51 protein-coding genes and 1 pseudogene (2 of these 52 running past the window's edge) are annotated in these 55,782 nt (G+C 68.6%); 13 read left to right on the top strand and 39 right to left on the bottom strand.

What is annotated here, in order from left to right:
* The 4 genes and pseudogenes from KV106_RS31355 to KV106_RS31345 form a co-directional block, all read right to left on the bottom strand.
* Positions 1-2,298, bottom strand: partial view of an RNA-directed DNA polymerase gene (locus KV106_RS31355; protein ID WP_409976577.1) — the 5' portion only. 885 nt of this gene lie to the left of the window's left edge; the window shows 2,298 of its 3,183 coding nt (coding positions 1-2,298); it begins with the start codon at positions 2,296-2,298; the stop codon falls past the left edge of the window.
* A 31-nt stretch (positions 2,299-2,329) separates the two neighbouring features.
* A complete protein-coding gene (locus tag KV106_RS31350) occupies positions 2,330-2,650 on the bottom strand; it encodes a toprim domain-containing protein (protein ID WP_261215090.1) in 321 nt (106 codons plus the stop codon).
* Between the two features lie 453 nt (positions 2,651-3,103).
* Positions 3,104-3,265: pseudogene (locus tag KV106_RS40115) on the bottom strand (CHC2 zinc finger domain-containing protein); the annotation flags it as partial.
* Between the two features lie 207 nt (positions 3,266-3,472).
* Positions 3,473-3,691 carry a hypothetical protein gene (locus KV106_RS31345; protein WP_261215088.1) on the bottom strand — a complete coding sequence of 73 codons (219 nt, stop codon included), beginning with the start codon at positions 3,689-3,691 and terminating at the stop codon, positions 3,473-3,475.
* A 700-nt stretch (positions 3,692-4,391) separates the two neighbouring features.
* Here KV106_RS31345 and KV106_RS31340 point away from each other — a divergent pair.
* From KV106_RS31340 to KV106_RS31330, 3 genes are read left to right on the top strand one after another with little or no spacing between them, the layout of a single operon-like run.
* The gene (locus KV106_RS31340) at positions 4,392-4,961 is read left to right on the top strand and encodes a TRAP transporter small permease (RefSeq protein ID WP_057598344.1); all 570 of its coding nucleotides are present in this window, start codon (positions 4,392-4,394) and stop codon (positions 4,959-4,961) included.
* Positions 4,958-6,256, top strand: coding sequence for a TRAP transporter large permease (locus KV106_RS31335; RefSeq protein ID WP_057590991.1), 1,299 nt, complete (start codon positions 4,958-4,960; stop codon positions 6,254-6,256). Before KV106_RS31340 ends, KV106_RS31335 begins: the two co-directional genes overlap by 4 nt.
* A 49-nt stretch (positions 6,257-6,305) precedes the next feature.
* On the top strand, positions 6,306-7,343 hold the full coding sequence (locus KV106_RS31330; protein WP_261215087.1) for a DctP family TRAP transporter solute-binding subunit: 1,038 nt from the start codon (positions 6,306-6,308) through the stop codon (positions 7,341-7,343).
* 29 nt (positions 7,344-7,372) lie between these two features.
* Here the strand turns inward: KV106_RS31330 and KV106_RS31325 are convergent, their stop codons facing one another.
* The gene (locus tag KV106_RS31325; protein WP_057590989.1) at positions 7,373-8,338 is read right to left on the bottom strand and encodes a GlxA family transcriptional regulator; all 966 of its coding nucleotides are present in this window, start codon (positions 8,336-8,338) and stop codon (positions 7,373-7,375) included.
* A gap of 105 nt (positions 8,339-8,443) precedes the next feature.
* Here KV106_RS31325 and KV106_RS31320 point away from each other — a divergent pair, with 105 nt between their 5' ends.
* The gene (locus KV106_RS31320; protein WP_261215086.1) at positions 8,444-9,274 is read left to right on the top strand and encodes a dienelactone hydrolase family protein; all 831 of its coding nucleotides are present in this window, start codon (positions 8,444-8,446) and stop codon (positions 9,272-9,274) included.
* Between the two features lie 59 nt (positions 9,275-9,333).
* Entirely contained in the window at positions 9,334-10,311 is a 978-nt protein-coding gene (locus tag KV106_RS31315; RefSeq protein ID WP_261215085.1) for a nucleoside hydrolase, read from the top strand.
* A 30-nt stretch (positions 10,312-10,341) separates the two neighbouring features.
* On the opposite strand, the gene KV106_RS31310 is transcribed toward KV106_RS31315, so the two are convergent.
* Positions 10,342-10,665: a winged helix-turn-helix transcriptional regulator gene (locus KV106_RS31310; protein WP_057590986.1), complete on the bottom strand. Its 324-nt coding sequence runs from the start codon at positions 10,663-10,665 to the stop codon at positions 10,342-10,344.
* A gap of 141 nt (positions 10,666-10,806) precedes the next feature.
* On the opposite strand from KV106_RS31310, the gene gstA reads away from it, so the two are divergent.
* Positions 10,807-11,439 (top strand): glutathione transferase GstA, encoded by a 633-nt coding sequence (gene gstA, locus KV106_RS31305; protein WP_261215076.1) that lies wholly within the window; start codon positions 10,807-10,809, stop codon positions 11,437-11,439.
* 32 nt (positions 11,440-11,471) lie between these two features.
* On the opposite strand, the gene KV106_RS31300 is transcribed toward gstA, so the two are convergent.
* A complete protein-coding gene (locus KV106_RS31300; protein ID WP_261215074.1) occupies positions 11,472-11,834 on the bottom strand; it encodes a surface-adhesin E family protein in 363 nt (120 codons plus the stop codon).
* Positions 11,835-12,070: 236 nt separating this feature from the next.
* Here KV106_RS31300 and KV106_RS31295 point away from each other — a divergent pair, with 236 nt between their 5' ends.
* Positions 12,071-13,132 carry an alpha/beta hydrolase family protein gene (locus tag KV106_RS31295; protein ID WP_261215073.1) on the top strand — a complete coding sequence of 354 codons (1,062 nt, stop codon included), beginning with the start codon at positions 12,071-12,073 and terminating at the stop codon, positions 13,130-13,132.
* Between the two features lie 57 nt (positions 13,133-13,189).
* On the opposite strand, the gene KV106_RS31290 is transcribed toward KV106_RS31295, so the two are convergent.
* From KV106_RS31290 to KV106_RS31265, 6 genes are all read right to left on the bottom strand, one after another.
* Positions 13,190-13,927, bottom strand: a complete 738-nt coding sequence (locus KV106_RS31290; RefSeq protein WP_057590997.1) for an amino acid ABC transporter ATP-binding protein — start codon at positions 13,925-13,927, stop codon at positions 13,190-13,192.
* 38 nt (positions 13,928-13,965) lie between these two features.
* Positions 13,966-14,655 (bottom strand): amino acid ABC transporter permease, encoded by a 690-nt coding sequence (locus tag KV106_RS31285; protein WP_057590982.1) that lies wholly within the window; start codon positions 14,653-14,655, stop codon positions 13,966-13,968.
* Between the two features lies 1 nt (position 14,656).
* Complete coding sequence (locus tag KV106_RS31280; RefSeq protein WP_057590981.1) at positions 14,657-15,385, bottom strand: amino acid ABC transporter permease; 729 nt, start codon at positions 15,383-15,385, stop codon at positions 14,657-14,659.
* 92 nt (positions 15,386-15,477) lie between these two features.
* Positions 15,478-16,377: an amino acid ABC transporter substrate-binding protein gene (locus KV106_RS31275; protein ID WP_057590980.1), complete on the bottom strand. Its 900-nt coding sequence runs from the start codon at positions 16,375-16,377 to the stop codon at positions 15,478-15,480.
* 168 nt (positions 16,378-16,545) lie between these two features.
* The gene (locus KV106_RS31270) at positions 16,546-18,000 is read right to left on the bottom strand and encodes an aspartate ammonia-lyase (RefSeq protein ID WP_057590979.1); all 1,455 of its coding nucleotides are present in this window, start codon (positions 17,998-18,000) and stop codon (positions 16,546-16,548) included.
* Between the two features lie 238 nt (positions 18,001-18,238).
* Positions 18,239-19,225, bottom strand: coding sequence for a LysR substrate-binding domain-containing protein (locus KV106_RS31265; RefSeq protein ID WP_057590978.1), 987 nt, complete (start codon positions 19,223-19,225; stop codon positions 18,239-18,241).
* Between the two features lie 109 nt (positions 19,226-19,334).
* On the opposite strand from KV106_RS31265, the gene KV106_RS31260 reads away from it, so the two are divergent.
* Positions 19,335-20,777, top strand: a complete 1,443-nt coding sequence (locus KV106_RS31260) for an amidase (RefSeq protein ID WP_261215070.1) — start codon at positions 19,335-19,337, stop codon at positions 20,775-20,777.
* A 6-nt stretch (positions 20,778-20,783) separates the two neighbouring features.
* Here the strand turns inward: KV106_RS31260 and KV106_RS31255 are convergent, their stop codons facing one another.
* Positions 20,784-21,722, bottom strand: a complete 939-nt coding sequence (locus tag KV106_RS31255) for a 2-hydroxyacid dehydrogenase (RefSeq protein ID WP_261215069.1) — start codon at positions 21,720-21,722, stop codon at positions 20,784-20,786.
* Positions 21,723-21,769: 47 nt separating this feature from the next.
* Positions 21,770-23,614, bottom strand: coding sequence for an ABCB family ABC transporter ATP-binding protein/permease (locus tag KV106_RS31250; RefSeq protein WP_057590975.1), 1,845 nt, complete (start codon positions 23,612-23,614; stop codon positions 21,770-21,772).
* A gap of 41 nt (positions 23,615-23,655) precedes the next feature.
* Here KV106_RS31250 and KV106_RS31245 point away from each other — a divergent pair, with 41 nt between their 5' ends.
* Positions 23,656-24,084 carry an acyl-CoA thioesterase gene (locus tag KV106_RS31245; RefSeq protein ID WP_057590974.1) on the top strand — a complete coding sequence of 143 codons (429 nt, stop codon included), beginning with the start codon at positions 23,656-23,658 and terminating at the stop codon, positions 24,082-24,084.
* 15 nt (positions 24,085-24,099) lie between these two features.
* Here the strand turns inward: KV106_RS31245 and KV106_RS31240 are convergent, their stop codons facing one another.
* From KV106_RS31240 to KV106_RS31195, 10 genes are all read right to left on the bottom strand, one after another.
* Positions 24,100-25,206 (bottom strand): ABC transporter substrate-binding protein, encoded by a 1,107-nt coding sequence (locus KV106_RS31240; protein WP_409976576.1) that lies wholly within the window; start codon positions 25,204-25,206, stop codon positions 24,100-24,102.
* Between the two features lie 243 nt (positions 25,207-25,449).
* Entirely contained in the window at positions 25,450-26,214 is a 765-nt protein-coding gene (locus KV106_RS31235; RefSeq protein ID WP_208509310.1) for an enoyl-CoA hydratase, read from the bottom strand.
* Between the two features lie 37 nt (positions 26,215-26,251).
* Positions 26,252-26,845 carry a 2-hydroxychromene-2-carboxylate isomerase gene (locus KV106_RS31230; RefSeq protein ID WP_057590972.1) on the bottom strand — a complete coding sequence of 198 codons (594 nt, stop codon included), beginning with the start codon at positions 26,843-26,845 and terminating at the stop codon, positions 26,252-26,254.
* A 65-nt stretch (positions 26,846-26,910) separates the two neighbouring features.
* Positions 26,911-27,750 (bottom strand): acyl-CoA thioesterase, encoded by an 840-nt coding sequence (locus KV106_RS31225; RefSeq protein ID WP_261215062.1) that lies wholly within the window; start codon positions 27,748-27,750, stop codon positions 26,911-26,913.
* 27 nt (positions 27,751-27,777) lie between these two features.
* A complete protein-coding gene (locus KV106_RS31220) occupies positions 27,778-28,674 on the bottom strand; it encodes an alpha/beta hydrolase family protein (RefSeq protein ID WP_261215055.1) in 897 nt (298 codons plus the stop codon).
* A 53-nt stretch (positions 28,675-28,727) separates the two neighbouring features.
* Positions 28,728-29,927 carry an acetyl-CoA C-acyltransferase gene (locus tag KV106_RS31215; RefSeq protein ID WP_093354026.1) on the bottom strand — a complete coding sequence of 400 codons (1,200 nt, stop codon included), beginning with the start codon at positions 29,925-29,927 and terminating at the stop codon, positions 28,728-28,730.
* Positions 29,928-29,938: 11 nt separating this feature from the next.
* Positions 29,939-32,338 carry a 3-hydroxyacyl-CoA dehydrogenase/enoyl-CoA hydratase family protein gene (locus KV106_RS31210; protein WP_261215053.1) on the bottom strand — a complete coding sequence of 800 codons (2,400 nt, stop codon included), beginning with the start codon at positions 32,336-32,338 and terminating at the stop codon, positions 29,939-29,941.
* 124 nt (positions 32,339-32,462) lie between these two features.
* Positions 32,463-32,897, bottom strand: coding sequence for a DUF2147 domain-containing protein (locus tag KV106_RS31205; protein ID WP_057590967.1), 435 nt, complete (start codon positions 32,895-32,897; stop codon positions 32,463-32,465).
* Positions 32,898-32,936: 39 nt separating this feature from the next.
* Positions 32,937-34,733: an acyl-CoA dehydrogenase C-terminal domain-containing protein gene (locus KV106_RS31200; RefSeq protein WP_057590966.1), complete on the bottom strand. Its 1,797-nt coding sequence runs from the start codon at positions 34,731-34,733 to the stop codon at positions 32,937-32,939.
* A gap of 59 nt (positions 34,734-34,792) precedes the next feature.
* Positions 34,793-35,485 carry a TetR/AcrR family transcriptional regulator gene (locus KV106_RS31195; protein ID WP_261215050.1) on the bottom strand — a complete coding sequence of 231 codons (693 nt, stop codon included), beginning with the start codon at positions 35,483-35,485 and terminating at the stop codon, positions 34,793-34,795.
* 252 nt (positions 35,486-35,737) lie between these two features.
* Between KV106_RS31195 and KV106_RS31190 the strand changes: the two genes are divergently transcribed.
* The 3 genes from KV106_RS31190 to KV106_RS31180 all read left to right on the top strand — a co-directional run bounded on the left by KV106_RS31190 (position 35,738) and on the right by KV106_RS31180 (position 39,845).
* The gene (locus KV106_RS31190; RefSeq protein ID WP_261215042.1) at positions 35,738-36,250 is read left to right on the top strand and encodes a sigma-70 family RNA polymerase sigma factor; all 513 of its coding nucleotides are present in this window, start codon (positions 35,738-35,740) and stop codon (positions 36,248-36,250) included.
* A gap of 70 nt (positions 36,251-36,320) precedes the next feature.
* Positions 36,321-37,334 (top strand): FecR family protein, encoded by a 1,014-nt coding sequence (locus tag KV106_RS31185; protein ID WP_261215040.1) that lies wholly within the window; start codon positions 36,321-36,323, stop codon positions 37,332-37,334.
* A gap of 126 nt (positions 37,335-37,460) precedes the next feature.
* Complete coding sequence (locus KV106_RS31180; protein ID WP_261215039.1) at positions 37,461-39,845, top strand: TonB-dependent siderophore receptor; 2,385 nt, start codon at positions 37,461-37,463, stop codon at positions 39,843-39,845.
* 28 nt (positions 39,846-39,873) lie between these two features.
* Here the strand turns inward: KV106_RS31180 and KV106_RS31175 are convergent, their stop codons facing one another.
* A complete protein-coding gene (locus KV106_RS31175) occupies positions 39,874-40,632 on the bottom strand; it encodes an SDR family oxidoreductase (RefSeq protein ID WP_057590961.1) in 759 nt (252 codons plus the stop codon).
* Between the two features lie 128 nt (positions 40,633-40,760).
* Here KV106_RS31175 and KV106_RS31170 point away from each other — a divergent pair, with 128 nt between their 5' ends.
* Positions 40,761-41,648 carry a LysR family transcriptional regulator gene (locus tag KV106_RS31170; RefSeq protein ID WP_261215038.1) on the top strand — a complete coding sequence of 296 codons (888 nt, stop codon included), beginning with the start codon at positions 40,761-40,763 and terminating at the stop codon, positions 41,646-41,648.
* 3 nt (positions 41,649-41,651) lie between these two features.
* On the opposite strand, the gene KV106_RS31165 is transcribed toward KV106_RS31170, so the two are convergent.
* From KV106_RS31165 to KV106_RS31105, 13 genes are all read right to left on the bottom strand, one after another.
* Entirely contained in the window at positions 41,652-42,515 is an 864-nt protein-coding gene (locus tag KV106_RS31165; RefSeq protein ID WP_057590959.1) for an isocitrate lyase/PEP mutase family protein, read from the bottom strand.
* Positions 42,512-43,927: an FAD-dependent oxidoreductase gene (locus KV106_RS31160; protein ID WP_261215036.1), complete on the bottom strand. Its 1,416-nt coding sequence runs from the start codon at positions 43,925-43,927 to the stop codon at positions 42,512-42,514. The genes KV106_RS31165 and KV106_RS31160 overlap by 4 nt, the downstream gene beginning before the upstream one ends.
* Positions 43,924-44,538 (bottom strand): cysteine hydrolase family protein, encoded by a 615-nt coding sequence (locus KV106_RS31155; RefSeq protein ID WP_261215035.1) that lies wholly within the window; start codon positions 44,536-44,538, stop codon positions 43,924-43,926. The genes KV106_RS31160 and KV106_RS31155 overlap by 4 nt, the downstream gene beginning before the upstream one ends.
* Entirely contained in the window at positions 44,535-46,598 is a 2,064-nt protein-coding gene (locus KV106_RS31150; protein WP_261215033.1) for a hydantoinase/oxoprolinase family protein, read from the bottom strand. Before KV106_RS31150 ends, KV106_RS31155 begins: the two co-directional genes overlap by 4 nt.
* Positions 46,595-48,289, bottom strand: a complete 1,695-nt coding sequence (locus KV106_RS31145; RefSeq protein ID WP_261215031.1) for a hydantoinase B/oxoprolinase family protein — start codon at positions 48,287-48,289, stop codon at positions 46,595-46,597. Before KV106_RS31145 ends, KV106_RS31150 begins: the two co-directional genes overlap by 4 nt.
* 201 nt (positions 48,290-48,490) lie before the next feature.
* On the bottom strand, positions 48,491-49,459 hold the full coding sequence (locus tag KV106_RS31140; protein ID WP_057590954.1) for a Bug family tripartite tricarboxylate transporter substrate binding protein: 969 nt from the start codon (positions 49,457-49,459) through the stop codon (positions 48,491-48,493).
* 37 nt (positions 49,460-49,496) lie between these two features.
* A complete protein-coding gene (locus KV106_RS31135; RefSeq protein WP_261215028.1) occupies positions 49,497-50,822 on the bottom strand; it encodes an MmgE/PrpD family protein in 1,326 nt (441 codons plus the stop codon).
* On the bottom strand, positions 50,812-51,333 hold the full coding sequence (locus KV106_RS31130) for a LeuD/DmdB family oxidoreductase small subunit (RefSeq protein ID WP_261215027.1): 522 nt from the start codon (positions 51,331-51,333) through the stop codon (positions 50,812-50,814). Before KV106_RS31130 ends, KV106_RS31135 begins: the two co-directional genes overlap by 11 nt.
* On the bottom strand, positions 51,330-52,604 hold the full coding sequence (locus KV106_RS31125; RefSeq protein WP_261215024.1) for a 3-isopropylmalate dehydratase large subunit: 1,275 nt from the start codon (positions 52,602-52,604) through the stop codon (positions 51,330-51,332). The genes KV106_RS31130 and KV106_RS31125 overlap by 4 nt, the downstream gene beginning before the upstream one ends.
* Positions 52,601-53,557 carry a tripartite tricarboxylate transporter substrate binding protein gene (locus KV106_RS31120; protein ID WP_057590950.1) on the bottom strand — a complete coding sequence of 319 codons (957 nt, stop codon included), beginning with the start codon at positions 53,555-53,557 and terminating at the stop codon, positions 52,601-52,603. Before KV106_RS31120 ends, KV106_RS31125 begins: the two co-directional genes overlap by 4 nt.
* A 37-nt stretch (positions 53,558-53,594) precedes the next feature.
* Positions 53,595-54,305, bottom strand: a complete 711-nt coding sequence (locus KV106_RS31115; protein ID WP_261215021.1) for an ABC transporter ATP-binding protein — start codon at positions 54,303-54,305, stop codon at positions 53,595-53,597.
* The gene (locus tag KV106_RS31110) at positions 54,302-55,066 is read right to left on the bottom strand and encodes an ABC transporter ATP-binding protein (protein WP_057590948.1); all 765 of its coding nucleotides are present in this window, start codon (positions 55,064-55,066) and stop codon (positions 54,302-54,304) included. The genes KV106_RS31115 and KV106_RS31110 overlap by 4 nt, the downstream gene beginning before the upstream one ends.
* Positions 55,059-55,782: the 3' portion of a branched-chain amino acid ABC transporter permease gene (locus KV106_RS31105; protein WP_261215014.1), read on the bottom strand. Its footprint extends 254 nt past the window's final position; 724 of the gene's 978 nt are visible here — the last part of the coding sequence; its start codon lies beyond the right edge, outside the window; it ends in the stop codon at positions 55,059-55,061. Before KV106_RS31105 ends, KV106_RS31110 begins: the two co-directional genes overlap by 8 nt.

Below are 55,782 nucleotides of genomic sequence, written 5' to 3'. Positions count from 1 at the left end.
AAGGCCTGGTCGATCGAGGCGTCCCATCAAGGCATCAAACCACCATCCTTCTTGAATCACTTGAGTTGCTCTAGTTCGTGATGCGATCCGCACTAATGGCGCGAGTGGTGCATCCGCAGGAAAAAAAGTCCAAAAGTCGTCGGATTCGGGTAGGTCCTCGACGCAGGTTCCTAAGTGAATGATCAAATCAGTCGCTCGGCGAACGGGCCTGCGAAGATCGAACTTGCATCCCCACCAGGCAAATGCAACGCGCAGATCCGGCGAAACGTCATTGCTACTTAGCAATGCTCGGCCTTTTTCGACAAATTCTTGATTCAGCCGTTGCCCGAGAAGATGGAAAGAATCCGGCGACTCTTCCAATAGCACAGTGGCGCAATAAGCACCAACGAAGAACTGATTTAGGCTCTTCTGCACAAACCACCGATCCGCTTCAGCAACGCCTCGGTTGGTGAGCTTTGCGATATCCCGCAATGATCTCAATGCAGCCGCTCGGCGCCACCCTGCCACTTCAGGGTCAACGAGTATCTGCGCAGCTCGCACTGTTTCTGCAGCAAGCACCGCGTATGAGTTGCCACGTATGTAGCTGGCTGCCAACCGATTTACTGGATCGTTCGCATACTGATCGATGTCGTCAAAGAGAAGTTCCAACCCAGTAGCGCCGAGGCGACGCGCGATGGTCAACGCATGCGTCCACAAACGGACGCGATCGGGTCGTTCATACAGAACTTTTCTGACTAAGCCAAAGACTCTGTCGGCAATGCTGGCCAGCCGAGCGTGGATCTGAGGGTCGCTGATGCCGGTAAGAGCAGCGATTGGATCGAGCGAAGGATTGTCCTCGTTTCGACTGCTTACTTTGCTCCTAATTTCTCGGAATCTCCCGGCACTGCCATGTCGAATATCCAGTGTTTCAGGAGCAGCGAGTCTTGCCTCGGCTACGCGAGCAAGGCGGGTCGCCGCGAATGCTAAACGGGTTCTCTCTGGCATCTCTGCTTCAGGAACATCTACCAGCAATAGGTGCTCTAGCTGCTGAGACAGGATTGAGAGTTCGTTGTCTTCAAGTGCCGTGAAGTCGGTTCTGCCGATTGCTGAAACCAAGGCAATCGTCTTTGTCATCAATGGAGTTGGAAACTCAGAATCGAGGCGACACCCAATTTGAGCCCGATTCCACAGGTCCGACCCCGCAGCGCGTTTGCTATCGTCGCTCGTTCCTAACAGATCCCCTAAAGCTTTGGGTTCAGTCTTTGACGGATTAATGCTTGCGCCGAAGCCTAGCCTATCGATCACACCCTTGTAGTGATCAATCCAATTTATCAGTTCCTCAAACGTCTTGGCCAATATCACATGGTCATCAACATAGCGGAAGTGCGCGACGCGACCAAGAGGTAGCGTCCTCTGCACCTCATGATCGACCTGCAGTAGCGCCGCATTTGCGAGAAAACCTGACACCATGAGCCCCGTAGGAATTCTGCGAAATGTCTTCCGAGACTCATCAAGTTCAATGTGCTTAAGTTCGGCATCCGTCCATCCCTCAAGGTCCAATGGAAGTTGTGTAAGCGTCTTTAGCAGTCGCTGCACTTCCGGGCGCATTTCGGCCGGAACGCAAAGGCAGATCGCATCGACGCAAGCTGTCAGTGGGATTGATGGATAGAACTTCTCAAGATCTACGGATGCCCAATAAATCTCGCTGTTGGGAGGATCGGTCGCAAAGCTGGTCCAATAATCCGGGAACACATATGGGCATCGGTCAACCCGGTGCATTCGATGCTGAAGTTCAAACTCTTCGCGCTCATCGTCATCGAGGTTGCCCGCCTTGGAGTGACCGTGTGCGGCCGCCGAGACCGCCAGAGCAATGTGGCGCCTAAATAGCGGCCAAGCCTGCTGAAACGGTCGATAGATTCGCCCGGAGGAATGTCTGTAAGGGCCGACTTTTCGAATCTTGTTACCGTGAAGATCTTCCTCAATCCATGTAGACCGGAAGAGTCTGTTGCCATAGCTCCAAACAGGCATCAGCGGATCGACATGGCGCCCTAAGATGTTCACCACCGCAGTCCAAGCGACTTGGTCTCTGATCGTGAAGTGGAAATACTGTCGAACCCTAGGATTTCCATCTCCATCAGGGTTCTTCGGAAAGACCATAGGTCGAATCGGTGACATTCGAAATCTTCCCGAGCATAGATCGTCACTAATACTCTGGAGTTCACGACCCAAATGAACTTCAAAAGAGGCAAGGTCCGCCTCATCAATCCAGATGTCGCCAGGGACCGACGCCCGCTTCACCTTCTCCCATGCCCAGCGCATGTTCAATTGGTCGCATACCTGACTCAGAAAACTAGGCATTCTTTCCTCGCGCAATCACATCACTGGCATCCATGCCTTCAGGTGGAATCACAAACCGAATGCTCTTGCTCCTCGCCCTAAACTCTTTTGCAAGACAATTCATGAACTTCTCGCCCGCAGCATCACCATCAGGAATTCCCACCAGATCAAAAGGAAGTAGCTCCTCAACCCATTCGGAGCGAAATGATGTAGCCCCTAGAACCGCAACTGCTGCTAGCCCGGCCCCCTCCATGGCGATTGCGTCCGGGACGCCCTCGCAAATATGGAGAAGACTGCCTGACTTCAACTGGCTAAGTCGGTGCCGGTTGAACATGGGCTTGGATATACCGCTTGGGCCAAAAAATTTCATACTGCTTTGTAGGCAGCGAACCTGTAGATACTCTGTAGCCGAATCAAATTTGAAGGGGAAAATTAATGCGTAGCCAGACCAGCTTAGCGCTCGTCGACTACCAGATAGCCCCGCGCCACGAATTCGCTCCGCACCCCAGTGCTTCTCCAACTTTCGGTACGCCAGCGCCGGATCTATGAGTTCAACGATCCCAAACTTAAGCGCTAGTTCGGGTTCAATTCCGTGAGCTCGGAGGTACGCAGTCCCCAACGACGCTTTGACCGGTCCGCAGTGCGCTACTAACCACGTGTATAACTCGCAGTCGGGGCTGGGGGAGGGGGCAGGAGCCGGGGAATCGGCCGGCTTAGGACCGGTAGCCCGGACAATGAAACGAGCGCGTCTACCGAGAGGGAAATCGCTACCGACGATGCCGAAGTGGCTGCAGAGCCACTTGCAGGCGTCCGTAAACCCAAAGCCGTGAATTTTCTGGACGAGCGCAATCGCATCGCCATGCTCGCCGCATCCATAGCACCTCCAATTGTTTTTCGCTTTGTTGACAGTGAAGCTTGGACTCGCTTTATCGTGTCCCTTGAAGCACATCGCCTTATTGCCCCTTAGGGTGATCCCCATGGCTGATGCAACTTCCACCATTGGCAATTCGCGCAAGCGTGCAAGCGCTTGATCGCTCAGTAGCGTCGACTTGGCTGCCTGTGTACTGGTTCGCCGCAAAACAATCTCCTCGCGCCAGTTCCCGTTTTCTTACAGAAATTGTCCCATAGAGACAAGACAAATGGGGCCACTAATCCACTAGCGTCTGAACGCGTTGACGCCACTGGTGGCAACCAGTCCGAGCAAAATCGTTATGGCGGGGATCAACCAAAGCTCTGCGCGCTGATCTCTCTGAGACCAGTGACCAGCAAGAGCAAAGCGAAGGCAGTGCTGACGCTTGTCAGCGTAGAGAATCGACTTGGCTTTTTCCATGGCAGTAGCGAACCAAATCTGGTACAGCACGTTGACGTCGGTCATCGCTCTGGCAGCAAGCGTCCGCTTTCCGAGTTACAAGCAGCCTGCCGGCAAAGACGTCGATCTGGTCACGCTTTGGTGAGTCGCGTGCAACACGGTGGCGCGATCCTATCGATCCGCACGTCGGCCAGAGGGATGGAACACGTGGGATGGGGGAAAGGGTCTCGTGCGGGCCGTCAGCCTCAGCCACCAAAAAGAGGATGCAGAAAAGCGGGCAACGGGCATCTTGGCTCCCAGTCTGAAGCAAACATAGAACGCAGTCACACCAAAGCCGACCGAGTCCGACGCCAGCACTTCGGACTTCTGCTTGTCCAGCGCCCGTCTCTTGCGAAAGCGCAGTGGTCGCCCTCGCACGTCCACCTGCAATCCGCCACTGCAGTCAAAACTCCGATCTCACAGCCGCACTCATGGTGCACAGGGCGTCGGGTACTCCCCGCAGCGAAATAAAGGAGGAGGCCGAAGGCCGGGGGACATTCGCGGAGGGGAGTACCCGGCGTCCTGTGCACGCCCCCGGACGCCTCAAAGAGGAAAACCTACCCTTCCCACGCCCCCAAAACGTAGGCAACAGCTAAAGGAAACCCCCGATATATCAGTGGACATTGACCCCCCAGAATCGACGCCAGCTCCCCTGTCGAGGTGTACGGATCGCGTCCCGGCGACCGCCCGGTGACATGGCGCCTGCCCCAGCTGCCCGTTTTCTCCGATGACCACTCCTCCTGAGTCCGGCCCCACGCTGGACGCCGCCAGCCCCCTCCCCCCCGACATCGAAGCCGCCGACGAGCCCACCAAGGTGCCCCTGGGCATCGAGGACTGGCTGACCGTGCTCATCATGGGCGCGCTCGCGCTCATCACCTTCGCCAACGTCCTGGTGCGCTACTTCACCGACTCCTCCTTCGCCTGGACCGAGGAGTTCTCCGTGTTCCTGATGATCATGCTGGCCCTGGTCGCCGGCTCGGCTGCGGTCGCGCGCGACCGCCACATCCGCATCGAGTACTTCGCCGAGAGCGGCTCGATGGCCCGGCGCCGCCGGCTGGCCCAGTTCGGCGCGCTGATGATCGCCGCGCTGTTCGGCCTGATCGCCGCGCTCAGCGTGCGCATGGTCTGGGACGACTACCGCTTCGAGGAGACCTCGCCCGGCATCGGCGTGCCGGCCTGGTGGTATTCGATCTGGCTGCCGATCGTGTCGCTGGCCATCGCGCTGCGCGCCATCGGGCTGTTCGTGCGGCGCGGCCGCAAGCACAAGAACAACGACCAGCAGGACGCCGCCGAATGATCGCCACGCTCCTGTTCGTCGCCTTCCTGCTGATGATGCTGGTGGGCGTGCCCATCGGCGCGGCGCTCGGCCTGGCCGGCGCGGCCTGCATCGCGCTCGCCAACACCGACGCCCAGTGGTTCGGCCTGCTCGCCGTGCCGCAGAACTTCTATGCCGGCCTCGGCAAGTACCCGCTGCTCGCCATTCCGATGTTCGTGCTGGTCGGCTCGATCTTCGACCGCTCGGGCGTCGCGCTGCGCCTCGTGAACTTCGCCATCGCCATCGTGGGCCGCGGCTCCGGCATGCTGCCGCTGGTGGCGATCGCGGTCGCGATGTTCCTCGGCGGCATCTCGGGCTCGGGCCCGGCCAATGCCGCCGCGGTGGGCGCGGTGATGATCGCCGCCATGTCGCGCGCCGGCTATCCAGCCGCCTACTCGGCCAGCGTGGTCGGCGCCGCCGCGGCCACAGACATCCTGATCCCGCCCTCGGTGGCCTTCATCGTCTATTCGGTGCTGGTGCCCGGCGCCTCGGTGCCCGCGCTGTTCGCCGCCGGCATGGTGCCCGGCGTGCTGGCCGGCCTGGCGCTGATGATTCCGGCCGTGTGGCTGGCGCGCAAGCACAAGATGGGCGCGCTCGAATCCACCCTGCCGCGCCCGCCGTTCTGGAAGAGCTTCCGCGAAGCCACCTGGGGCCTGGCGGCGCCGGTGCTGATCCTCGGCGGCATGCGCGCGGGCTGGTTCACGCCCACCGAGGCCGCCGTGGTCGCCGTGTTCTACGGTCTCTTCGTCGGCATGTGCATCCACCGCACCATCAAGGTCCGCGACCTGTTCGTCATCCTGCGCGAATCGGGCGAGCTCTCGGCGGTGATCCTGCTGGTGGTCTCGCTCGCGGGCATCTTCGCCTACTCGCTGTCGACGCTCGGCGTGATCGATCCGGTGACGCGCGCCATCGTCAACTCGGGCCTGGGCGAATACGGCGTGCTGGCGCTGCTGATCCTGCTGCTCATCACGGTCGGCATGTTCCTCGACGGTGTCTCGATCTTCCTGATCTTCGTGCCGCTGCTGCTGCCGATCGTTCAGTACTACAAGTGGGACCCGGTCTGGTTCGGCGTGATCCTCACGCTCAAGGTCGCGCTCGGCCAGTTCACGCCGCCGCTGGCCGTCAACCTGATGGTGTCGTGCCGCATCGCCAAGGTGCGCATGGAGGAGACCGTGCGCTGGGTCGGCTGGATGCTGTTCTCGATGTTCGTGGTGATGGTGCTGGTGATCGCCTTCCCCGAACTCGCGCTGTGGCTGCCGCGCAAGCTGGGCTACTGATGAGCGTGCTCGCGGCCGCCCGACTTTTTTCAACGAGGAGATAGATCAGATGAAATTCCGCCGCACCCTGCTCGGCCTCGCCGCCGTCGCGACCGCCCTGGGCATGTTCTCGTCGGGCGCCATGGCGCAGGCCGCCTACAAGGCCGAGTACAAGATGTCGCTGGTGCTGGGCCCGCCCACGCCGTGGGGCCAGGCCGGGAAGATCTGGGCCGACCTCGTGAAGGAGCGCACCCAGGGCCGCATCAACATCAAGCTGTACCCGGGCGTGTCGCTGATCCAGGGCGACCAGACGCGCGAGTTCAGCGCGCTGCGCCAGGGCGTGATCGACATGGCCGTGGGCTCGACCATCAACTGGTCGCCGCAGGTCAAGCAGCTCAACCTGTTCTCGATGCCCTTCCTGATGCCCGACTACGCGGCCATCGACGCCCTCACGCAGGGCGAGGTCGGCCAGGAGATCTTCAAGACCCTCGACAAGGCCGGCGTGGTGCCGCTGGCCTGGGGCGAGAACGGCTTCCGCGAGATCACCAACTCGAAGCGCCCGATCAAGTCGCCGGCCGACGTCAAGGGCATGAAGATCCGCGTGGTCGGCTCGCCGATCTACTCCGACATGTTCACCGCGCTGGGCGCCAATCCCACGCAGATGAGCTGGGCCGATGCGCAGCCCGCGCTCGCGAGTGGCGCCGTCGACGGCCAGGAGAACCCGCTGTTCCTGTTCACCGTGCTCAAGATGCACACCGTGGGCCAGAAGTTCGTGACCACCTGGGGTTATGTGGCCGACCCGCTGGTGTTCGTGGTCAACAAGGAGATCTGGGCCTCGTGGACGCCGGCCGACCAGGCCATCGTGCGCCAGGCCGCGATCGACGCCGGCAAGGAAGAAATCGTCATCGCGCGCAAGGGCCTGGTGGAAGCCGACAGGCCCGTGCTCAAGGACATCGCGGGCATGGGCGTGACCGTCACCAGCCTCACGCCCGAGGAGCGCGAGGCCTTCGTGAAGGCCACGCGCCCGGTGTACGAGAAGTGGAAGCCGACGGTGGGCGCCGACCTCGTGGCGCGCGCCGAGAAGGCGATCGCGGCGCGCAAGAAGTAAGAGCCAAGCGCCGCGCGGGCCGGCGCGCCTCAGTTGCGATAGCGGCTGGGGTTCGCGCCCGCCACCTTCTTCATCAGGCGCCGCAGCGCGGTGGCGTCCTGATACCCGACGGCGCCGGCCACCTGGTCGACCGTCATGCGGCTGGACTCGAGCAGCGCCCGCGCGCGCCGCAGCCGCACGCCCTGCAGCAGCGCTTGCGTGCTCTTGCCGGTGGCCTTCATCACGTGGCGCGCGAGCGTGCGCTCCGACATGCAGAACTCGCGCGCCAGCTCGCTCACCGAGGGCGGCGCGGGCAGCGCCGCCTCGACGCGCGCCGCGAGCCGCGCCACCAGGTCGTTGCCGTTGGCCAGCAGCTCGGGAACGATGAACGGCGCCTGCGCCTGGCGCCCGTCGATCAGCAGCAGCCGCGACACCAGATCGGTGAGCGCGCTGCCGCAGCGTTCGCGCAGCAGGTGCAGCATCAGGTCGGTCTGCGCGAAGGCCGCGCCGGCCGTGACCACCGCGCCGTCGGCGCAGACCATGCGGTCGACGTCGACCGTGCAGTCGGGTGCCATGCGCTTGAGCAGCGCGGCGTACCACCACGAGGTGGTCGCGCGGCGGCCCTGCAACAGGCCCGCCGCATTGAGCAGGAACACCGCCGAGCACGAGGCCGCGACCTGGCCGCCGGCGCGTGCATGGCGCGCGAGCCCGTCGATGGCGCGCGCGGCGTCCTCGCTCTCGAGGCAGCGGCGGATCTGCTCGGGCGTGTCGAGTCCGAGCCCGGGCACCACCCAGGTCGAGCGGTCGTCGCGCGCGCGAGTCGGCAGGCGCACGGTGTCGATGTGCATGCCCGAGCGCAGCGCAACCATGCCGCCGGCCGGCGAGCACAGCCGCCAGCGCGGCGGCGCCACGCCGGCGCGCGCGGCCACCGAGCGCGCGGCGCCGAGGATGTCGGCCGTGGCGGCGACGCTGGAGGCGAAGGCGCCGGGCAGCACCAGGATCGTGAAGTCGTGCATGAGGAGGTGTTGTCCGATTTGGCCCTGAAACAGTCAAACAGGACACTGCCATTCTGAACGGCCGGTGGGCCCAATACAAGCTTCATCCACCCCACTGCCCACGCCATGTCCCACGCACCCGCAACCCGCCCGCTCGACCGCGACGACCCGCTCGACGACTTCTCCTCACGCGAGATCGAACTCGACGGCGTCGCCAAAAAGGTCTACCTCATGGGCCACGGCCCGGCCGTGATCGTGATGACCGAGATGCCCGGCATCAGCCCCCAGGTGGCGCGCTTCGCGCGCTGGGTGCGCGACGCGGGCTTCACCGTCTACATGCCCTCGCTGTTCGGCCGCGACGGGGCCGTGCCGCAGGCCGAGGAAGGTGCGGCCGTGTTCAAGCGCGCCTGCGTGAGCGCCGAGTTCCGCGCCTTCGCGTCGAATGCCTCGAGCCCCGTCACGCAATGGCTGCGCGCGCTCGCGCGGCTCGCGCACACGGAATGCGGCGGCCCCGGCGTGGGCGCGATCGGCATGTGCTTCACCGGCAACTTCGCGCTGTCGATGATGCTCGAGCGCGCCGTGCTCGCGCCCGTGGTGTGCCAGCCCTCGCTGCCGCTCGACGACCCGGCCGGCACCAACGTGGCGGCCGACGAGCTGGCCACCGTGCGCGAGCGGCTGGAACGCGAGGACCTGACGGTGATGGCCTACCGCTTCGACGGCGACAGGTTCTGCAAGGCCGAGCGCTTCGCCGCTTTCTCGCAGGCGCTGGGCGACCGCTTCGTGGCGCGCGTGCTGCCCGACAGCGCGGCCAACCCCGACACGCCGCCCTTCTTCGCGCAGGTGGTCGCGAGCCCGCACAGCGTGGTCACCGCGCACCTGATCGACGAGGCCGGGCAGCCGACCATCGCGGCGCGCGACGAGATCCTGGCCTTCTTCGCCAGGCGGCTCCTGGGCTGAAGCTCTGGCAGACTGGCTGCCCGCAGGCGCGCGCTCCGTCGCGCCTGCATGGAGCCCGCATGCCGACGAACACGCCCCCGCTTTCCGACGACACCACCGTCCACACGCTGATCATCGACACCGACCCCGGTGCCGACGACGTGATCGCGCTGCTGCTCGCCATGGCCTCGCCCGAGCGCCTGAAGATCCAGGCGCTGACGACGGTGGCTGGCAACGTGCCGCTCGCCAAGACCTCGCGCAACGCGCGGCTGGCGCGCGAGTGGGGGCAACGGCCCGACATTCCGGTCCATGGCGGCGCGCAGCGACCGCTGCTGCGCACGCCGATCTATGCGGCCGACATCCACGGCAGCGAGGGCATCACCGGCGTGCAGGTGCACGAGCCCGCGCAGCCGCTGGCCGAGGGGCATGCGGTCGACTACCTGATCGACACCCTGCGCGCCGCGCCAGGAAAGAGCGTGACGCTCGCGATGCTCGGCCCGCAGACCAACCTCGCGCTGGCGCTCGCGCAGGCGCCCGACATCGTGCGCGGCCTGCGCGAGCTGGTGCTCATGGCCGGCGCGCACTTCAACGGCGGCAACATCACGCCGACGGCCGAGTTCAACGTCTTCGCCGATCCGCATGCGGCCGAGATCGTGCTCGGAAGCGGCGTGCCGATCACCATGCTGCCGCTGGACCTCACGCACAAGGTGCTGGCCACCCCCGAGCGCATCGCGCGGCTGCGCGACCTCGGCAATGAGGCGGGCCGGATCGTGGCCGACATCCTCGATGCCTATGTGCGGCACGACATGCAGTACTACGGCCTGCCCGGCGGGCCGGTGCACGACGCCACCGTGATCGGCTACCTGCTGCAGCCTTCGCTGTTCAGCGGCCGATGGGTCAACGTGGCGATCGACAGCCGCGAGGGGCTGGGGTTCGGGCAGACGGTGGTGGACTGGTACGGAGGGTTGAAGAAGCCGGCGAACGTGCGCTGGATCGCGGAGGGGGATGCGCAGGGGTTCTTCGACTTGCTGACGCAGGGGATATCGCGCTTGCGTTGAGAGGGCCGGGTCAGCGCTCGAACGCGCGGCTCAGACCGCGGCCCTGGCCTTCAGCCACAGGCCGAATTCCATCATCACGCTGACGACGGGCTTCAGCCGTTCCCCATCGGGCGTGAGCTGGTACACGACCTTGACCGGCACCGTGGCATGGACGGTTCGCTGCACGAGCCCAGCCTCTTCGAGCGCGCGCAGGTCCAGGGTCAGCGAACGCTGGGAAATGCCGGGCACGTCGCGACGCAGTTCGTTGAATCGCTTGGGTCCGTCGACGAGATAGGACACCAGCAGCAGCCGCCAGCGGCCGCCCAGGAGGCGCATGGCTTCCTCGACGGAACAACCCGAGACGTTCGATTTCATAGCACGCGATGGAGAAGAGGGCCGCAGGTATATTTTTTTAACCTAGAGGCAGTTTATGTGCCTTCTTCCAAATCCACGCCCGGTTCCTAACATGGCCCGAGGCGCTCTCCAGCGCCATGCCCCTCGACCATCGAAGAACCCATGAAGCTCTACTACATCCCCGGCGCCTGCTCGCTCTCGCCCCACATCGTGCTGAACGAACTCGGCCTCGACTTCGACTTCGTCAAGGTCGACCACAAGACGCACAGGACGCAGGACGGCCGCGACTTCCGCGAACTCAGTCCCTTCGGCTATGTCCCGCTGCTCGAGCTCGACGACGGCACGATGCTGCGCGAAGGCCCCGCCATCGTCCAGTACCTGGCCGACCTGAAGCCGGCATCGCGCCTGGCGCCGGAGAACGGCACCCTGGAGCGTTATCGCCTGCAGGAGTGGCTGAGCTTCCTGACCTCGGAAATCCACAAGGGCTTCATTCCCCTGCTCTATGCCGTGCTCGCCGGAAAGTACGGCGTCGAGACCGCGAAGCCCAAGCTCGAGCAGCGCTATGCCTGGATCGACGCGCAGCTTGCCGGCCGCGACTACCTGATGGGCGACACATTCACGGCGGCCGACGCGTACCTCTATGCGCTGACCCAATGGGGCCAGGCCGCGTGGCTGGCGTCCGTCTACAGGGCCGACATCCACTTCGATGGGCTGGACAACCTGCGGGACTGGTATCAACGCGTGCGGGCACGGCCCGCGGTCCGCAAGGCGCTCGATACCGAAGGGCTCAGGTAGGACGGCGCCATCGTGGCGTCGTCACGCACCGGTCAACGCCCCTTGGCACACACGTTCTTGAACACGATCCCGCTCACCGTCGTCGGCCCGCCCACCGCCTTCCACTCGCTGCGCCGGCTCAGGTCGATGTCGTGCGCCTCCAGCGGCCCGTTGTGGCTCACGACGCGGCGCATCTTCTCGCGCGCGCCCTTGCAGTCGTAGTCGTAGAGGTAGCGCGAAGTGCGGTACGGGGTCTTGCCGACATCGGTCTGCAGTTCGTCGTAGCGATAGAGCGTCCAGGCCTCGACGGCGTCGCCGTGCGGACGGATCGACTCGCGCTGCAACAGCACCTTCTTGCGCGCGGTGGACGCGATCTCGGTCCAGTCCTCGGCGGCTTGCGCCGGCATCAGCGTCATCAGCGCGAGCGCCGTGCAAACCGCCGCCGCGCAATACCTGGATGGATGGAAGCCCATTCTTTTCACCTCCGTGCCAATACGACAGCGGAAGATGGTCGCACGAAACCCGCGACGCGAAGACCGCGACCGCTCCCGTCGCTTGGCGCCGTCTTTCGCGCACTTCATCGCATTCGCCTGGCCGCCGCGCCGTCCCGCGGCAACCATGCGCACTCCACTGACCCCGCCATGGAGACCCGATGCGCGCCACTGCCCTCCTCTCTCGCCACGCCCTGCTGCTCGCCTCGGGCCTGCTGCTGTCCTGCCAGTTGCTGGCCGCCGAGGCCGGCTGGCGGCAGGTCCGCATTCCGGGCGCCACGCCCGATGCCGCGCCGACCGTGGTCGCGCTCTACTACCCGACGCAGGCCGCACCCCGCACGACGGCCATGGGGCCGTTCACCGTGCGCGCCGCGATCCAGGCACCGCCCGACGAGAAGTTCAAGGGCTTGATCCTGCTGAGCCACGGCCTCGCCGGCACCGAGCTGGGACACAACAGCCTGGCCGAGGCGCTCGCGCGCGCGGGCTACCTGGTGGCGGCACTCCGCCATCCGGGCGACAACTGGCAGGACGGCTCGCTGCTGAAGCAGGGCGGGGCCGCCTACTTCGGTGAACGGCCGCGGCAGGCTTCGCGCGTGATCGACGCCCTGCTGCAGGACCCGCAGTGGAAGGACCGGATCGCGCGCGACGACCAGGGCCCGCGCATCGGCGCCGTGGGCCACTCGGCCGGCGGCTACACGGTGCTCGCGCTCGCGGGCGCGCAGGCCGACCTGTCGCGCATCGCCACGCATTGCGCGAGCGAGCGCGCCGCCGATCCGATCTTCTGTGGCGTGGGCCGCGATGGCGGGACGGCCGCGACGCCCCCCGCCCCCACCGCCCCGTCCGCATCGCTGCTGCCTTCGCTGCGCGACCCGCGCGTGCGCGCGGTCGTGGCCATGGCCCCGGCCGGCGTGCCCTTCACGGCCGCGTCGCTGGCGCAGGTGCGCGTGCCCACGCGGATCTACGAAGCCGAGCAGGACCGCTTCCTGGTGCCGCGCTTCCATGCCGAATGGATCGCGCGCAACATGCCGGCCGCCGAGCTGCGGCGCATCCCGAATGCCTGGCACTTCGCGTTCATGGACACGCCGTCCATGCCCATCCAGACGCCCGACGGCGACATCGCCGCCGATCCGCCGGGTTTCGACCGGCAGGCGCTGCTGGCGCGCCTCGGGCGGGAGGTTCCGGCCTTCTTCGACGAGACACTGCCGAAGTCCCCGGCGCCATGAAAAAAGGGCCACGCCGTCGCCGGCATGGCCCTCGTCGTTCGCCGCAAGGCGCAGCGTTCAGTGCTGCAGGATCTTGTTGAGGAAGTCCTTGGTGCGCGGCTGGCGGTTCTCGGGCTGGCCGAAGAACTCGTCCTTGGTGCAGTCCTCGAGGATGCGGCCGCCGACGTCGATGAAGATCACGCGGCTCGCGACCTTGCGGGCGAAGCCCATTTCGTGCGTGACCACCATCATGGTCATGCCTTCCTTGGCCAGGCTCACCATCACGTCGAGCACTTCGCCGACCATCTCGGGGTCGAGCGCCGAGGTGGGTTCGTCGAACAGCATCACGATCGGGTCCATGCTCAGCGCGCGGGCAATCGCCACGCGCTGCTGCTGGCCGCCCGACAGCTGGCCCGGGAACTTGTCCTTGTGCGCCATCAGGCCCACGCGGTCGAGCATCTTGAGGCCGCGGGTCTTGGCCTCGTCGGGCGTGCGGCCCAGCACCTTGATCTGCGCGATCGTGAGGTTCTCGGTCACCGACAGGTGCGGGAACAGCTCGAAGTGCTGGAACACCATGCCGACCTTGGAGCGCAGCTTCGGCAGGTTGGTCTTGGGGTCGTGCAGCGGGATGCCGTTGACGGTGATCTCGCCCTTCTGGAAGGGTTCGAGCGCGTTCACGGTCTTGATGAGCGTGGACTTGCCCGAGCCCGAGGGACCGCAGACCACGACCACGTCGCCCTTGGCGATGCTGACCGAGCAGTCGTTGAGCACCTGCACGGGGCCGTACCACTTGGAGACGTTCTTGATTTCGATCATTTTTTCGGACATTTCTTTCTCTCCGGTTCAGTGCTCTGTCAGCGGATGATGGCGATTTTCTTGTGCAGGCGCTTCACCAGGTACGACAGCGCATAGCACATGACGAAGTACACGACCGCGGCGAGCAGGTAGGCCTCGATCGGGCGGCCGAAGTTCTTGCCCGCGGTCTCGAAGCCCTTGAGCATGTCGTAGGCGCCGATGGCGTAGACCAGCGAGGTGTCCTGGAACAGGATGATGGTCTGCGTGAGCAGCACCGGCAGCATGTTGCGGAAGGCCTGCGGCAGCACCACGAGGCGCATGTTCTGGCCGTAGGTCATGCCCACCGCCTGGCCCGCGTTCACCTGGCCGCGCGGGATCGACTGGATGCCCGCGCGCATGATCTCGCTGAAGTAGGCGGCCTCGAACGCGACGAAGGTGATCACGGCCGAGATCTCGGAGCGGTAGTTGGAACCCACCGAGCCGAACAGCGAATAGAACGACGCCGGCACCAGCAGGAAGAACCACAGGATCACCATCACCAGCGGGATGCTGCGCATGCCGTTGACGTAGAGCGCCGCGGGCGCATCGAGCCACTTCTTGCCCGACAGGCGCATGAGCGCGAGGATCGTGCCGAAGATCACGCCGCCGATCGTGGCCACCACCGTCAGCATGATGCTGAAGTAGAAGCCCTTGATGACGAAGTTGCTGATGACGTCCCAGTTGTAGAAGGACAGGTCGAGATTCATCATGTCAGTGTCCTCCGCCGCCGCTGGCCGAGACGATGAAGCCCGGCACGCGGGTCTTCTTCTCGATGAAGGCCATGAGCCGGTTGATGGCCAGGGCCGACACCACGTAGCACGCCGTCACCGCGAGGTAGACCTCGATGCCGCGCGAGGTTTCTTCCTGCGCCTGCATGGCGAACATGGTGAGCTCGGTGACCGACACGGCGAACGCGACGGACGAGTTCTTGAAGATGTTCATCGTCTCGCTCGTGAGCGGCGGGATGATGATGCGGTAGGCCATCGGCAGGATCACGTAGCGGTAGTACTGCGTCGTGGTGAAGCCCACCGCCATGCCCGCGTAGCGCTGGCCCTTGGGCAGCGCCTGGATGCCGGAGCGCACCTGCTCGGCGATACGCGCCGAGGTGAAGAAGCCCAGCGCCAGCACCACCAGGATGAAGCTGGGCACGCCCTTCATGACCGGAATCAGCGCCGGGATGACGTGATACCAGAGGAAGATCTGCACCAGCAGCGGAATGTTGCGAAACAGCTCGACCCAGGCATTGCCCAGGCGCACCAGCCACGGGTTGTCGGGCAAGGTACGGACGATGCCGACCAGCGAGCCCAACACCAACGCGACGATCAACGCCAACAGTGCCACGGACACCGTCCAGCCCCAGGCCGACAGCATCCATTGCAGGTAGGTCGGATATTCCCCCCCGGGGTCCTGCAGGAAGACCTGCCAATCCCAGTTGCCCATTTTCTTACTCCTTCGCCTTCTTCCGAAAATCAGTCCCTGAAAAGAAACGCCCACCGCGAAAGGTGGGCGTCATTCACGCAGCGACGCGACGCTTATTCCTTGGTGACGTACTCTTCAGCAGGCTTGTCGTTCGGGTTGGCCCACGCGTTCTTGGTGGCTTCGCCCAGCGGCAGGTTGATGGTGACGTTCGCCGGGGGGATCGGCTTCAGGAACCACTTGTCGTAGAGCTTGGCGAGCTCGCCCGACTTGGCCTGGGCCTTGATGCTGTCGTCCACGGCCTTCTTGAAGGCGGGGTCGTCCTTGCGGATCATGATGGCAATGGGCTCGACGGCCAGCACGTCCGGCAGGATCTTGTAGTCCTTGGGCGACTTCGACTTGGCGGCCAGCGCGGCCAGGATCGAGCCGTCCATCACGAAGGCGTCGGCACGGCCGGTCTCGAGCAGCAGGAAGCTGTCGGAGTGGTCCTTGCCATAGACCTCCTTGAAGGTCAGGTTCTCGGCGCGCTTCTGCTTGCGCACGGTCTGCAGCGGCGTGGTGCCGGTGGTCGTGGCGACGGTCTTGTCCTTCAGGTCGGCCAGCGAGTTGATGCCCGAGTTCGCCTTCACGACGATCTTGGTTTCCTCGACGTAGGTGGTCACGCCGAAGGCCACGTCCTTCTGGCGGGTGGCGTTGTTGGTGGTGGAGCCGCACTCGATGTCGACGGTGCCGTTCTGCACCAGCGGGATGCGGTTCTGCGAGGTCACGGGCTGGTACTTGACTTCGAGCTTCTTGCCGGCGGCCTTCTCGAGGTCCTTGATGATGTTGGCGCAGACGTCGTAGTGGAAGCCGGTGTACTGGCCGTTGCCCAGCGTGTACGACAGACCCGAGGATTCGCGCACACCTTCGGTGATGACGCCCGATGCCTTGATCTTGGCCAGCGTGTCATTGGCCTGCGCCATCGCGCCGCCGGCGGCGAGCGCCGCGATTGCCAATGCCAGTACTTGCTTTTTCATACGGAAAACTCCTGAGGGTGACGGAAATGAGAGATACAACGAAATTCTAGACATGATGTCTCGGGGGAATACCCGGACCAACCCGGTGCATTTTCCCCGAGCCACGCACCGGGCGGGCGCATAAGGCGCTGCAGTGGTGCGGACACGGGATTCGGCATTGTCGGGCTTTCACAAAGCAGCCTTTGTGCCCGACGGTTCCGCGGCCGGCGGCACCGGCACGGACAGGCGCACGGGCTGGGTCAGGTTCTCGGGCACCAGCAGCGCATCCATCTCGGCGCGCGTCATGATGCCCAGCGACTCGGCGACCAGGTCGATCGGCCCGCCCGTGGCCAGCGCGGTCTTGGCGATCAGCGCGGCCTTCTCGTAGCCGATCAGCGGATTGAGCGCGGTGACCAGCGTGACCGACTCGCGCACCCGCTTCGCCAGGAACTCGCGGTTGGCCTCGATGCCGTCGACGCAGTTCAGCTGCAGCGTCCTGCAGGCGTTGCCCAGGTGCTTGATGCTCTTGAACAGGCTCCAGCCCATGATCGGCTCGAAGGCGTTGAGCTGCAGCTGGCCGGCTTCGGACGCCAGGGTCACGGTGATGTCGTTGCCGATCACCTCGAAGGCCACCTGGTTCATCACCTCCGGGATCACCGGGTTGACCTTGCCCGGCATGATCGACGAGCCGGCCTGCCGCGCGGGCAGCCGGATCTCGCCGAAGCCGGCCTGCGGGCCGCTCGAGAGCAGGCGCAGGTCGTTGCAGGTCTTGCTGAGCTTGGTGGCCACGCGCTTGAGCACGCCCGACAGCTGCACGAAGGCGCCGGTGTCCTGCGTGGCCTCGATCAGGTTGGCGGCCTGCTTGAGCGGCACGCCGGTCTGCTCGGCCAGGTACTGGCAGGCCAGGTTGGCATAGCCGTGCGGCGCGTTGATGCCGGTGCCGATGGCGGTGGCACCGAGGTTGATCTCCTCGATCAGCGCGCGCGCCTCGCCCAGGCGGGCCTCGTCCTCGCCGATCATGATGGCGTAGGTCAGGAACTCCTGGCCCAGGGTCATCGGCACCGCGTCCTGCAGCTGGGTGCGGCCGATCTTCAGCACGTCCTTGAACTCGAGGGCCTTGGCCTCGAAGCTGCGGCGCAGCGCCGCCATGGCCTCGAGCAGCTTGCCGATCGCGAACCACAGCGCCAGCCGCACGGCCGTCGGGTAGACGTCGTTGGTGCTCTGCGAGGCGTTGACGTGGTCGTTGGGGTGCAGCACGTCGTAGCGTGCCTTCTCGTGGCCCAGCTTCTCGAGCGCGAGGTTGCAGATGACCTCGTTGGCGTTCATGTTGGTCGAGGTGCCGGCGCCGCCCTGGATCACGTCGACCACGAACTCGTCGAGCAGCTTGCCCTCGATCAGGTCGTCGCAGGCCAGGATGATCGCGGCCGCGCGGTCGCGGTCGATCGCGCCGAGGTCGGCATTGGCGCGCGTGGCGGCCTTCTTCACGAAGGCCAGCGCGCGCACCAGGTCGGGCATGGCCGACACGCGGGTGCCGGAGATCGCGAAGTTCTCGACCGCCCGGGCCGTGTGCACGCCCCAGTAGGCGGCAACGGGAATCTGCTTCTCGCCGAGGAAGTCGTGTTCGGTTCTGAAGTTGGAGCCCATATCCCACCTCTCGGCTGAAAAAAAGCACGCGAGAACGCGTGCCATAGATTTGCGGTCGTTCGACCCGCGGCCGAAAAACTGCCCGGACTGTAGGGGCGTCATGGCACGGACGCCAATGCTGTTTACGGGAACACTTATGCCTGACTTTTATAGATTGTGCAGTGCACAAACCCGTTGCCAAAGGCTATACCCAAACGCCCGGCCCGACCAGCGGCGCTCCCCCTACGGGTTCCCGGAATCAGCGCGGCGGCTGGGTCCCGACGAGGTACGACCACAGCGCGTCGGCCGAGCTCTTGGGCTGCAGCGACTCGAGCCCGGCGGACTTGGCGGCGGCCCGGCCGCCCGTGCGCGGCTGCAGCGGCGCCTGCGGGCGCTCGCGGTAGGCGCGGATCTCCATCGTGGCCTCGAGCCGGTCGATCTCGGGCGGCAGCGCACTCACCAGCTTGCGCATGCGCACCTCCTTGCGCACCGCGCTCTGGGGCAGGAAGGCGATGCCGTGGCCTTCGAGCGCCATCACCTTCAGGCCCTCGGCCATGTCGGTCTCGTAGACCCGGTCGAGGTGGATCGCGGTGCCCGACTCCTTGAGCAGCTGGTCGACCACGCGGCCCAGGTAGGCGCCCGGCGCATAGCCCAGGTAGGGCAGCGGCTGGCCGGCGCGGCCCGGCAGCCGGTAGCGCGGCGCGCCCTCGGCGTCGGCCTTGACCCAGGGCGCGACGGTCTCCTCGCCCAGGCTCACCATCTCGTACTTGTTGGCGTCGAGCTGCAGCGGTTGCGAGGGATGGTGGTAGGCGATCAGCAGGTCGCAGCTGCCCTCGACCAGCCGCAGCACGGCGTCGTGCACGTTGAGCGCGATCAGCCGGCTCTTGATCGGGCCGAAGTGCTCGCGCAGGCTGGTGACCCACGAGGGGAAGAAGGTGAAGGCCAGCGTGTGCGGCACGGCGAACTCGATCACGTCCTGCCCGGCGGCCGAATGGCCGCGCAGCATGGCGCGCGTGCTCTGCAGCGCCTGCAGCATCTCGATCGCCTGGCTGTAGAGCGTCTGGCCCGCGGGCGTGAGCCGCGTGGGATAGGAGCTGCGGTCGACGAGGTCGGTGCCGGCCCAGCCCTCCAGCGCCTGGATGCGGCGCGAGAACGCCGGCTGGGTCACGTGCCGCAACTGGGCGGAGCGGCTGAAGCTGCGCGTTTCGGCCAGGCTGATGAAGTCTTCGAGCCACTTGGTTTCCATGGCGGGCGATTATGTGCCGCCGCGCGCGAAGCCGCGGCCGGCGGCGCTCGGGGACAACCCGCGCCCGGCTGCCACATACTGGCGGCTCGCCCTTTCCTCCCTCCACGCCATGCCCACCGACGACTTCCTCGACCTCAGCGCCACCGAGCTTTCCCGCCGCATCGCCGATCGCGGCCTCTCGTGCCGCGAGCTCATGCGAGCCACGCTGGCGCGCATCGACGCCCTGAACCCGCGCTTCAACGCGATCGTCTCGCTGCGGGACCCCGGCGCGCTGCTGGCCGAGGCCGACCAGCGCGACGCCGAGCTGGCGCGCGGCGAGCGCCGCGGCTGGATGCACGGCTTCCCGCTCGCGGTGAAGGACCTGAGCCACGCGGCCGGCCTGCCGACCTCGAAGGGCTCGCCCTTGCCGCCGCGCACGCCCGCGCGCACCGACAGCCTGCACGTGGCGCGCATGCGCGCGGCCGGCGCGGTCGTCATCGGCAAGACCAACACGCCCGAGTTCGGCCTCGGCTCCCACACCTACAACACGGTGTTCGGCACCACGCGCAACGCCTACGCGCCCGAGCGCAGCGCGGGTGGCAGCAGCGGTGGCGCGGCCGTGGCCCTGGCGCTCGGCATGCTGCCGGTGGCCGACGGCAGCGACATGATGGGTTCGCTGCGCAACCCGGCCGCCTTCAACAACGTGATCGGCATGCGGCCCTCGCGCGGGCGCGTGCCCGGCGACCCCGACGAGGAGCTGTTCTTCCAGCAGCTCGGTTGCGAAGGCCCGATGGCGCGCACGGTGGAGGACACCGCGCGGCTGCTCTCGGTGCAGGCCGGCTTCGACGGCCGCGTGCCGCTGTCCTCGCCGCACGCCCTGCCCGCGCCCGACGACTTGCGGATCGAGGGCGAGGTGCGCGGCCTGCGCATCGGCTGGCTCGGCAGCATCTGGAGCGACCTGCCGCTCGAGCCCGGCGTGCTCGCGCTCGGCGAGAGCGCGCTCGCCACCTTCCGCGCGCTGGGCTGCGAGGTCGAGCCCTGCACCCTCGACGTGCCGCGCGCCCACAACTGGAGCGCCTGGCTGCGGCTGCGCCAGCTGCTGGTGGGCGGCAAGCTCGGTGCCTACATGAACACGCCCGCGCTGGTCGATCAGCTCAAGCCCGAGGCGCGCTGGGAGATCGAGCAGAGCCGGCACCTCGATGCCGCCTCGCTGTTCCAGGCCTCGGTGTGGCGCTCGAACGTCTACCGCGCCTTCCTCGCGCTGTTCGAGCGCTTCGACTTCGTGCTGGCGCCGACCGCGCAGGTCTTCCCCTTCGACGCCGAGCTGCACTGGCCCGCGCAGGTGGCCGGCGTGCCGAGCGACACCTACCACCGCTGGATGGAGATCGTCACGCCGTTCACGCTGGCGGGACTGCCCACGCTCAACGTGCGCGCGGGCTTCGGCGAGGCGGGCCTGCCGATGGGGCTGCAGCTCGCGGGGCCGATCCATGCGGACCTCGAGGTGCTGCGGCTCGGGCATGCGTACGACGAGGCCTGCGGGTGGGGCGACCGCAAGCCGCCCGTGCTGGGCTGAGTTCGCTCAGACCGGCGTGAGAACCCCACGTCCCGCGAAGTGCCCCTCGGCATTCGCGATGAAATGGTCCACCGACTTCTGCGTCGCCTCGGGCGACCAGCCCGCCAGGTGCGGCGTCAGCAGCACGTTGTCGAGGCCGATCAGCTGTTGCGGCGGCTTCGGCTCGCTCTCGTAGACGTCGAGCGCCGCGCCCGCGATGCGGTTCTCGCGCAGCGCCGCGGCCAGCGCCTCGGTGTCGACCACGCTGCCGCGGCCGATGTTCACCAGGTAGCCCCGGGGGCCGATCGCATCGAGCACCTCGGCATTCACCAGGTGGCGCGTGGCGGCGCCGCCGGGCGCGGCCAGCATCAGCACGTCGGCCCAGGCGGCCAGCGACTTCAGGTCGCCGAAGTAGCGGTGCGGCGAGCCCTCGCGCGGCGAACGGTTGTGATAGCCGATCTCCATGTCGAAGCCCGCCGCGCGCTTGGCGATCTTCTGGCCGATGGTGCCCAGGCCGAGAATGCCGAGCTTCTTGCCCGACACGTTCGGCGGCTGCGGGATCGACTCGCGCCACACGCCTTCGCGGCACTGGCGGTCGAGGGTGCGGAAGCCGCGCACGATGGCGATCAGCAGGCCGAAGGCATGGTCGGCCACGCAGTCGTCGTTGGTGCCGGCGCCGTTGGCGGTGACGATGCCGCGCGCGCGGGTCACCTCGAGCGGCACGCCCTCGAAGCCCGCGCCCAGGCAGCAGATCAGCTCGACCTTGGGCATGGCCTCGATCTCGGCCGGCGTGATGCCGATCACGCCGATCGTCAGCACGGCGCGGAATTCATGGCCGCGCGCGGCGATCGCGGCCGCGCGAGCTTCGTCGCCGAAGGCATAGGTCATGTCGTAGACCTCGGCAATCTGGGCCTGGTGGGCGCTCGAGAGGCTGTTGAGCACCAGCAGGGGAATCTTGGTCGACACGTCTGAACTCCTGGAATCGTCGAAAAAAACGGAAAGCAATGATCGGGCTAGAGCAAGGGCGCCGCCTCGCTCTTCTGCAAAGCCCACATCTGCGCATAGCGGCCCTGCTTCGCGAGCAGCTCGCCATGGGTGCCGCGCTCGACGATCACGCCGGCCTCGAGCACCAGGATCTCGTGCGCGTCGACCACGGTCGAGAGGCGGTGCGCGATCACCAGCGTGGTCTTGTCCTGCGCCGCACTCTTGAGCTCGGCCTGGATCGCGCGTTCGTTGGCCGAGTCGAGCGCCGAGGTGGCCTCGTCGAAGATCACGATCGGCGGGTTCTTCAGCAGCGTGCGCGCGATCGCCACGCGCTGCTTCTCGCCGCCCGACAGCTTCAGGCCTCGCTCGCCCACCGTGGTGGCATAGCCCTGCGGCGTGGCGGCGATGAAGTCGTGGATGCGCGCCGCGCGGGCCGCCTCCTCGACCTCCGCGCGCGTGGCGCCCGGGCGACCGTAGGCGATGTTGTATTCGATCGTGTCGTTGAACAGCACCGTGTCCTGCGGCACGATGCCGATCGCGCGGCGCACGCTGGACTGCTGCACCGCGCGGATGTCCTCGCCGCCGATGGTGATGCGGCCCTGCTGCACGTCGTAGAAGCGGTAGAGCAGCCGCGCCAGCGTGGACTTGCCCGAGCCCGAGGGGCCCACCACCGCCACCGTCTTGCCCGCGGGGATCTCGAAGCTCACGTGCTTGAGGATCGGCCGCGCGGCCTCGTAGGCGAAGCTCACGTCCTCGAAGCGCACCGTGGCGTCGGCGCCGGCCAGCGGCTGCGCGCCGGGCGCGTCGCGCACCTCGCGCTCCTTCTCCATCAGCACGAACATCTTGTCGAGGTCGGTCAGGCTCTGCTTGATCTCGCGGTAGATCACGCCCAGGAAGTTGAGCGGGATGTAGAGCTGGATCATGAAGGCGTTGACCATCACCAGGTCGCCCAGGGTCATGCGGCCGTCGACCACGCCCGAGGTGGCGCGCCACAGCATCAGCACCAGGCTGATCGCGATCAGCGCCTGCTGCCCCGCGTTGAGCATGCTCAGCGTGCGCTGGCTGGTGATCGCGGCCTTGCGGTAGCGGTCGAGGCTGGCGTCGTAGCGCTTCGCCTCGAAGGCCTCGTTGTTGAAGTACTTGACGGTCTCGTAGTTCAGGAGCGAATCGACCGCGCGGCTCTGCGCCAGCGAGTCGAGCTCGTTCATGGTCTTGCGGAACTGGGTGCGCCACTCGGTCACGGTGACCGTGAAGCCGATGTAGAGCACCAGCGCCGCCAGCGTGATCCAGACGAACAGCGCATCGAATTTCACGCCGAGGATGGCGAGCACCAGCACCAGCTCGATGATGGTCGGCACGATGCTGTAGAGCGACATCGAGATCAGCGAATGCACGCCGCGCGTGCCGCGCTCGATGTCGCGCGTCATGCCGCCGGTCTGGCGCTCGAGGTGGAAGCGCAGGCTCAGCGAATGCAGGTGGCCGAACACCTCGAGCGCGATGCGGCGCGCCGCGCCCTCGGTGGCCTTGGCGAAGATCAGCTCGCGCAGCTCGTTGAAGAGCGAGGTGCTGAAGCGCAGCAGCCCGTAGGCCACCAGCAGCGCGATCGGCACCACGAGCAGCGCCTGCGCCATGTCGGGCTTGGGCGTCATGGCGTCGACCAGGTTCTTCAGCAGCAGCGGCACGCCGACGTTGGCCACCTTGGCCGCCACCATGAAGCCCAGCGCGAACAGCACGCGCCACTTGTAGTCCCAGAGGTAGGGAAAGAGGCGCCGCAGCGTGGCCCAGTCGGAGCGGTCGGCGCGCGCGGGCGCATGGCCGCCGGCGTGCGGTGGGGAGGAGGTGGGGGTGGAAACGGCTTCGCCGGCGCGGCGCATGAGGGACAATCGTGGTCGTTTTTCTGCCCTGATTGTTGCCCATGTCCGATTCCCCCAGTGCCGACGCCGCCGCCACCCTGAAGAGCCTGCCCACCGACATGGAGCTGGTGCTCAAGGTGATCCCGATGCCGGCGGACTGCAATGCCAACGGCGACATCTTCGGCGGCTGGGTCATGGCCCAGTGCGACCTGGCCGGCTCGGTGATCCCGGCGCGCTACGCCAAGGGGCGCCAGGCCACGGTGGCGGTCAACGAGTTCATCTTCAAGCAGCCGGTGCGCATCGGCGACATCCTGTCCTTCTATTCGAAGCTGGTGCGCATCGGCCGCACCTCGATCACCGTGACCGTGGAGGTCTTCGCCGAGCGCTTCCGGGCGCAGGGCGAGTACATCAAGGTGACGCAGGCCACCTTCACCTACGTGGCGATCGACGACAGCGGGCGGCCGCGGGCGATCGAGCAGCCGGCGGCCTGATCGGCCCGGGCAGCCTCACAGCGCCGGATCGCGCACCTTCTCGAAACGCTCGAACTCCCGGTTGATCCAGCGCCCGTCGCGGCGCTCGGTGCGGCGGATGTAGACCGTCTGCACGATGTCGCGCGTGTAGGCGTCGATCTCGATCGGGCCGCGCGGGCTCTCGAGCTTGAGGCCGCGGAAGGCGTCGATCAGCTTCTCGGGGCTGCCGCCGCCGCGCATCAGCGGCGAGGCCATCGCGAGATCGAGCGCCGCGAAGGCATCGTGCGCGGCCACCGCGAAATAGCCGGGCCGCAGGTGCGAGCCGTACTCGGTCTCGAAGGCCGCGACGAAGCGGCGGTTCTCGGGCGACTCGTGCGCGTACGAATAGTGGTGGCTGGTGACCAGCCCCTCGGCCAGCTCGCCGATGTTCTGCAGGTAGTGGTCGTCGGTGGCGTCGCCGGTCGACAGCAGCCGGATGCCGGTGTCGGCCATGCCGCGGTCGCGCCAGGCGCGCAGGAACCCCGCCGGCATCTGGCCCGAGGGCAGGAAGAAGAACACCGCCTGCGGCTTGAGCTCGCGCAGCCGCAGCATGTAGGCCGTGTAGTCCTGCGTGGCGAGCGGCACGCGCAGCATCGCGCCGACATTGCCGCCGCCGGCCGTGATGCCCGAGACGAAGGCGGTCTCGGCATCGACGCCCGAGGCGTAGTCGGCCGTCACGGTGCAGACCTCGCGCAGCCCCTCCTTGAGCGCCCAGCGCGCCAGCGGCAGCGTGACCTGCGCGATGGTGAAGGACACGCGCACCGTGTAGGGCGAGCGCGCAGTGATGCCCGAGGAGGCGGCGTTCATGATCACCGTGGGCACCTTGGCCTGCGTGGCGACGGCCGCCACGGCATAGGCGTTGGAGCTGAAGTGCAGGCCGGTCAGCAGGTCGACGCGCTCGTTCTCCACCAGGTCGAGCGCGAGCCGGCGCGCCATGTCGGGCGCGCTCACGGGCACGTCGCGCCGCAGCAGTTCGACCGGGCGGCCCGCGATCTGCTGGTTGTGCGCACCGAGCCAGATCGCCATGCCGGCGTCGAACTGCCGCCCGCCACCGATGTAGGCGCCCGACCAGGGGCCGATGACGCCGATGCGCAGCGGCCGCACGCGCGCGAGCACCACCGAAGGCGCCGCCAATGTGGCGCCGAGCAGGCCCAGGGCTTGCCTGCGGGTCGGTCGAATTGCTACCTTTTCAGTAGCATCGAACGACCGCTGGGTGCGGGCTGCTGGCGTGTGTAACTGGAGGACTGGCACGCGAATCAGTGTACGCGTGCGACCCCGCCGAAGGGGCCCCGGCGGCTTGTGGAAAGCCCGTAGAACGCAGGTTGTAGGTACCGACCCGCAGCGCGCTCAGAGCTTCGAGAAATCCGGCTTGCGCTTTTCCATGAAGGCGCCGAAGGCCTCGCGCGCCGCGGGCTCGCGCAGCATGCGGCCGAAGCTCGCGCCCTCCTCGTCCATGCGCTCGATGACCGCGGGCAGCTGCGCCTTCTTGAGCAGCCGCTTGGTCTCGACCAGCGCGCTCAGCGGCTTGGCCGCGAGCTTGCGCGCCTGGGTCTGGGCGATGGCATTGGCCTCGGTCGGCGGCACCACGCGGTTGACCAGGCCGACCTCGAGCGCGGCCTCGGCCATGAAGGGCTCGCCCAGCAGCAGCGCCTCGGCCGCGCGGTGGTAGCCGAGCATCTGCGGCACCAGCAGGCTGGAGGCCGCCTCGGGGCACAGGCCGAGGTTGACGAAGGGCATCGAGAAGGCCGCGTTGTCGCCCGCGTAGACCAGGTCGCAATGGAACAGCATCGTGGTGCCGATGCCCACGGCCGGGCCGCAGACGGCCGCCACGATCGGCTTCGGGAAGGTCGCGATGCCGCGCAGGAAGCGGAACACCGGCGAGTCCTTGCCCGCGGGCGGCGCATTGAGGAAGTCGCCGATGTCGTTGCCGGCGCTGAAGATGGTCGGGTCGCCCTGGATCAGCACGCAGCGCACGGCCGCGTCGCCCTCGGCCTTGGCCAGCGCATCGGCCAGCTCGGCATACATGGCGCTGGTGATCGAGTTCTTCTTGTCGACGCGGTTGAAGGTGATGGTCATCACGCCGGCTTCGGCGTGGACGAGGATGTCGCTCATGGCTTGTGTCCTGTGGAAAGAAGAAAGAGAAAAGGGATCAGGCCGCCAGCGCCTCGCGCACGAAGTCGAGCCGGTCCTGGCCCCAGAACATGTCGCTGCCCACGAACATGGTGGGCGCGCCGAACACGCCGCGCGCCACGGCCTCCTGCGTGACGGCCTTCAGGCGGTCCTTCACGTCCTGCCGGCCCGCGAGCGCGAGCAGCGCGGCCGGGTCGAAGCCCGCGGCCTGCAGCACCGCGCCGACCTCGGCCGGATCGTTGAGGTTGCGCGGCTCGACCCACATCGCGTGGTAGATCGCGTCGACATAGGCCGCGAAGCGCGCGGGCTGTTCCATCTGCACGCCGGTGGCGCCGCGCATCAAGAGCAGCGTGTTGATCGGGAAGTGCGGGTTGTGCACGAAGGGCACGCCGTAGCGCTTCGCGAAGCGCTGCAGGTCGGTCGTCATGTACGACCCCTTGGGCGCGATCTCGGCCGGCGAGTGGTTGCCCGTGGCCTGGAACACGCCGCCCAGCAGCATCGGTTTCCAGACCAGCTCGGCGCCGGTGTCAGCGCACACATGGGGCAGCTGGGTCGCGGCGAGGTAGGCGGCGGGGCTGCCGAAATCGAAATAGAACTCGACGGTCTTCGTCATGCGGCGTTGTCTCCTGGGTGGGCTGGATTCTCTCCGGGCGGCCGCGGGCCTTGCGAAACCGGAGGCTATTCCTTGTAGTAGACGATCTGGTTCGAGGTCGCGAGCAGCACGCCGGCCTCGCTCCACAACTGCGCGGTCTGGTCGAAGAAGCCGTTGAAGAACTGCTGCCCCGTCGCCTGCCCGAGCAAGAAGCCGGTGCCGACCTCGGCCAGTTGCGCCGCGTCGGCGTGGAAGTAGGTGGTGATCGACACCGTGCCGGCCGGCACGTGCTTGGCGCGGCGCAGCCAGATGCGTGGATAGAACACGTCGCTCATGGCCGCGAGCGAGGGCAGGTCGAGCGGCCGCGGCTGCGCGTCGCGCACCCAGATGCGGGTCTGGCTGTGCTGCAGGCTGCCGTCCCACTGCGCGGGAATGCCGCCGCTGAACGGGCGCATCTCGTACTGCTGCACCCAGGCCACGCCAGCCGGGCCGATGCGGATCGGCTCGACCGCCTCGGGCTTCGGCACCTCGGGCATGGCGAGGTCGCTCCGGCCCCAGGTCTCGCGGCGCGCGGCCGTCACCACGGTGGCGGTGGTCGTCATGTTCGGCGCGCCGCCCGCGCCGGGCTGCGTGATCTGCACGGTCCAGTGCTGGGTCGAACGGTTGGTGCGCACCGCGGTCGCCTGCACGTCGAAGGCACCGGCCTCGAGCGCGGCCGCGTAATTCACGGTCAGCGCGATCGGCGTGCCCAGCAGGTCCGGATGCTGCAGCACCGCCTGCAGCGCGACCGCCGCGGTGGTGCCGCCGAAGGGACCGACCATGTTCCAGTAGTCGGGGCTGGTGGTGCCGGTGAAGTGGCCCGCGCGCAGGTCGCTGTGCTGCAGCGCGATGGCCTTGTCGAAGGGGTGGGGAGTGCTCGTGCTCATGGCCGCAGTGTGCTCCGGCGCGCGGCCTCAGGCAGTCGTGTGCGGGACGCCGGGCGCGGTCGTCAACGCGCCCAGCCGATGCAGCTTGTCGACCGTGGCGGGCCACAGGCTCTGGCTGAACTGCTCGCGGAAGAAGCCGAAGTGACCGATGCGCCGCGCCTGCACGTCGGCCGGCGCGATGCGCTCGATGGCGCGCGGTGCCTGATCGTAGAAGCTCACCAGGCTGTGCGTGCCGGCCAGCGTCATCAGCTCGTCGTCGGTCATCGACAGCGCGAGCACCGGGAAGCGCACGCGGCTGTAGCTCCTTTGCGCCAGCTCGCCCTCGGCACCCACGCTGTAGCGCGGGTTCAGGCACCAGCGCCGCCATTGCAGGATCACGCCGCGCGGCAGGTCGCCCACCTTCCTGAGCTTGCGACCCGGGAAGTAGCCGCACAGCCGCGTGACCAGCGGCACCAGCACGAACCAGAAGTAGAGGATGCCGCGCTTGAGCCGCGGCGCGTTCTCGCGCCAGTAGCCGCTGCCGGCCGCGATGCTCACCAGGCCGTCGACCTGCTCGGGGCGCTGCAGGAAGCCCGGCAGTTGCGCGCCGAGGCTGTGGCCCAGCAGGTAGAGCGGCTGCGCGGGCAGCGCGGCCTTGGCGGCGTCGATGACCGCTTCGTAGTCGCGCGCCCAGTCGAACAGGTCGGCCTCGAAGCCGCGCAGCGAGGCGGCGCGGCGCGAGTCGCCCGAGCCGCGGTAGTCGAAGGTCCAGACGCGCAGCCCCTGGCCCGCGAGCCAGCGCGCGAAGGCCTCGTAGAAGGACTGGCGCACGCCCATGGCGCCGCCGATCACGATGCTGGCGCGCGGCGCGCCCGCGGGTTCGTAGCGGCGCACCGCCAGTTCGTGCGTGCCGCCGTCGACCGGCAACTGCTGCGTCTGATGCATGGCTTGTCTCCTTCTGGCGCCGGCCCTCGTCGCGTTGCCTGGCGCGTGATCGATCAGACGCGCTCGAAGATGCCGGCGGCGCCCTGCCCCATGCCCACGCACATCGTGACCATGCCGTACTTGAGCTTCTCGCGCTGCAGCGCATGCACCACCGTGGCCGAGCGGATCGCGCCGGTGGCGCCCAGCGGATGGCCCAGCGCGATCGCGCCGCCCATCGGGTTGACCTTCGACGGGTCGAGCCCCAGGGTGTTGATGACCGCGAGCGACTGGGCCGCGAAGGCTTCGTTGAGCTCGATCCAGTCGATGTCCTGCTGGCTCAGGCCGGCATAGCGCAGCGCCGCGGGAATCGCCTCGATCGGGCCGATGCCCATGATGTGCGGCGGCACGCCCTTGCTCGCGAAGCTCACGAAGCGCGCCAGCGGCGTCAGGCCGAACTGCTTGACCGCCTTCTCGCTGGCCAGGATCAGCGCGCCCGCGCCGTCGGAGGTCTGCGAGCTGTTGCCGGCCGTGACCGTGCCGCGCGCGGCGAACACGGTGCGCAGCTTGGCGAGGCCTTCGATCGAGGTGTCGGGGCGCGCGCCTTCGTCGAGGTTCACGGTGCGCGTGGTCGCGATCGCTTCGCCGCTCTCGAGATCGGGCGCGCGGTCGGTCACTTCGATCGGCGTGATCTCGTCCGCGAACTTGCCGGCCTTCTGCGCGGCCAGCGCCTTCTGGTGCGAGGCCAGCGCGAATTCGTCCTGGGCCTGGCGGCTCACCTTCCACTGCTGCGCGACCTTCTCGGCCGTCAGGCCCATGCCGTAGGCGATGCCCACGTCGCCGTCGCGCTCGAAGATGGAGGGCGACAGCGAGGGCGAGTTGCCCATCATCGGCACCATGCTCATGCTCTCGACGCCGGCCGCGATCATCACGTCGGCCTCGCCGACGCGGATGCGGTCGGCCGCCATCTGCACCGCCGACAGGCCCGAGGCGCAGAAGCGGTTGACCGTGATGCCACCGACGCTGGTCGGCAGGCCCGCGAGCACCGCGCCGATGCGCGCGACGTTCAGGCCCTGCTGCGCCTCGGGGATCGCGCAGCCGCAGATGATGTCCTCGATGGCCTTCGGATCGAGACCGGGCACTGCAGCCAGCGCGGCCTTCAGCGTGGTCGCGAGCAGGTCGTCGGGACGGTGGTTGCGGAAGTAGCCGCGGTGCGACTTGCCGATGGGGGTGCGGGTGGCCGCGACGATGTAGGCGTCTTGTACTTGCTTGCTCATGAAATCCGTCCTCAGTTGCGCACCGGCTTGCCGGTGCTCAGCATCCCCATGATCCGCTCCTGCGTCTTGGGGTGCACGATGAGCGAGCAGAACGCCTTGCGTTCCAGCGCCATCAGGTATTCCTCGGTCACGAGCGAGCCCGCGTCCACGTCGCCGCCGGTGACCACGTTCGCGATCAGGCTCGCGATGTGGAAGTCGTGCGCGCTGATGAAGCCGCCGTCGCGCATGTTCACGAGCTGGCCCTTGATCGTCGCGGCGCCGCTGCGCCCCGCCACGCGGAAGGTGCGGCGCAGCGGCGGGCGGTAGCCGGCGTCGGCCATGGCCTTGGCCTGCTGCAGCGCCACGTAGAGCAGCTCGTCCTTGTTCGGCACGATCACGTCGCTGTCGAGCAGGTAGCCGAGCTTCCTCGAATCGAGCGCGCCGGTGCCCACCTTGGCCATCGCCGCGGCCGTGAAGCCTTCGGTGAGGAAGGGCAGCAGGTCGGTGCCGGTCGAGGCCGAGGCGCTCTCGGCCGCGCGGCGCGCGATGTAGGTCAGGCCGCCGGCGCCGGGGATCAGGCCCACGCCGACCTCGACCAGGCCGATGTAGCTTTCCATCGCCGCCACGCGCTTCGACGAGTACACGGCCAGTTCGCAGCCGCCGCCCAGCGCCAGGCCGCGCACGGCCGAGACCACCGGCACGTTGGCATAGCGGATCTTGAGCATCACGTTCTGCAGCTCTTCCTCCGCGCCCTCGACCGCGCCGATGCCCGCGACCACGAAGGCCGGCAGCATCGCCTGCAGGTCGGCGCCGACCGAGAACATCTCGTCGGGCGACCAGATCACCAGGCCCTCGTATTCGGCCTCGGCGAGTTCGACCGCGGCGCCCAGCGCCTCGGCCACGTCGGGGCTGATGGCGTGCATCTTCGAATGGATGCTCGCGATCAGCACCTCGCCGTCGAGCGTCCACACGCGCACGTCGCCTTCATCGCTGATCGTGGTGCCGGCCGTGTTGGCATCGGCCGCGTTCGCGCCGAGCACGCTCTCGGGGAACAGCTGGCGCGCATGCACCGGCAGCTTGCGCTGCGGCACGAACTTGTTCTGCGAGGCGCTCCACGAGCCTTCGGGCGTGTGCACGCCGCCGGCCTCGGCCACCGGGCCTTCGAACACCCACTTCGGCAGCGGCGCGCTGCTCAGCGCCTTGCCGGCGTCGATGTCTTCCTGCACCCACTTCGCGACCTGCGCCCAGCCGGCTTCCTGCCAGAGTTCGAACGGGCCCTGCTTCATGCCGAAGCCCCAGCGCATCGCGAAGTCGATGTCGCGCGCGCTCTCGGCGATATCGCCCAGGTGCACGGCCGCGTAATGGAAGCCGTCGCGCAGGATCGCCCAGAGGAACTGGCCCTGCGGTCCTTCGCTCTCGCGCAGCAGCTTCAGGCGCTCGCCCGCGGGCTTCTTGAGCATGCGGCCGTAGACTTCGTCGGCCTTGGCGCCGGCGGGCACGTAGTCGCCGCTCTGGAGGTCGAAGCGCAGGATGTCGCGGCCCACCTTCTTGAAGAAGCCGGCCTTGGTCTTCTGGCCCAGGTTCTTCAGTTCCAGCAGCTTGGCGAGCACCGGCGGCGTCGCGAAGTTGGCGTAGAAGGGATCGGTCTCGGCACTCAGGTTGTCCTGCAGCGTCTTCACCACGTGGGCCATGGTGTCCAGGCCCACCACGTCGGCGGTGCGGAAGGTGCCCGAGCTCGCGCGGCCCAGCTTCTTGCCCGTGAGGTCGTCCACCACGTCGGGCGTGAGGCCGAACTTCTCGACTTCCTTGAGCGTGGCCAGCATGCCGGCGATGCCGACGCGGTTGGCGATGAAGTTGGGCGTGTCGTGCGCGCGCACCACGCCCTTGCCGAGCGTGCTGGTGACGAAGGCCTCGAGGTCGTCGAGCACCTGCGGCTGCGTGGTGGGCGTGTTGATCAGCTCCACCAGGAACATGTAGCGCGGCGGATTGAAGAAGTGGATGCCGCAGAAGCGCGGCTTCAGTGCTTCGGGCAATGCCTCGCTGAGCTTGGTGATCGACAGGCCCGAGGTGTTCGAGGCCAGGATCGCGTGCTTGGCCACGTGCGGCGCGATCTTCTTGTAGAGGTCGAGCTTCCAGTCCATGCGCTCGGCGATCGCCTCGATCACCAGGTCGCACTCGCCGAGCAGGTCGAGGTTGTCGTCGTAGTTGGCCTGTTCGATCAGGCCCGCGTCGGCCACGTCGCCCAGCGGCGCGGGCTTGAGCTTCTTGAGGTTGTCGATGGCGCGCGTGACGATGCCGTTCTTCGGGCCTTCCTTGGCCGCCAGGTCGAACAGCACCACCGGCACGCGCACGTTGACGAGGTGGGCCGCGATCTGCGCGCCCATCACGCCGGCGCCGAGCACGGCGACCTTCTTCACTTGAAATCTGGACATAACAGAGCTTTTTGGGGTTCTGACTTATTCGGGGAACACCGTGGAACCGGCTTTGCCGGGCCACTGGTGTTGCCCCCTTGAGGGGGGAGGCGGCTACACGAAGTGAGCAAGCAACGGGGGTGGGTCAAGGAACGCGGTTCCAGGTTTGGGTGCGCCAGAAGGGGCCGAGATAGCCGCGCACTTCGAGCTTCTTGCCGCCGTCGATCGGCGTGAAGCTCGCGCGGTATTCCTTGCCGTTCTCGGGGTCGAGGATCTTCCCGCCCTCCCAGACGTCCTTGCCGTCGGCCTTCTTGCCGCCGCGGATGATCTCCAGGCCCGCGATCGGCTGGCCCTTGCGGTCGTCCGAGCATTCGTCGCAGACCGCGTCGGGCTTGCCGTCCTTCTTCAGCGACTTCTCGATGCGGCCGACGAGCGCGCCGCCGGTCTCGCCGATGCGGATCTCGGCCTTGGCCTCGCCGGTCTTGTCGTCGACGTTGCGCCACAGGCCCACCGGAGTGGTCTGGGCCAGGGCCGTGACCGAGGTCGCGACGAGGACGAGGGCTGCAAGCGTTGCTTTCATGGTCGGCTCCGGAAGTGGTCGAAGAGGGGAGGCGCGGACTCAGGCCAGCGCGGCGTCGGTGTCCATCAGCACCTTGCTGCCGGCACGGGCCGTGCGCATCAGCGTCGCGGTCTCGGGGAACAGCTTGGCGAAGTAGAAGCGCGCGGTCTGCAGCTTGGCGACGTAGAACGGGTCGGTGTTGCCGGCCGCGATCTCGCGCAGCGCGACCTGCGCCATGCGGGCGAACAGGTAGCCGAACACGAAGTGGCCGGCCACGCGCAGGTAGTCCACCGCGGCGGCGCCGACCTCGTCGGGGTTCTGGAAGCCCTTGAAGCCGATCTCGGTCGTGAACTTGGTGAGTTGGTCGCCCAGGCCCGCGATCGGATTGATGAACTCGGCCATCTTCTCGTTCACGCCCTCTTCTTCCACCAGCTTCGCGACCAGCTTACCGAACTTCTTCAGCGAGGCGCCGTTGTTGCCCAGCACCTTGCGGCCCAGCAGGTCGAGCGACTGCACGGTGTTCGTGCCTTCGTAGATCATGTTGATGCGGTTGTCGCGCACGTACTGCTCCATGCCCCATTCCTTGATGAAGCCATGGCCGCCGAAGACCTGCATGCAGGCATTGGTCGCGATGTGGCCGTTGTCGGTGATGAAGGCCTTCACGATCGGCGTGAGCAGCGCGACCAGTTCGCCGCTGTCCTTGCGCACCTTTTCGTCGGGATGGTGGTGTTCCTTGTCGAGCAGCAGGGTGCAGAACACCTGCAGCGCGCGGCCGCCCTCGGCATAGGCCTTGGCGGTCAGCAGCATCTTGCGCACGTCGGGGTGCACGATGATCGGATCGGCTTCCTTGTCCTTGGCCTTCACGCCCGACAGCGAGCGCATCTGCAGGCGGTCCTTGGCATAGGCCAGCGCGTTCTGGAACGCCACCTCGGTCAGGCCCAGCGACTGGTTGCCCACGCCCAGGCGCGCGGCGTTCATCATCACGAACATCGCGGCCAGGCCCTTGTTGGGCTCGCCCACCAGCGTACCGGTGGCGCCCTCGATCACGATCTGCGCGGTGGCGTTGCCGTGGATGCCCATCTTGTGCTCGAGGCCGGCGCAGAAGATCGGGTTGCGCTCGCCGAGCGAACCGTCGGCCTTGACGTGGAACTTCGGCACCACGAACAGGCTGATGCCCTTGCTGCCCTTGGGCGCGTCGGGCAGCCGGGCCAGCACCAGGTGGATGATGTTGCCGGCCATGTCGTGCTCGCCGGCCGAGATGAAGATCTTGTTGCCGGTGATGCGGTACGTGCCGTCGGCCTGCGGTTCTGCCTTGGTGCGCAGCAGGCCGAGGTCGGTGCCGCAGTGGGGTTCGGTCAGGCACATGGTGCCGGTCCATTCGCCGCTCACCAGCTTGGGCAGGTAGGTCTTCTTCTGCTCGTCGGTGCCGTGCGCCACCAGCGCCTCGTAGGCGCCGTGCGAGAGGCCCGGGTACATGGTCCAGGCCTGGTTCGCGCTGTTGAGCATCTCGAACAGGCACTGGTTGACCACGAAGGGCAGGCCCTGGCCGCCGAAGGCCGGGTCGCACGACAGCGCGGGCCAGCCGCCCTCGACGTACTTGGCGTAGGCCTCCTTGAAGCCCGTGGGCGTCTTGACTTCGTGCGTGGCCTTGTCGAGCACGCAGCCTTCCTCGTCGCCGCTGATGTTGAGCGGGAAGGTGACCTCGGCCGCGAACTTGCCGGCCTCCTCAATCACCGCGTTGATGGTGTCGGCGTCGGTCTCGGCGTGCGCGGGCAGCGCCTTGAGTTCCTCGGCGACGTTGAGCACTTCGTGCAGCACGAATTGCATGTCGCGCACGGGCGGGTTGTAGCTGGGCATCCGGAACTCTCCTGGTCGAACTGAAAGATGAAAGGGAAGAAAAAAACGGTGCCGCGCGCTCAGCGCACGGTCTTGAGGCGGCGCACGCGCGAGGGCGCGGCGGCAGCGGTCGGCGCGGGCGTCCCGGCCGCCGCATAGCGGCCGAGGATGTTGTCGAAGCCGGTGTTGGCACGGCCGATGGAGCCGGGCACCCGCAGGAAGCGGGCCTCGTAGTGCAGCGCGAGGATCAGGCCGTGGATCTCGAACGCGACCTGGCGCTCGTCGGCATCGGCGTTGAGGTGGCCCTCCTCCTTCGACTGCACGATCGCGCGCAGCACGGCGGCCTGCCAGATCGAGACCGATTCCACCAGCGCGTCGCGCACCGGGCCCGGGCGGTCGTCGAATTCGGAAGCGCCGCTGATGTAGATGCAGCCCGAGTCGATCTCGGTCGAGGTGCGCTTCATCCAGTTGGCGAACATCGCGCGCAGCCGCGGCAGGCCGCGTTCGGCCTCGATGGCGGGGAAGAACACTTCCTGCTCGAAACGCGCGTGGTACTCGCGCACCACCGAGATCTGCAGTTCCTCGCGCGAGCCGAAGTGGGCGAACACGCCCGACTTGCTCATCTTGGTGATCTCGGCCACGGCACCGATCGACAGGCCCTCGAGCCCGATCTGCGCGGCCAGCGCCAGGGCGGCATCGACGATCACGGCCTTGGTCTGCTGGCCCTTCTGGGCGGCGCGGGCCGGCTTGGCGGAAACGGCATTGACGGACATCGTGGGACTTCCAGACAAAAACGAACGGTCGTTCTATTTTGCAGGGGCTTTCGATTTCTCGCCGGCAAAGACCTTGAGCCGGAAAAGGTTATCAACGAAAAGCAACCGGCGGATGACAGGCCGGATCGCCGCGCCGCGGCTCGCCGATAATGAGAAGAGTTCCCATCCACGACGCGCGCGAGATCAGCCGCCGCCACATCCCCACGCCAGCCGGTCGTCGGAACGCATCCCCCTCCATGGCATGGGTCGATCTTGCTCGAGCGCTATTACCGCGAACTGCTGAACTTCCTCTTCCGCTCGGTGAACGACCGCGACGCCGCGGCCGACCTCGCGCAGGAGAGCTATGCGCGCGTGCTCGCGCTGCGGCAATCGGGCGAGGCCATCTCCAACGTGCGCGCGCTGCTCTATCGCACCGCGCGCAACCTGGTGATCGACCGCCATCGCCGCGCCGTGCTGCGCGACCACGAGGACATCGACGCGCTGGCCGACGCCGCGCATGCGATGGCGCCCGCCCACGCGCAGCCCGAGGAGGCCTACGCCTCGGCGCAGCATGCGCGGGCGATCCTGGCGGCGATCGAGGCCCTGCCGCCGCGCTGCCGCGAGGCCTTCGTGCTCAACCGCTTCGAGGGCCTGTCGCACCAGGAGGTGGCCGAGCGCATGGGCATCTCGAAGAACATGGTGGCGCAGCACGTGATCCGCGGCGTGCTGGCCTGCCAGGCCTGCGAGGACGCCTTCGGCACCGGGACCAGCGACCACAATCGATAGCGCGGCGCCGCACCGACCTCCACTTCGAGGCCGCCCGCGCGTCTCCATCCAGAACAGAGAACTTCCCCGCATGACAGCCACCCCGCCCACCGATCCCGCGCCGGACGCCGAACAGGCCGCCGCGCGCTGGCTGGTGCGCCGGCAGGACGGGCTGGCGCCGGACGAGGCGGCCGAATTCGAGGCCTGGCTCGCGGCCACGCCCGCGCACCGCGCCGCGCTCGAGCGGCTCGAAGGCACCTGGCGGCGGCTCGACACGCTGCCCGCCGCCGAACTGGCCGCGCTGCGCGCGCGCACGCAGGCCGCCACCCCGCCGCGCCGCGGCTGGCAGGGCACGCGCCGCTGGATGCCGCTGGCCGCCTCGGCCTGCGCGCTGTTCGTGGTGGCGGGCGGCTGGGCGCTGTGGCAGCAGCAGCCGGTCTATGCCAAGACCTTCGCCACCGCGCGCGGCCAGCAGCTCGACGTGCAATTGCCCGACGGCAGCGTGCTCCAGCTCGACACCGCCACGCGCGCCGAAGTCACGCTCTATCGCCAGCGGCGCGAGGTGCGCCTGCCCGAGGGCCAGGCCCATTTCAGTGTGCAGGCCGATGCCGCCCGTCCCTTCGATGTGCTCGCCGGCCCGCTGCGCATCACGGTGGTCGGCACGCGCTTCTCGGTGCGCCACACGCAGGCCGGGCTCGATGCCGGTGGCGTGCGCGTGACCGTGGAGGAAGGCCGCGTGCGCGTGCGCGTGGCCTCGGCCGAGCCGGCGGCCGGGGCCGAGCCGCGGCTGCTGGGCCCGGGCGAGGCCGTCGCCGCCGATGCGGGCGGCCGCCTGCGCGGCACGTCCGCCGCACCCGCCGCGGGCGCCCTGCTCTGGCGCGAAGGCCGCGCCAATTTCGAGAACACGCCGCTGGCGCAGGCGCTGGCCGAGTTCGAGCGCTACGGCCCGACCGGCCTCACGGTGCGCGACCCCGCGGTGGCCGCGATGCGCATCAACGGCAGCTTCGACCTGCGGCAGTTCGGCGCCTTCGCCAAGGCGCTGCCGCAGGTGCTGCCGGTGCGGCTGCAGCCGCGCGAGGGCACGACCGAGATCGCGCCGCGCTGAGGCCCGCCGGGCCCCGGGCGAAGTTTTTTCAAAAAAGTTCGAGACGGACCTCCACTGCGCCGGAACTGATGCGTCTGCATGGGTAGTTCTTTTCCTCTACCCATCGACCTTCCGGAGTCCGCCTTCATGCCGCACCCGCGCTTCCGCCCCGCCGCCACCGCCTTCGCGGCGGCCCTTGTCCTCGCCGCCTGGGGCACCTCATCCGTCAACGCCCAGCCCGTGCCCGCCGTGCAGGCCGCGGCCGTCTACCCGATCGCGCTGCCCGCCCAGCCGCTCGGCGCGGCGCTCAACGAACTCGCGCGCCAGGCCCGGCTGCAGCTGATGGTCCATCCCGACCTCGTCGCCGGCAAGCAGGCGCCGGCGGTGTCGGGCCAGTTCACCGCGAGCCAGGCGCTGGAGCGCGTGCTCGCGGGCAGCGGCCTGGGCGCGAGCCTCGACGGCAACGCGGCCGTGATCCGCGCCCTGCCCGCGGCAACGAGCGGCGCGACGCTGCCGCCGGTGGTGGTGAACGCCGCCGCGCCCGACGCCACGCCGGCCCTGCAGCAGGACGGCACCGCCGCCGACGGCTACCGCGCCAAGACCGTCTCCTCGGTCGGCGCGCTCGGCGGCATGGCGCTGCAGGACACGCCGTTCTCGATCATCGTGGTGCCGCGCGAGCTGGTCCAGAACATCCAGGCGCAGTCGCTCGACGACATCTACAAGCTCAACCCCTCGACCCGTACCGCCACCCCGCAGATCACGGGCTGGTCGCCGCTCGTCAACATCCGCGGCTTCAACGGCTACAACACGGCGGAAGACGGCCTGCGGCGCCTCTACAACCATGCGGCCGTGGTCGAGGACAAGGAACGCATCGAGATCCTGAACGGCCTCTCGGGCTTCCTGTTCGGCGCGGCCCAGCCCGGGGGCATGATCAACAGCGTCTACAAGCGCCCGACCGTCGAGCGCCTCAACAGCCTCACCGTCGGCAACTACGGCGGCAGCCAGGCCTACGTGCACGGCGACTTCGGCGGCCGCTTCGACGAGGCCGGCCGCGTCGGCTACCGGCTCAACGTGGTCAAGCAGGAAGGCGGCACGGCCGTCGACGACCAGAAGATCAACCGCTCGCTGTTCAGCGCCGCCGTCGACTGGCACGTGACCGACAGGCTGCTGCTGGAATTCAACGCGGTCTACAACAAGTACAGGACCTCGGGCTCCTCCGCCTACTGGTTCTTCAGCGGCGTGCCGCACGGCCGCGCGCCCGACGCCAGGAGGAACTGGGGCCAGCCCTGGGTCAACGACGAGTTCGAGAACACCAAGCTGATGGGCAAGGCGACCTACAAGGTCAACGACAAGCTCACGCTGCGCGGCGCCTACATGCGCGACGACATCGACCGCCCGGTGCAGGACCACACGCTCAACAGCGTGCGTTCGCCGACGGGCTTCACCCAGAACCGCCAGCGCGTGGCCGGCACCAAGGACGCCTTCGCGGCCGCCTCCGCCATGGCCGACATCAGCTTCGACACCGGCCCGGTCGCGCACAAGCTGACCCTCGGCTACTACATGTATTCCGACAAGTCGTGGAGCTCGGACTACTACCCCAGCACCGGCTACAAGGGTCCCTACCCCTTCTTCGCCCCCACCTACGTGCCCGAGCCGGTGTTCCCGCCGAACACCTACGGCAGCTACTACGCCGGCCGCGTGAGCAATACCAACTACCTGATCGGCGACAACATCCAGTTCGACGACCGATGGTCGCTGCTGCTGGGAATCACGCGCAGCAACATCCGCAGTCAGAGCCTCGACTCCGGCGGCGCGCGCACGCAGCCCGACTACGACAAGAGCCGCAATTCGCCCTCGGTCTCGCTGCTGTACAAGCCCGTGCCCTGGCTGACCACCTACGTCAGCTACATCGAGGGGCTGGAACAGGGCGGCATCGCGCCCGACACCGCCTCCAACGCCGGCGCCATCCTGGCCCCGATGGTCAGCAAGCAGAAGGAGATCGGCCTCAAGGCCACCGTCGGCGAGCTGCTGCTGACCACCGCCCTGTTCGACATCGAGAAGGCCTACGAGTACACCGACAGCCGCAACGTCTACGCGCAGAACGGCCGCCAGAACCATAAGGGCATCGAGTTCAACGTCTCGGGCAGGATCACGGACAGATGGACTGTGGTGACCGGGATCACCTCGCTCGACGCCGAGGTGAAGGGTTCCGAACTCGACGGAAAGACGCCGCAGAACGTGGCGAAGCTGATCGCCAAGTTCTACACCGAGTACGAGCTTCCCGTGCCGGGCCTGACCCTGACCGGCGGCATCTACCACACCGGCAAGCAGTGGGCCAATGCGGCAAACACCGACCGCCTGCCCGCCGTCACCACCGCCGACCTCGGCCTGCGCTACGCCATGAAGCTCTCGGGCCGGCCGCTGACCCTGCGGCTGAACGTGAACAACGTCGCCAACAAGAGCTACTGGCTCAACAGCTACTACGTGGGCGCGCCGCGCAGCGTGGCCTTCTCGGCGCAGATGCCGTTCTGAGCGGCATCCGCGCCATCCGGTGCGAGGATCAGAAGTCCTGCGCCACCGGCCGCAGCACCACCTCGTTGATGTCCACGTTCGCGGGCTGCTCCACCGCGTACACCACCGCGCGCGCCACCGAGTCCGAGGGGATCTGGCTGGCCTCGTAGAAGGCCTGCACGCCGGCGGCGGTCTCGGCATCGGTGGTGCCGAACTTCAGTTCGGACTCGACCGCGCCGGGCGAGACGATGGTCACGCGGATGCCGGTGTTGCCGACCTCCACGCGCAGGCCTTCCGAGATGGCGCGCACCGCGTACTTGGTGGCGCTGTAGACGGTGCCGATCGGCGTGAACACCTTGATGCCGGCGATCGAAGCCACGTTGACGATGTGGCCGCTGCCCTGCGCCTGCATGCGCGGCAGCACGGCGGCGATGCCGTAGAGCACGCCCTTGATGTTGACGTCGATGGTGCGATCCCATTCGTCGACCTTGAGCTTCTCGATCGGCGACAGCGGCATCACGCCCGCGTTGTTGACCAGCACGTCGATGCGGCCGAAGGCCTCGACGGTGGCGGCGGCGAGCCGCTCGAGGTCCTCGCGCTTCGCCACGTCGGTGGCGACCGCGATGGCCTCGCCACCGGCTTCGCGGATCTCGGCGACCACCTTCTCGAGGCGGTCGGTACGGCGCGCGGCCAGCACCACCTTCGCGCCGCGGGCGGCCAGGTGGCGGGCGGTGGATTCGCCGAGGCCGCTGCTGGCGCCGGTGACGATGGCAACCTTGCCGCGGATGTTGTCTTGAACGGAAGTCATGGTGTTTTCCTTGGGTGGGCGTTGAAGAACTTGAAGAAGTGCATGCAGTGTGGAAAATCCGGGCGTTCCCGTAAATGAAACTCTCACGACTTCAGAATTCCTGATTCAGGAACACTCAACCCACCCCCATGTCGAACCGGCTCGAAGCCCTGCGCGTGTTCTGCGCCGCCGCCGATGCGGCCAACTTCCGCGATGCCGCGGTGCGCCTGGCGGTCTCGCCGCAGGTGGTCACGCGCGCCGTGCGCGAACTCGAGGAGGAACTGGGCGAGCCGCTGTTCCACCGCAGCACGCGCGGCGTGCAGCTCACCGACTTCGGACGCCAGCTCGCGCAGCGCGCGCGCACCGCGGTCGGCGGCGTCGATGCGCTGTTCCACCGCACCGACCGGCGCGCGCTGTCGCAGCACGCGGGCACGGTGCGCGTCACCGCGCCCAACGTCTACGGCCGGCGGCTGATTCCCGAGGCGCTGGCGCCGATGCTGGCGGCGCATCCGGGGCTGGTGCTCGACCTGCGGCTGTCGGAGGAACATGCCGACGTGGTCGACGAGCAGATCGACATCGGCGTGCGCGCCGGCCCGATCCGCGATGCGCGCTTCGTCGCGCGCACGGTCGGGCGCATGCAGCTGCGCGTGGTGGCGGCGCCGGCGCTGATCGCGCGCACCGGTATCCCCGAGAACATCGAGGCGCTGTCGGGCTTTCCGCTCACCGCGCTGCTCGACCGCAGCGTGGGCCGGCCCTGGTCCTGGTTCTTCAGCAAGGGGCGGCAGATGCCGGTGGCGGCGCCGGCCTTCATCAGCGACGACGTGGAGGCCGAGTGCACCGCCGTGCGCGCTGGCCTGGGTTTCGGCCAGCTCGCGGGGCCGCTGGCCGAGCCGCTGATCGCATCGGGCGAGCTGGTCGAGGTGCTCGAGGCCGAAGCGCCCGAGTCCTGGCCGATCCATGTCTACCGCTCGCAGCGCGCGCCGGTGCCGGCGCGCGTGCGGCTGGTCTACGACGAACTCGTGCGCGCGCTGCGCTGAGACCTACTCGTACTTCTGTCCTTCGAGCATCAGCTCGGGCGTGCCGATCACCGCGTTGAGCGCATCGAAGTCCAGCATCTGCGGCCGCCACGGCTGCGTGGTGCGGTGGCGGTGCAGGCTCGCGTAGTAGCCCTGCAGCGTGTGCGTCACGGCGCGCGCCGTGCCGCCCGGGAAGATCGCGATGCGAAAGCCGTGCCGCTGCAGCGCGTCGGCATCCTCGATCGGCGTCTTTCCGCCTTCGACCATGTTGGCCAAAAGCGGAACGCGGTCGCCGAAGCGCCGGCAGGCCACGTCCATCTGCTCGGGCGAGCGCAGCGCCTCGATGAAGAGCGCGTCCACGCCGCAGGCGAGATAAGCCTCGGCGCGGTCGAGCGCGGCCTCCATGCCCTCGACCGCCACCGCGTCGGTGCGCGCGAGGATCAGGGTCTCGCTCGAGCTGCGCGCATCGAGCGCGGCCTTGAGCTTGCCGACCATCTCGCGCTCGGACACCACGGCCTTGCCGTCGAGGTGGCCGCAACGCTTGGGAAAGGTCTGGTCCTCGATCTGCACCATGGCCGCGCCCGCGCGCTCGAAGCCGCGCACGGTGCGCTGGGTGTTGAGCGCATTGCCGAAGCCGGTGTCGGCATCGACGATCACCGGCACGCGCACGCGCTCGGTGATGCGCGCCAGCGTGTCGGCCACCTCGGTGAAGGTCGTGAGGCCGACGTCGGACCGGCCGAGCCGCGTGTAGGCGATGGAGGCGCCCGAGAGGTACAGCGCCTCGAAGCCGGCCTGCTCGGCCACCAGCGCGCTGAGCGCGTCGTACACGCCGGGCGCGAGCACGATGTCGTTGCGCGCGAGCCGGGTCTTGAAAGAGGGATTCGTCATGCGGAGTTCGTCCTGGTTGGGATGGATGCGGCGAGCGTGCGCGCCGCGATGTAGCCGCCGGCCACGGCGCTCAAGAGGCCGTTGCCGGAGAGATAGCCCCAGACCGCGTCGCCCGACACGCCACCCGCCGCGCCGCCCGCGGCCAGCAGGTTGTCGAAAGGCGTGCCGTCGTGGCGCAGCACGCGCATGTCGGGTGCGATGTCGAGGCCGCCCTGGGTGTGGAACAGCGCGCCCGTGACCTTGACCGCGAGGTACGGTGCGTCGAGCCCGCGCGCGAACACGCGGCCATCGGGCGCGGGCGTGCCGGTGCGCATCGCGTCGAGCGTGGCCTGCAGCACCGCGGCCTCGCAGCCGATGCAGTCGGCCAGTGCGGCCACCGATTCGCAGCGCCGCACGGCGCCTGCCGCCTCGGCCTCGCGGAAATCGGGAAAGCCGCGCGCCAGCGCGAGCAGTGGCGCGTCGAACACGTTCCAGGCGATGCCGCCCGGCTGCGCGAGAACATGCACCGCGGCTTCGGAGTAGCCCTGGGTCTCGTCATGGAAGCGCCGGCCCTCGCGGTTGAGCTGCACGCCGCCTTCCATCATCACGGCCCAGGACATCAGCGCGCCCTGCGGCGTGACCCAGGAGCCATGGCCCTGGTAGCCGCCGAGGTCGCGCAGCCGCGCGCCCAACGCCTCGCCCCAGAGGATCGCGCTGCCGTCGTTGCCCACGTGGCCGCCGAACGCGGCCTCGGCCATCTCGGGCAGCAGCGCGCGCACCATCCGCGCATTGCCGCCGAAGCCGTTGCAGGCCAGCAGCAGCGCATCGCAGCCCAGCGTCTCGCGGTTGCCATCGGGGCGCGCGTACTCGACGCCGACCACGCGGTCGCCGTCATCGAGCACCAGCGTGTCGACCAGCGCCTGCGTCAGCACCGGAACGCCCGCCGCCTCGGCGGCCGACTGCAGCGCCGCCATCAGCGCGGCGCCGGTCTTCTGCTCGAGCGCATGCATGCGGTGCACACCATGGCCGGGATAAAGGAAGCCATCGAGCAGCAGCCACCGCAGCCCGTGCCGCGCCTGCAGCGCATCGAGCGCCGGGCCGATGGCCCCCGCATAGGCCGCGACCAGCGCCGGCGCCGCGCGGCCATGGGCCTTGGCCTGGATGTCGGCGGCGAAGCGCTCGGCGCTGTCGTCGAGCACGCCGTGCGCGCGCTGCGCGAGCGTGCCGGGCGCGGGGATGAAGCCCGAGGACAGCGCGGTCGATCCGCTGGGCAGCGCATCGCGCTCGAGCACCACGCAGTCCACGCCCGCATCGGCCAGCATCAGCGCGGCCGTGAGCCCGCAGGCGCCGCCGCCGACGATCGCCACCGGCACGCGCACCTCGGCCTCGACCGACGCCGCGCGGCGCACCGGTCGCGACGGGTTCGAACTCATGCGAGCGACGCGGCGAAGGCCGCGCAGTCCGTCACCTCGGCCACGTTGCGCATGTCGGCCAGCGAGGTCTGGTGGCGCTCCTCGCCGAAGGCCGCGCAGCCGTCGGCCAGCACCAGCGTGCGGTAGTCGCGCATGTGCGCATCGCGCACCGTGCTCGCGACGCCGCCGTTGGTGACGATGCCGCAGACCGCCACGGTGTCGATGCCCGCGCGGCGCAGCACCCAGTCGAGCTGGGTGTTGAAGAAGGCCGAGTAGGCGACCTTGCTCACGTTCACGTCGACCAGGCCGGACAGCGCGTCGACGTTGGCCTGGCCCCAGCTGCCGGGCGCGAAGTCGCCCCTGGCGAGGTAGGGGCGCAGCGCTTTCAGGTGCGGCGACACCATCGGCTCGCCCGCCGCATCGGGCCACAGCGTGAACTGGCTCGCCACCACCATGCCGCCCGCGGCCTTGAGCGCGCGCGCCACCGCGGCCACGCGCGCCGGCAGCAGCAGCGCCGGCGGGTTGGTGTCGCCGCCGCGCGCATAGGCGCCCCGGGCATCGAGGAAGTCGTTCTGCAGGTCGATGATGACCAGCGCGGTGCGTGCCGCGATCGGTTGCCTGGTTTCGCTCATGACAGCCTCACGAGAAGGTTGCCGTGCGCATCGACCTCGGCATGGAAGCCGGGTTCGAGCCACACGGTGGTGTCGGCCTGCTCGAGGATCGCGGGTCCCTCGATGCGCGCGGCCACCGGCAGCTCCAGGCGCGCATAGCGTTGCGCCTCGTGCCAGCGGCCGTCGTGGAACACGCGCTGCGTGCCCAGCGGCGTGGTGCTGCCCTGCCCCTCGGGCGCGAGCACCTTGAGGTCGAACTTGGGCCGCACACCGATGCGCGCATAGCGCAGGTTCATCACGCGGATCGCGATGCCCTCGAGCACGCGGCCGAAGGCGGCCGTGTAGCTGGCCTCGAAGGCGGCGCGGATGGCCGCGGCCGTGAGCGGCGCGCTGCCGAGCACCACGGGCAGCGTGTGCGTCTGGCCCGCGTAGAGCATGTCGAGCGCGATCACCTCGCGCACCTCCTCGAAGCGCACGCCCGAGGAATCGAGGCGCTGCTGGCAGCTCGCGGCCAGTTCGTCGATGCGACGCTGGACGTCCGCCACGTCGAGTTCGGCCAGCGGCTTGTTGAGGGTCTGCACCGCGTCGTGGCGCATGTCGGCGATCACGCAGCCCAGCGCCGAGGTCACGCCGGGGTAGCGCGGCACGATGCCGGTGGCCACGCCGACCTCGCGCATCATCGCGCACACGTGCAGCGCGCCGCCGCCGCCGAAGGGCATGTAGGCGAAGCGGCGCGGGTCGTGCCCGCGCTCGATCGACACCAGGCGAATGGCGCCGGCCATGCGTGCGTTGGCAACCGTGAGGATGGCCTCGGCGGCCGCATGCACGTCCAGGCCCAGCGGGCGCGCGACGTGTTCCTCGATGGCCTGGCGCGACTTCTCGCCGTCGAGCGCCGCGAGCAACCCGCCGCCCAGCGGCCGGTCCGCCGCGATGCGGCCCAGCAGCACGTTGGCGTCGGTCACCGTGGGGCGCATGTTGCCGCGCCCGTAGCAGGCCGGGCCCGGCACGCTGCCGGCCGACTCGGGGCCCACCTGCAGCATGCCGCTCGCATCCACCGAGGCGATGGAGCCGCCACCCGCGCCGATGGTCTCGATCTGGATCATCGGCGAGCGGATCACCATGCCGAACTCGATCGCGGTCTGCGCCGCCAGCGCGGCCTCGCCGTTGGCCACCAGCGAGACGTCGAACGAGGTGCCGCCCATGTCGCCGGTGATCGCGTTCGGAAAGCCGGCCGCGCGCGCGATGGCCGCGCAGGCGATCACGCCGGCCGCCGGGCCCGAGAGCGCGGTGCGCACCGGCAGGTCGCTCGCGGTCTGGCGCGACATCACGCCGCCGTTGCTCTGCACCACCAGCAGTTCGCCCGCGAAGCCCTGCGCGCGCAGGTCCGACTCGAGCCGGCCGAGGTAGCTGCCCACCACCGGCTGCAGCGCGGCATTGAGCGTGGCGGTCGAGCAGCGCTCGAATTCGCGGATCTCGGGCAGCACCTCGCTGGCCGAGGTGACGTGCGGATTCGGCCAGAGCTCGCGCACCGCCGCGACCGCGAGCCGCTCGTTCGCCGGGTTGGCATAGGTGTTGATGAAGAACACGCAGACCGCCTCGCAGCCGGCCTCGAGCAGCGCGCGCGCCTCGGCGCGCACCTGGTCGAGATCGACCGCGGTGTGCAGGGTGCCGTCGGCCAGCACGCGCTCGTCGACCTCGCGGCGCAGGTCGCGCGGCACCACGGGCAGGAAGCTGCCGCGCAGGCCCCAGGTCTGGGGCCGGTCGCGGCGGCGCATCTCGAGCACGTCGCGGAAGCCGCGCGTGGTGATGATGCCGGTGCGCGCCACCTTGCGCTCGAGCAGCGCGTTGGTGCCGACGGTGGTGCCGTGCACGATGGTGGCGATGGCCGCGGCCGAATCCGCCACGCGTGCCACGCCGTTCATGAAGCCGCGCGCTTCCTCGCCGCGCGTGGACGGCACCTTGACGATGCGCGCCGTGCCGTTCGCCTCGTCGAGCACGAACAGGTCGGTGAAGGTGCCGCCGACGTCGACGCCGACGACCAGGGAATTGCGGGGGTTGCGGAGGGTGTCAGGGGAGCTCATTCGGATGCCTCGTCCTTGTCGTTCTTGTCGTTGCCGGTCGTCACATAGCCCATCGCGCGGTCGGCTTCGCGCTGCGCCGCGGGCCGCTCGGCGGCCTCGCCCCAGCCGCCGCCGCCCGGCGTCTCGAGCCGCACGCGCTCGCCGCGCTCGAGCCGGATGCCGCGCATCTTCGAGACCATCGGCGGCACGTGCCACTCGCCCGCGTTCTCGTAGCGGAACACGTTGACCGCGCCTTCGCCGCCGCCCGCGATGCCCTTGGGCGGCGAGGTGCCGCGCTCGCCGAACACGAAGACCTCGGCGTCCCGCTCGAGCAGCTCGATCTCGTAGACGGCACCGAGGCCGCCGCGATGCCGGCCGTCGCCGCCCGAATCGGCGCGCAGCGACCATTCGGTGAAGCGCACCGGATAGGCGGCCTCGAGGATCTCCAGCGGCGGAATGGTCGCGGTCGAGATCGGCGCATTGCCGTGCGAGAGCCCGTCGCCGCCCGAATGGCCGCCATGGCCGCCGCCGAAGAAGCTGAACATCACCCAGCGCTGGCCCTCGCGGCCCTTGTCGCTGCGGTGGCCCGCGATCGACAGCGCGTTGATGGTGCCGTAGGCCTGCGCGACGGCGCGCGTGGGATCGGCCTGCGCGGCAGCGCTGAAGATCACGTCGATCATGCGCAGGATGGTCTCGGTGTAGCCGCCGACCGGGCGCGGGCGCTCGGCGCTGATCACCAGCCGGTCGGGGATATCGAAGTCCACCGCGTCGAGCACGCCGGCATTGGCGGGCACGTCGGGGAACAGGTGCTTGAGCGCGACGTAGCAGGCCGCCACGGCGGTGGCGCGCGAGATGTTGACCGGCCCCGCGCATTGCGCCGAGGTGCGCGAGAAGTCGAGCAGCAGCCGGTCGCCGGCCACCGTCATGTCGAGCGCGATGGTCAGCGGCTCGTTCGCGATGCCGTCGTTGTCGAGCAGGTCCTCGAAGCTGTAGCGGCCGTCGGGCAGCGAGGCGATGTGCGAGCGCATCAGCCGCAGCGCGCGGCCGCGCAGTTCGCCGAGCGCGTTCAGCACCAGGTCGTCGCCGTACTCGTCGAGCAGGCCGTTCAGCCGCTTCGCGCCGAGCTCGAGCGCCGCGAGCTGGCCGTTGAGGTCGCCCCACAGGCTGTCGGGCAGGCGCGTGTTGGCCTGCAGGATCGCGAGCACGTCGGCATCGAGCTTGCCGTCGCGCACGATGCGCACCGGCGGAATCTGCACCGCCTCCTGCCAGCACTCGGTGGCCGCAGGGTTGTAGTTGCCGGGCACCGCGCCGCCCACGTCGTGCCAGTGCGCGGCCGAGGCCATGTGGCAGTAGAGCTTGCCGTTGCGGAAGAAGGGCTTGACCAGCTTGAAGTCGTTGGCGTGCGTGCCGCCGTCGTAGGCATCGTTGCTGATCCAGATGTCGCCGTCCTTCATGCCGCCGCGCGGCGCGGCCGCGGCGACGGTGGCGCGCACCGCGAAGGCCATGGCGCCGACGAACACCGGCAGGCCCGACTTGCCCTGCACCAGCGTGTCGCCGCTGGTCGCGTCGTACAGGCCGTGGCAGGCGTCGTGCGCCTCGGCGATGATGGGATTGAACGCGCTGCGGTAGAGCGTGGCGTCCATCTCGTCGGCCACCTGCTCGAGGCGGCCGCGCAGCACGGCGAGCGTGACGGGGTCGAGTGTGTCGTTCATGTCAGTTGTCCATTGCACTGAGTGCCACTCGCATCGCAAGGGGCCGCGGAGGAGCACGAAAACGGGATCGGACTTCCGGACGCAGAGGACGCGAAGGTTCCGCAAAGGTCGCGAAAGAAAACCTCGAAAGTTTTCCTGGATCCTTTTTGCGGTCTTCGCGAAACCTTCGCGTCCTCTGCGTCCGGCTGTTCGTATTTCATTTCAATCCACCTTCGCTCCGCTGGTCTTCACGACCTTGGCCCACTTGTCGATTTCCTTCTTCACGTGGGCAGCGAATTCCGCCTGCGTGGAACCCACCGGCTCGGCGCCGAGCGCGGCCAGCTTCTCGCGCACCTCGGGCAGCTTGAGGATGCGCTGCACCTCGGCCGAGAGCTTGTCGACCACCGGCTGCGGCGTGCCCTTGGGCGCGAACAGGCCCGACCAGGCATCGGCATAGAAGCCCGGGTAGCTCTCGGCGATGGTCGGCAGATCGGGCAGCGAGGGCGAGCGGCGCAGGCTGGTGAGCGCGATCGCGCGCAGCTTGCCGGCCTTGACGTGCGGCAGCGCCGAGGGCAGCCCGTCGACCATCATCTGCACCTGGCCGGCCAGCAGGTCGGACACCGCGGGCGCGCTGCCCTTGTAGGGCACGTGCGTGATGTCGACGCCGGCCTCGGCCTTGAGCATCTCCATGCCCAGGTGCGCGGCCGTGCCGTTGCCCAGCGAGGCGTAGTTGAGCTTGCCGGGCTCCTTCTTCGCGAGCGCGACCAGCTCGGCCAGGTTCTTCGCGGGCACCGAGGGATGCACCACCAGCACGTTGGGCACCACGGCCACCTGGCTGATGGCGACGAAGTCGGCCACCGGGTCGTAGGGCATCCGGCTGTAGAGCGAGGTGTTGATGGCATGCGAGCCGGTCACGCCCATCACCAGCGTGTAGCCGTCGGCCGGGGCCTTGGCCACGAGGTCCGAGCCCACGTTGCCGCCCGCGCCCGCGCGGTTGTCGACCACCACGGGCTGGCCCCAGTGCTCGCTCATCTTCACCGCGACCAGCCGCGCCGCGGCATCGGTGGCGCCGCCCGGAGGAAAGGGCACGACGATGCGGATCGCCTTGTCGGGAAAGCCGCCGGCCTGGGCGGCGGCGACGAGCGGCAGGCACACGAGCAGCGTGCTGGCGAGGTAGCGCAGGAGTTTCATGGTGGGTGGGGCGTGAAGGTGGTGAAGAGGAATCGGGTCAGAGCCGTTGCCACAGCGCGCCGAGCGCGGTGTCGGCGGGCGCGTCGAGCACGTCGTCGCAGAAGGCCTGGGAGCGCGCGGGCGCGACGGACTGTGCTGCGTAGTGCTTGAACTTGGAGACCAGGGTCGCGCGGTCGAGCGGATGGCCGGCGTCGCCCGTGATGGTGGTCACGGTCTCTTCGTGCATGACGCCGTCGCGCGTCAGCGCGAGCGTGGCGCCACGCTCGCGGCGCGCCGTGAGGTCGGCATCGACCTCGAGCTCGACCAGCGCCTCGAGCCGGCGCAGCTCGGCGTCGTCGAAGCGCGGCACGGCATAGACCGAGGGATCGACATCGCCGAAGCGCAGCATCGCCGCGAGGCCGAAGCTCAGGCTGAACTGCGCCTGGATCGGCGTGCGCGGCGCGCGGTTGCCGCAATAGACGATCGCCTCCTCGTAGACCGTGAGCACGATGCGGCGGATGCCCGCGGTGTCGCCGCCCAGCCGTTCGCGGATGGCGCGCGCGGCGGTCGCGCCGTAGTGCACGTGGCGCACGGCCGCGAAGGGCTTGAGGTAGGCGTCGCGCAGCAGCAGCGTCGATGCATCGGGCAAGGGCTGCGCGGTGGCCGCCGCATGGTTCGCCGCGTAGTGGGCCAGCGCGCCCTCGGGCGCGTCGATGCCGGCCGCGCTCGCGAAGGCCGCCTGCAGCCCCAGCGAGGCGCTGTGGCCCAGGTAGGTGTTGCGGGCCGTGCGCCCCTGCGCCACCGGCAGGTAGAGGCTGGTGGCGAGCTGGCAGGCCGCGATGTCGATGGCCTGCACGATGGCCTCGGGCGCCAGGCCCAGCAGCCGCGCCGCGCCCGCCGCCACGCCGAGCGCGGGCCAGTTGGCATCGACGTGCATGCCGGGGCGGATGCGCAGCCAGGCGCCGCAGCGCGCGCCGACCTCGTAGCCGAGCACGAAGGCATCGACGAAGTCGCCGATGCTGGCATCGCGCCGCAGCGCGAGCGGCAGCAGCGCCGCCACCAGCGGCACGCCGGGCCGGCCGTGCGCGAGCGCGTGGCCTTCGCAGGCCTCGTCCCAGGTCGCGGCCATGGCGATGACCTGCGCGGCCGCCTGCACGGCCAGCGACGGGCCGGCGGGGAACGCGAAACCACCGGGTTCGCAGGCGGCGAGCGCGGCCTCGAGCCGGCGCACCTCGCCTGCCTGCCGGCCCGCGAGCGCGCAGCCGACCGTGTCGACCAGCAGCCGGCGCGCCTGCGCGGCGGCTTCGGCATCGGCCGGCCGCGCCGCATGCAGCGCCACCACGGCCTGCAGCACCGAGCGTCGTGGATCGATGTCAGGCGGCATCGGCTTCCTTCTTCGCCGCCATGCGACGGCGCAGCAGCGGCAGCAGGCCACCGGCCTCGACCATCTCGGTCAGGAAGCCCGGCACGGGTTCGCAGGCCAGCGTGCGCCCGTCGGCGCCGCGCAGCGCGGGCGTGCCGATGTCGAGCGCGATCTGTTCGCCGTCGTGCAGCGACTCGGCCTCGGCGCAGGTCAACAGCAGCAGGCCGACGTTGAAGGCATTGCGGAAATAGAGCCCGCTGTACGAGGGCGCGATCACCGCGGCCACGCCCAGCTGCACCAGCACGGCCGCGGCCTGCTCGCGCGAGGAGCCGATGCCGAAGTTGGGGCCGGCCACGATCACGTCGCCCGCTCGGACCTCGCGCGCGAACTCGGGGCGGATGGCTTCGAGGCAATGCTGCGCGATGCGGTCGATGCCATGCTTCATCGCATGGCCGGGCGCGAGCGCGTCGGTGTCGATGTCGGCGCCCAGGCGCCATACCCGGTGCAGACGGTGCAGGTCCCGGTCACTCATGCCAGCACCTCGCGCGGATCGGTCACGCAACCACGCAGCGCGGCGGCCGCCACGGTGTAGGGCGAGCCCAGGTAGACCTGCGCGGTCGGCGAGCCCATGCGGCCCTTGAAGTTGCGCGCGGTGGTCGAGATGACGGTGATGTCGTCGCCCATCGGATCGCCATAGCCCGAGCAGGCGCCGCAGGCGGTGGGGAACAGCTCGGCGCCGGCCTCCATCAGCACCTGCAGCACGCCCTCCTCGCGCGCCTGCTCCTGGTCGCGCAGGCTCGCGGGCGCCACGATCAGGCGGATGCCGTTCGCGACCTTGTGGCCGCGCAGCACCTGCGCGGCGGCGCGCAGGTCGTCGAGCTTGGCGCCGGTACAGGCGCCGATGTAGGCCACGTCGACCGGCGTGCCGACGAAGCGGCTCACGCCATGCGCATTGGCCGGGCTGTGCGGCGCGGCCACGTGGGGTTCGAGCGTGGTGGCATCGAAGCGATGGTCCGTGAGCGCGGCATCGGCGTCGGTGAACCACGGCGCCATGTCGACCGGCGGCGCGCCGGCACCGGCCAGGAACGCGGCCGTGGTGGCATCGGGTGCGATCAGCCCGGCCTGCGCGCCGAGCTCGGCGCTCATGTTCGAGAGCGTCATGCGCTCCTGCATCGACAGCGCGACCACGGCCGGCCCCGCGAACTCCACGGCCTGGTAGCGGCCGCCGTTCATGCCGAAGCGGCCGATCATGTGCAGCATCATGTCCTTGGCGGTCACGCCCGCGGGCAGCGCACCGTCCCACCACATGCGCAGGGTCTCGGGCACGCGCAGCCAGATCTCGCCCGTGACCACCACGCCGAGCATCTCGGTGCTGCCGACGCCGAACATGTAGGCGCCGAAGGCACCGCCCGTGGGCGAGTGCGAGTCGCCGCCCACGCACAGCATGCCGGGGCGGATGTGGCCGTGCTGAGGCACCACCACGTGGCAGATGCCCTGGCTGTCGTAGACGTGCGGCAGTTGCTGGTCGCGCGCCCAGTCGCGCGCGATGCGCACGATGCGGCGCGAGTCGTCGTCGCGCTCGGGCACGTAGTGGTCCATCACGAGCACCACGCGCGAGCGGTCCCAGATCTGCGCGCCCAGTTCCTCGAGCATGGGCTGCAGGCGGCGCGGTCCCGAGGAGTCGTGGAACATCGCGAGGTCGACGCCGCAGGTCACGATCTCGCCCACCGCCACCCGCTCGCGGCCGCTGGCGCGCGCGATGAGCTTCTGCGCCAGGGTCTGTGCTGAAGCCGTCGAGGTCATTCGGGCTTGGCTCCCGAGAACTTGACCACCTTGGCCCAGCGCACGATCTCGCTCTGCACGAAGGCCGAGAACTGCTCGCTCGAATTGCCGACGGGAATCGCGCCCTCGATCTCGAGGCGCTGGCGCATGTCGGCCTGCTGCAGCGCATGGCGCGCGGCATCGCCGATCTGTTTGATCCGCTCGGCGGGCATGCGCGCGGGGCCGAACAGGCCGAACCAGGCGCTCGACTCGTAGCCGGGCAGCGCCTCGGCGATGGCCGGCACCTCGGGGAAGGCCGGCAGCCGCTTCGCCGTGGTCACGCCCAGCGCCTTGAGCTTGCCGGCCTGGATGTGGGCCTTGACGTTGCCCACGGCCGCGAACATCAGCTGCACCTGGCCCGCGAGCACGTCCTGTACCGCTGGCGAGGTGCCCTTGTAGGGGATGTTCACGATGTCCACGCCCGACTGCATCTTGAAGGCCTCGCCCGCCATGTGCAGCGAGGAGCCCACGGCGCCGATCGCGAAGTTGAGCTGGCCCGGCTTCGCCTTGGCGAGCGCGATCAGCTCGCGCACGTCCTTCGCGGGCACCGAGGGATGGGCCACGAGGATCGAGGGCGAGGTCGCGACGCAGGTGAGCGCGGTGAAGTCCTTGACCGGATCGAAGGGCAGGCTCGGATAGAGCGTGGCATTGATCGCATGGCTGGTGAAGCTCATCAGCAGCGTGTTGCCATCGGGCGCGGCCTTGGCCACGGCATCGGCTGCGATGTTGCCGCCCGCGCCGGGCTTGTTCTCGACGATGACGTTGCGGCCCAGCGCCGGGCCCATGCTCACGGCCAGCGAGCGCGCCAGCGTGTCGGTGGAGCCGCCCGCGGGCGCGCCGACCAGGATGCGCACCGGCGCGCCGCCGATCTGCGCCAGGCTGTGGCCGGCCCATGCCGCGGCCAGCGACGAAAGGAGGATGTCGCGTCTTTTCATGTGTTGTTCTCCGGAAGAGATCGTGGAGGGAAGCGCCTCAGAGTCCCAGGTAGGCACGCCGCAGTTCGTCGCTCACGAGCAGCTCGCCGGGCAGGCCCGAGAAGCGCACGCTGCCGTTCTCGAGCACGTAGGCGCGGTCGGCGATCTCGAGCGACTGGCCGACGTTCTGCTCGACCAGCAGCACGGCCAGGCCGCCATCGCGCAGCTCGCGGATCAGCGTGAACATCTCCTCGACCAGCAGCGGCGAGAGGCCCAGCGAAGGCTCGTCGAGGATCAGCAGCACCGGCTCGGCCATCAGCCCGCGCGCGATGGCCAGCATCTGCTGCTCGCCACCGCTCATGGTGCCGGCATGCTGGTCCATGCGCTCGCGCAGGCGCGGGAACAGCGCGAACGATTTCTCGAGGTTCTGCGCGCGGCGCTCGCGCGCCCGCGTGAACGAGCCGAGCTCGAGGTTCTCGCGCACGCTGAGGTTGGGAAACACCTTGCGGCCCTCGGGCACCTGGATCAGACCGGCCTTGACGACGTCGCGGTAGTGCGCGCCGCTCAGGTCCTTGCCGTCGAAGCGCACCGTGCCGCCCCAGGCCGGGGTGAGGCCGCAGACCATCTTGTTGAGCGTGGACTTGCCCGCGCCGTTGCTGCCGAGCAGCGCGACCATCTCACCGGCGTTCACCTTGAGGTCGACGCCGCGCAGCACCTCGACGCGGCCATAGCCGCCGCGCAGCCCTTCGATTTCCAGCAAAGCGCTCATGCTGCGGCTCCCGTTGCGGCCTTGCGCAGCCGCGCCGCGGTGCCGTGGCCCAGGTAGGCCTCGACCACCCGGTCGTCGGAGGTCACCTGCGCCGGGCTGCCCTCGGCGATCAGCTGGCCCTGTGCCAGCACCCAGACATGCTCGGCGAGGTTCATCACGGCCTGCATCACGTGTTCGATCATCAGCACGGTCACGCCGCTCGCGGCGATGCCGCGCACCACCGGCATCATCTCGGCGATCTCCTGCGGGTTGAGGCCGGCGAGCACCTCGTCGAGCAGCAGCAGGCGCGGCCGGGTGGCGAGCGCGCGCGCGAGCTCGAGGCGCTTGCGGCCGGCCACGGTGAGGTCGGAGGCGGGCTTGTCGAGCTGCGGCGCGAGGCCCACGCGTTGCGCCACGGCCTCGGCCTCGCGCAGCGCCTCGGTGCGGCCGCGCAGGTGCAGGTGGGCGCCGACCGCGATGTTCTCGCGCACGGTCTGCGCGGCGAAGGGCTTCACGATCTGGAAGGTGCGGGTCATGCCGAGCGCGGCATTGCGGTGCGGCTCGCGGCCGGTGATGTCCTGGCCCGCGAAGCGCACGCTGCCGGCGTCGGGCTTGAGGAAGCCCGACATCAGCGCGAACAGCGTGGTCTTGCCCGCGCCGTTGGGCCCGATCAGCGCGCTGAGGCTGCCCTCGCGCACGGCGAGGCTCACGTTCTGCACCGCCTTGAGCCCGCCGAAGGAGCGCGAGACGCCCTCGAGCACCAGCAGGGAAGACTCACTCATCACGGCCTCCCTTCGCGTTCCAGAGCTGCCGCACCGACTGGCCGATGCCCGCGATGCCGCGCGGCACGAAGATCACGATCAGCACGAGCACGGTGCCGTAGATCACCATGTTGATGCCCGGCAGCTCGCCGAACAGGTTGCGCGTGAAGTCCGACAGCAGGTGCAGCACCACCGCGCCGAGCACCGGGCCCCACACGGTGCCCATGCCGCCGACGATGGCCGCCACCAGCGCCTCGACCGACACGGCCGGGCCGTAGGCGATGCCGGCATCGATGTACTGGAACACCTGCACGTAGAAGGCACCGGCCGCGCCCATGAAGGCGGCCGACAGGCCGATGGCCGCGAGCTTGACGCGCAAGGGGTCGACGCCGACGGCACGCGCCGCGTCCTCGTTGTCGCGCACGGCCTGCAGGTAGGCGCCGAAGCGGCCATTGCGCAGCCAGCAGGTGACGAGCAGCGCCACCACGACCATCGCGAGCACCACCCACAGGTAGCCGGCGCGCGTGGCGAACTGCAGGTTGGCGACCGACTCGCGCAGCGGCACCATCAGGCCGACGCCGCCGCCCGTGAAGTCGACCGACAGCGCGAGGATGCGGAACACCTCGGCGAAGGCCAGCGTGACCAGCGCGAAGTAAGAGCCCTTGAGGCCGTAGCGAAAGCTCAGCGCGCCGATGAAGAGGCCGACCAGCGCGGCACCTGCGATGGCCAGCGGCAGC

The organism is Variovorax endophyticus, from assembly GCF_025376855.1.
Taxonomy (GTDB): domain Bacteria; phylum Pseudomonadota; class Gammaproteobacteria; order Burkholderiales; family Burkholderiaceae_C; genus Variovorax.
The sequence above is the reverse complement of the archived record's forward strand: the minus strand, read 5'-3'. Positions and strand labels throughout refer to the sequence as shown.

What these genes read in the sequence shown, in the direction of transcription:
- KV106_RS31350 (WP_261215090.1), bottom strand. Translation starts at nt 2,650, where the DNA reads ATGTTCAACCGGCACCGACTTAGCCAGTTGAAGTCAGGCAGTCTTCTC.
- KV106_RS31345 (WP_261215088.1), bottom strand. Translation starts at nt 3,691, where the DNA reads ATGACCGACGTCAACGTGCTGTACCAGATTTGGTTCGCTACTGCCATG.
- KV106_RS31340 (WP_057598344.1), top strand. Translation starts at nt 4,392, where the DNA reads ATGACCACTCCTCCTGAGTCCGGCCCCACGCTGGACGCCGCCAGCCCC.
- KV106_RS31335 (WP_057590991.1), top strand. Translation starts at nt 4,958, where the DNA reads ATGATCGCCACGCTCCTGTTCGTCGCCTTCCTGCTGATGATGCTGGTG.
- KV106_RS31330 (WP_261215087.1), top strand. Translation starts at nt 6,306, where the DNA reads ATGAAATTCCGCCGCACCCTGCTCGGCCTCGCCGCCGTCGCGACCGCC.
- KV106_RS31325 (WP_057590989.1), bottom strand. Translation starts at nt 8,338, where the DNA reads ATGCACGACTTCACGATCCTGGTGCTGCCCGGCGCCTTCGCCTCCAGC.
- KV106_RS31320 (WP_261215086.1), top strand. Translation starts at nt 8,444, where the DNA reads ATGTCCCACGCACCCGCAACCCGCCCGCTCGACCGCGACGACCCGCTC.
- KV106_RS31315 (WP_261215085.1), top strand. Translation starts at nt 9,334, where the DNA reads ATGCCGACGAACACGCCCCCGCTTTCCGACGACACCACCGTCCACACG.
- KV106_RS31310 (WP_057590986.1), bottom strand. Translation starts at nt 10,665, where the DNA reads ATGAAATCGAACGTCTCGGGTTGTTCCGTCGAGGAAGCCATGCGCCTC.
- gstA (WP_261215076.1), top strand. Translation starts at nt 10,807, where the DNA reads ATGAAGCTCTACTACATCCCCGGCGCCTGCTCGCTCTCGCCCCACATC.
- KV106_RS31300 (WP_261215074.1), bottom strand. Translation starts at nt 11,834, where the DNA reads ATGACGCTGATGCCGGCGCAAGCCGCCGAGGACTGGACCGAGATCGCG.
- KV106_RS31295 (WP_261215073.1), top strand. Translation starts at nt 12,071, where the DNA reads ATGCGCGCCACTGCCCTCCTCTCTCGCCACGCCCTGCTGCTCGCCTCG.
- KV106_RS31290 (WP_057590997.1), bottom strand. Translation starts at nt 13,927, where the DNA reads ATGATCGAAATCAAGAACGTCTCCAAGTGGTACGGCCCCGTGCAGGTG.
- KV106_RS31285 (WP_057590982.1), bottom strand. Translation starts at nt 14,655, where the DNA reads ATGATGAATCTCGACCTGTCCTTCTACAACTGGGACGTCATCAGCAAC.
- KV106_RS31280 (WP_057590981.1), bottom strand. Translation starts at nt 15,385, where the DNA reads ATGGGCAACTGGGATTGGCAGGTCTTCCTGCAGGACCCCGGGGGGGAA.
- KV106_RS31275 (WP_057590980.1), bottom strand. Translation starts at nt 16,377, where the DNA reads ATGAAAAAGCAAGTACTGGCATTGGCAATCGCGGCGCTCGCCGCCGGC.
- KV106_RS31270 (WP_057590979.1), bottom strand. Translation starts at nt 18,000, where the DNA reads ATGGGCTCCAACTTCAGAACCGAACACGACTTCCTCGGCGAGAAGCAG.
- KV106_RS31265 (WP_057590978.1), bottom strand. Translation starts at nt 19,225, where the DNA reads ATGGAAACCAAGTGGCTCGAAGACTTCATCAGCCTGGCCGAAACGCGC.
- KV106_RS31260 (WP_261215070.1), top strand. Translation starts at nt 19,335, where the DNA reads ATGCCCACCGACGACTTCCTCGACCTCAGCGCCACCGAGCTTTCCCGC.
- KV106_RS31250 (WP_057590975.1), bottom strand. Translation starts at nt 23,614, where the DNA reads ATGCGCCGCGCCGGCGAAGCCGTTTCCACCCCCACCTCCTCCCCACCG.
- KV106_RS31245 (WP_057590974.1), top strand. Translation starts at nt 23,656, where the DNA reads ATGTCCGATTCCCCCAGTGCCGACGCCGCCGCCACCCTGAAGAGCCTG.
- KV106_RS31235 (WP_208509310.1), bottom strand. Translation starts at nt 26,214, where the DNA reads ATGAGCGACATCCTCGTCCACGCCGAAGCCGGCGTGATGACCATCACC.
- KV106_RS31230 (WP_057590972.1), bottom strand. Translation starts at nt 26,845, where the DNA reads ATGACGAAGACCGTCGAGTTCTATTTCGATTTCGGCAGCCCCGCCGCC.
- KV106_RS31225 (WP_261215062.1), bottom strand. Translation starts at nt 27,750, where the DNA reads ATGAGCACGAGCACTCCCCACCCCTTCGACAAGGCCATCGCGCTGCAG.
- KV106_RS31220 (WP_261215055.1), bottom strand. Translation starts at nt 28,674, where the DNA reads ATGCATCAGACGCAGCAGTTGCCGGTCGACGGCGGCACGCACGAACTG.
- KV106_RS31215 (WP_093354026.1), bottom strand. Translation starts at nt 29,927, where the DNA reads ATGAGCAAGCAAGTACAAGACGCCTACATCGTCGCGGCCACCCGCACC.
- KV106_RS31210 (WP_261215053.1), bottom strand. Translation starts at nt 32,338, where the DNA reads ATGTCCAGATTTCAAGTGAAGAAGGTCGCCGTGCTCGGCGCCGGCGTG.
- KV106_RS31205 (WP_057590967.1), bottom strand. Translation starts at nt 32,897, where the DNA reads ATGAAAGCAACGCTTGCAGCCCTCGTCCTCGTCGCGACCTCGGTCACG.
- KV106_RS31200 (WP_057590966.1), bottom strand. Translation starts at nt 34,733, where the DNA reads ATGCCCAGCTACAACCCGCCCGTGCGCGACATGCAATTCGTGCTGCAC.
- KV106_RS31195 (WP_261215050.1), bottom strand. Translation starts at nt 35,485, where the DNA reads ATGTCCGTCAATGCCGTTTCCGCCAAGCCGGCCCGCGCCGCCCAGAAG.
- KV106_RS31185 (WP_261215040.1), top strand. Translation starts at nt 36,321, where the DNA reads ATGACAGCCACCCCGCCCACCGATCCCGCGCCGGACGCCGAACAGGCC.
- KV106_RS31180 (WP_261215039.1), top strand. Translation starts at nt 37,461, where the DNA reads ATGCCGCACCCGCGCTTCCGCCCCGCCGCCACCGCCTTCGCGGCGGCC.
- KV106_RS31175 (WP_057590961.1), bottom strand. Translation starts at nt 40,632, where the DNA reads ATGACTTCCGTTCAAGACAACATCCGCGGCAAGGTTGCCATCGTCACC.
- KV106_RS31170 (WP_261215038.1), top strand. Translation starts at nt 40,761, where the DNA reads ATGTCGAACCGGCTCGAAGCCCTGCGCGTGTTCTGCGCCGCCGCCGAT.
- KV106_RS31165 (WP_057590959.1), bottom strand. Translation starts at nt 42,515, where the DNA reads ATGACGAATCCCTCTTTCAAGACCCGGCTCGCGCGCAACGACATCGTG.
- KV106_RS31160 (WP_261215036.1), bottom strand. Translation starts at nt 43,927, where the DNA reads ATGAGTTCGAACCCGTCGCGACCGGTGCGCCGCGCGGCGTCGGTCGAG.
- KV106_RS31155 (WP_261215035.1), bottom strand. Translation starts at nt 44,538, where the DNA reads ATGAGCGAAACCAGGCAACCGATCGCGGCACGCACCGCGCTGGTCATC.
- KV106_RS31150 (WP_261215033.1), bottom strand. Translation starts at nt 46,598, where the DNA reads ATGAGCTCCCCTGACACCCTCCGCAACCCCCGCAATTCCCTGGTCGTC.
- KV106_RS31145 (WP_261215031.1), bottom strand. Translation starts at nt 48,289, where the DNA reads ATGAACGACACACTCGACCCCGTCACGCTCGCCGTGCTGCGCGGCCGC.
- KV106_RS31140 (WP_057590954.1), bottom strand. Translation starts at nt 49,459, where the DNA reads ATGAAACTCCTGCGCTACCTCGCCAGCACGCTGCTCGTGTGCCTGCCG.
- KV106_RS31135 (WP_261215028.1), bottom strand. Translation starts at nt 50,822, where the DNA reads ATGCCGCCTGACATCGATCCACGACGCTCGGTGCTGCAGGCCGTGGTG.
- KV106_RS31130 (WP_261215027.1), bottom strand. Translation starts at nt 51,333, where the DNA reads ATGAGTGACCGGGACCTGCACCGTCTGCACCGGGTATGGCGCCTGGGC.
- KV106_RS31125 (WP_261215024.1), bottom strand. Translation starts at nt 52,604, where the DNA reads ATGACCTCGACGGCTTCAGCACAGACCCTGGCGCAGAAGCTCATCGCG.
- KV106_RS31120 (WP_057590950.1), bottom strand. Translation starts at nt 53,557, where the DNA reads ATGAAAAGACGCGACATCCTCCTTTCGTCGCTGGCCGCGGCATGGGCC.
- KV106_RS31115 (WP_261215021.1), bottom strand. Translation starts at nt 54,305, where the DNA reads ATGAGCGCTTTGCTGGAAATCGAAGGGCTGCGCGGCGGCTATGGCCGC.
- KV106_RS31110 (WP_057590948.1), bottom strand. Translation starts at nt 55,066, where the DNA reads ATGAGTGAGTCTTCCCTGCTGGTGCTCGAGGGCGTCTCGCGCTCCTTC.